Below are 41,769 nucleotides of genomic sequence, written 5' to 3' on the forward strand. Positions count from 1 at the left end.
GCGTGAGCAGGGTGACATCGGCCAGAGGGTCGCCGTCCACGAGGACGGCGTCGCCCGCGAAGCCGCGCGCGAGGCGGCCCGCCGTGCGCTCGATGCCGAGCAGCCGGGCGGCGCCGGTCGTGGCGGTGCGGATCGCGTCGAGCGCGGGCAGACCGGCCGCGTGCATCAGCTCCACCTCCCGCCCGATCGGACGCACCGTGCCGCCGGACGAGTCCGTTCCGGCGGCGAGGGGTACGCCGAGTTCATGGGCGGCGAGGACCGCTCGCTGCAGTACGGGGAGATAGGCGCGCCCGCGTTCGGCGAGGACCGGGTCCGAGGACTCGGCCAGGCCCGCGATGGCGGTGAGGGTGGGCGTGAAGTACGTGCCCCTGCGGCGCATTTCGCGCAGGGTGCGCTCGCCGACGAACGCACCGTGCTCCAGAGAGCGGACGCCGGCCGTGACGGCGTCGTGGCAGCCCTGTTCGCTGTAACTGTGGCAGAGGACGCCCTTGCCGTGCCGGCGGGCCGCGGCGACGATCACGGAGAGCTGCTCGTGCGAGTAGACCTGGGCGAGCGGGTCCTGCTCGGGGAGCCCGGCGCGCTCGTTGACCCGCGTCTTGATGACGTCCGCGCCGCGGGCGAGGTTCACCTCGACGACGCGGCGCAGCGCCTCGGCCGAGCGCACGCCGTCCTTGAGGCGGGCGAGCGGGGTGAGGTCGGGGTCGGCGAGCACGGTGTCACCGAGGTCCGGGGTGACGAAGACGCCGGCGGCCGTCAGGCGGGGCGCGAGGGCCGGGCTGTGCCGGGCGAGTTCCCGGACGGCGATGTCCTGGTAGAACGCGGTCGATCCGCTGCGCGCGCTGGTCGCGCCCTTGCGGACGGCGTCGCGGGCCTCGGCGGCGGTGCTGAGGTGGATGTGCGCGTCGACCAGCCCGGGCAGAACCCAGCGGCCGTCGGCGTCGAGGACCGCGGCGTCCTTGGGCGGGGTGACGCTGCCCCGGGAGCCTGCCGCCCGGACGATCCCGCCCTCGATGACGACGACGGCGTTCTCGGTGACCTCGCCGGTGGCCGGGTCGAGGAGCGTGCCGCCCTGGATCACCAGGCTTCCGCCCCTCGCCGCTCCGGAACCGCCGACGGCCTGTCGGGCGCCGCCCTCGACACCCTCGCGGGCCGCGGGGACGGCCCCGGCCGAGCCCGCGGCGGCCACGGTGCCGGCGAGCGCGGCCGCACCGGCGAGGATTCCGCGGCGGGTCAGCCGGCTGGAGGGTGGCGGCGTGGCTTCGACGCACATGGGGCTCCTTCGGGAAGTAGGTCCGACGGCTCCCCGTTTTGTATACCAAGCTGAAGGTGACGGGCAAGGGTGGTGATCGGATCCACCGAAATGCCTGCTCGCAAGAGTCGTCGGAGGTTCGCTGCGCCCGAGCTGGAAGGGTCATGGAGCAGCTTGGTATACCAACAGGACGTCAGTCGGTTCCGAAGAGAGAGCGCAGGGCGACCATCCTGCTGTCCCGCACGTGCAGCAGCGTGCTCGCGGCCGCCGCCTCCGCGTCACCGGCGGCGATGTACCGGTACATCTCGGCGTGCTGCGCCCGCATGTGCGCCGGCTCCTCGCGCAGGCCGAACAGCAGGCGGAGCTGCCAGCTCAACTGCTCCATGGTGCGCGCGAGCAGCGGGTTGCCGGACATGGTCACGACACCCTCGTGGAACGCCGTGTGGGCGGCCACCTCGCGCGTCCCCTCGTCCGCCGCGGCTGCCGACTCGGCCTGACGGAGCGTCGTTTCCAGGGCGGCGAGCCTGGTGGTGTCGCCCGCTGCGACAGCCCGGGCCGCCAGCCGCGAGGCCTGGACCGCCAGCGGTTCCCACACTTCGTACAAATGCTCCACATCGGTGCGCTCAAGGCGTCGCACGCGTACCCCGCTGTGCGGCAGCAGTTCGAGGAGCCCTTCGGCGACCAGCGCGCGCAGCGCCTCGCGCACCGGCACCCGGGACATGCTGAGCTCTTCGGCGACCTCCCGCTCGACGAGGCGGGCGCCCTGCGCGTACCGCCGGTCGACGATCCGCTGGAGGACGGCCTCCCGCGCCCGCGCGCTGAGCGAGACCGAGGCAGCCGCCCCCGAGCCGCCGGCCCCCGCCGTGTCCGCCGAGTCGGTCCTCCTGCTGTCCGCCACCGTTCTCCGTCCTCTTCCGTCCCGCGTTCGCGGTGCCCCGGGCGAGGATATGTGCGACGACGCGCGTGCCGCGCCGGCGGCGAGGTCGCACGGCGCACCGATTCGAGTGAAGGGCCGTGTGGTCGGCCCGCGACGTGGAATGTGTCCCACGTCGCGCTGTCGCTGCCACCGGTACGCATCACTGAGGAGTCGCACATGCGTCGCTTCGCTGTCACCGCCCTCGTCCTCGGCGCGCTTTCCTGCGCGTCCGCCGCCCCCGCGGTCGCCGGGGTCGACGGAGACCGTGAGACGGAGTCCACGACCGACGACTGAAGCCACCGGCGGCCCTCCTTCGTCGGCTCTGCGCACGTCAGGGGCGGGGAACCGCGGGGAGGGGCGGCTCCGGCGTTCCGCGGCGTTCCGGAGCCGCCCCTCCCGCACGAAGCGAAGTGTCTCGATCAGCTCACCAGCATCGAGTCGTCCTCGGTACGCGCGCCGGGCAGCCGATGGCGGGCGGCGATGAGCGCCGCGTCAACGTCACGCGTTCCGGTGGAGATGCACAGCGTGTACGCGATGTCGTCCATGCGCCGCCGTACCTCCTCGCTTCCGTTCTCCGCGTGCAACACCCTCAGCGTCTCGTACTGCTCGATCAGGTTGTTCAACACCGCGGGATGGGCCATCAGCACAGTGGGTCTCCCCTCGACGACAGGGCGCCGGCCGCCCGGCTCGATCGGCCGTCTGCCCCCTGTTCCAGGTTGTATGCGAGCGGATCGGGGCAGGACCCGTAGCGAGTCACGCCCTGCCTCGGGCAGAGAGGGGGTCGGCCGGGGAGGCCGTCCGGACAGGACCGTTCCGGCCGCACGTCTCACTCCCGTTCCCCTCCTGTCGATCACGGGGGAGTAGTCTCACCTTTATTGCCGTACGGCAACGGTCGAGGACCGGAGCGGTACGGGAGGGGCGGCGGCCCGACGGGGGCCGTGACCGTGCCAGCCCCTCGGCAGGTGCCTGGCGAGCTAACGAGGATGGGTCATGTCTGAGGCGACGATCGACGGCTCCTCGGCGGCGGGGCGGCGAGGACCGGTCGCGGTGGGAGAGCCGGAACTGCGACAGCTCCTGGCCGGCCTCACCGCCGTACGGGACGGAGACTTCGGCACCCGGCTGCCCGACGAGGCGAGCGGGCTGATGGGCGAGATCTCCAGCGTGTTCAACGGCATGGTCGACCAGCTCTCCCTCTTCACCTCCGAGGTGACCCGGGTCGCCCGTGAGGTCGGCACGGAGGGAACCCTGGGCGGGCAGGCGAAGGTCCCCGGAGTCTCCGGCACCTGGGCGGACCTGACCGACTCGGTGAACGCGATGGCCGGCAACCTCACCACACAGGTCCGTGACATCGCCCAGGTCGCCACCGCCGTCGCCAAGGGCGACCTCTCGCAGAAGATCGACGTGGACGCCCGGGGCGAGATCCTGGAGCTGAAGAACACCATCAACACGATGGTGGACCAGCTGTCCTCGTTCGCCGACGAGGTCACCCGCATGGCCCGTGAGGTCGGCACGGAGGGAATCCTCGGCGGCCAGGCGGACGTCAAGGGCGTCTCCGGCACCTGGCGCGACCTGACCGACTCCGTCAACTCCATGGCCGGCAATCTCACCGCGCAGGTGCGCTCCCTCGCACACGTCGCCACCGCCGTGGCCAAGGGTGACCTCTCGCAGAAGGTGGACGTGGACGCCCGGGGCGAGATCCGGGAGCTCAAGAACACCATCAACACGATGGTCGACCAGCTGTCGGCCTTCGCCGACGAGGTGACCCGGGTGGCCCGCGAGGTCGGCACGGAGGGGAACCTGGGCGGCCAGGCCACCGTGCGGGGCGCCTCGGGCACCTGGAAGGACCTCACGGACAACGTCAACGTGATGGCGTCCAACCTCACCGGCCAGGTGCGCTCGATCGCCCAGGTCGCGACCGCGGTGGCCCGCGGCGACCTCTCCCGCAGGATCACCGTGGAGGCGAAGGGCGAGGTCGCCGCGCTCGCCGACACCATCAACACCATGGTGGACACCCTGTCGGCCTTCGCCGACGAGGTCACCCGGGTCGCCCGGGAAGTCGGCACCGAGGGCCGCCTCGGCGGCCAGGCACGGGTTCCGAACGTGGCCGGCACCTGGAAGGACCTCACCGACAACGTCAACTCGATGGCGAACAATCTCACCGGGCAGGTCCGCAACATCGCCCAGGTCACCACCGCCGTCGCCAACGGCGATCTCTCGAAGAAGATCGACGTCGACGCCCGGGGCGAGATCCTGGAGCTGAAGACGACCATCAACACGATGGTGGACCAGCTGTCCTCGTTCGCCGCCGAGGTCACGCGCGTGGCCCGGGAGGTCGGCAGCGAGGGCCGTCTCGGCGGCCAGGCCGAGGTCGAAGGGGTCTCCGGCACCTGGAAGCGGCTCACGGAGAACGTCAACGAACTCGCCGGGAACCTGACCCGGCAGGTCCGCGCCATCGCCGAGGTCGCGAGCGCGGTCGCCGAGGGCGACCTGACCCGCTCGATCACCGTGGAGGCCTCCGGCGAGGTCGCCGAACTCAAGGACAACATCAACTCCATGGTCGGCTCCCTGCGCGAGACGACGCGGGCCAACCAGGAGCAGGACTGGCTCAAGTCCAGCCTCGCCCGGATCTCCGAGCTCATGCAGGGACACCGGGACCTCGCCGTCGTCGCCGAACTCGTCATGGACGAGCTGACTCCGCTCGTCTCCGCCCAGTACGGCGCGTTCTACCTGGCGGAGGAGGACGCGGAAGGCCTCGAACTCAAGCTCGTCGGCTCCTACGGCCGACCCGCGGACAGCCCCGGCCGCGACAGGTTCCGGCTGGGCGAATCCCTGGTCGGGCAGGCCGCCCGCAGCCGCCGTGTCATCGCGGCCGAGAACGTACCCGGCGACTACGTCTACATCTCCTCCGGCCTCGGCCGGACGGCCCGCGGAAGCCTCATCGTGCTGCCGATCGTGGTCGAGGACCAGGTCCTCGGCATCATCGAGCTGGTCTCCTTCACCCCCTTCACCTCCGTGCACCGGGACTTCCTGGAGCAGCTCATGGAGACGGTGGGCGTCAACGTCAGCACCATCGTCGCCAACGCCCGTACCGACGAACTGCTGGGTGAGTCCCAGCGGCTGGCCGACGAACTGCGGGCACGCTCCGAGGAGCTGCAGGTGCAGCAGGACGAGTTGCAGCGCTCCAACGCGGAACTGGAGGAGAAGGCGGCTCTGCTCGCCTCCCAGAACCGTGACATCGAAGCCAAGAACCTGGAGATCGAGCAGGCGCGGCAGGAACTCGAGGACCGCGCCCAGCAGCTCTCGCTGGCGTCGAAGTACAAGTCCGAGTTCCTCGCCAACATGAGCCACGAGCTGCGCACCCCGCTCAACAGCCTCCTGATCCTTGCCCAGTTGCTCGCCCAGAACCCGACCCGCAACCTCACCGCCAAGCAGGTCGAGTACGCCGGCATCATCCACTCGGCCGGATCCGACCTGCTGCAGCTGATCAACGACATCCTCGACCTGTCGAAGGTGGAGGCCGGAAAGATGGAACTCAATCCGGAACGGGTCCCGCTGCGCCGGCTCCTCGACTACGTCGAAGCGACGTTCCGGCCGCTCACCACACAGAAGAACCTCGCCTTCACCATCTCCACCGCACCCGGCGTGCCCGTGGACCTGGTCACCGACGACTCCCGCCTGAGGCAGGTGCTGCGCAACCTGCTCTCCAACGCGGTCAAGTTCACCGAGCGCGGCCGCGTCGAGCTGCGCATCGAGCCCGCCTCGGACGACGAGCTGCCCGCGACGGTGCACCGCGGCGGCGCGGTGGTCGCCTTCCGGGTCAAGGACACGGGCATCGGCATCGCCTCCCAGCAGCTCGAGGCCATCTTCGGCGCCTTCCAGCAGGCGGACGGCACGACCAACCGGAAGTACGGCGGTACCGGCCTCGGCCTGTCCATCAGCCGCGAGATCGCCTATCTGCTCGGTGGCGCCCTCACGGCCACGAGCGAGCTCGGCGAGGGCAGCACCTTCACGCTCTATCTGCCCGTCGCACGCGCCGACTTCCAGGAACAGCACGGCCCCGCGCATGTCACCCGCCCCCAGGACGGCGAACCGTCCGCGACGACCCCCGACGCCGACGCGCCCGCCCGCGCCGGCTGGCCGGCCGCCGCCCCGCAGGCCCGGCAGCCGAGGCGGCTGCTGGTGATCGAGGAGCGCCCGCGGGGGCTGCTCTCGCTCGTCGCGGAGAACGCCGTCACGGAACTGACCCGCGGCCCGAACCGCGCGGACCAGGAGGAGATCGAGGTGATCGCGGCCGTGGGGCCCCAGGAGGCCGCGACGGCCCTCGCCACCCAGCCGTTCCACTGCGTCGTCCTCGAACTCGACATGGCCGACAGCGAGGCACTGCACTTCCTGGACGCGATGGACGGGGACGCGGCGCTGCGCACCGTACCCGTCCTCGCCCACAACAACCGCAGGCTCGACGCCGAACACGAGCGGGCCCTCCAGGCGCGCGCCCACCGACGGCCGCTGGAGCTGCTCTCCAGCCTCGACGAACTGCGCGAGCGGATCGCCCTGCACCTGTCCGCCGACCAGCCGGGCGACGTCGTACCCCTGGTACGCGCAGAGGAGCGGCTGTCGGTCCCCCAGCCCGTCGACGCCGCCCTCAGCGGCCGTACGGTGCTCGTGGTCGACGACGACGCCCGCAACCTCTACGCCCTGAGCGGCATCCTGGAGCTGCACGGCATCGAGGTCCTGCACGCCGAGAACGGACGCAAGGGGATCGAGGCGCTCGCCGAACACCCCGACATCGACCTCATCCTGATGGACGTCATGATGCCCGAGATGGACGGCTACACGGCCACCGCCAGGATCAGGCAGATGCCCGAACACGCCGGGCTGCCCATCATCGCCGTCACCGCCAAGGCCATGCCGGGGGACCGGGAGAAGAGCCTGGCCTCGGGCGCCAGCGACTACGTGACCAAGCCGGTCGACGCCGATGACCTCATCGCCTGCATCCGCCGGTGGCTGCGCGACGGATAGCCCGACGGTCCAGCCTCCCCGCCTCGAACCGTGCACCCCACCAGTCCCCCCACGAGCCGTCCCATCCCAGGAGCCCGCGTCATGAGCGCACCCGACCACCATGGCGGAGACCGTCCCGCCGGTCCCCCCGGGGACGCCCCTGAGACGACGACCGGGCCCCGGCAGGACACCACTCCCGGGCTCCCGCCCGCCGACTCCTCGGCGGGGCGGGGCGCCGGAGCAGCCACGGCCGGATCCATGAGCCGGACCGGCCGACGGACGCCCCGCGACCTGCCCGCACCCCGGTCAGGCCCGGCCGACGGCCCGTACGGCGACGGCCCGCACCTCGACGGCCGGCACTTCGACGGCGACGTCTCCGGACCTGCCGCGGCGTTCGCCCTTCCGAACGAGGAGGACACCCCGTCGGAGCACCACTCCACCGTCGGCCGGCTGGCCGCGACAGTGGAACGGCTGCGCGAAGAGGTGCGGGCCGCACACGCCGCCGCCGATGGCCGGGCCCTGATCGAACTCGCCAGGGGCGTCATCGTCGAGCGGCTCCGGTGCGGCCCGGCACAGGCGGCGCGGCAACTCGCCGAGCTGGCCGACCAGGCCGGCCTCTCGCAGCTGGAGCTGGCCGCCGACATCATCAACCAGGCCGCCCACGACCAGGTCGCCGAGGTCGCCGAGGTATTCGTCAGACGGGCCGTGGCCGAGCCCGGGACGGGCGACGCGCGCCGCACGATCCACGGCGCCGGGACCAGCCACGGGCCCGCGACGTCGGTGGCCCTGCGCCTGCGCACGGCCGAATGCGCCGCGCTGAGCGCGGGGGATACCCAGGCCATGGCGGAGTCCCTCCTCGAACACGCGCTCGCACCCCTGGGGGCCACCGCCGTCGCCGTCTGGACCGCCGGCCCCGACGCCTCGCTCACCCTCTGCGGCCACGCGGGGTTCGGCGCCGACGAGCCCAGCCGGTGGCGTTACGTACCGCCCGGGGTGACCACCGTCGCCCGCCAAGCGCTCACCGAGCGCCGTACCGCGTGGTTCCGCTCCCTCGGGGCCACCGGGATCCCCACCATCGGGCAGGTCCGCAACCCCGACGGCGGCCGGGTGGCCGTACCCGCCGGAACCGGCGGCCGCATCCACGGCGTGCTTGAGATCTGCTGGCCCCGCCCGCTGAAGCCCCAACCCCAGGCCGTGGAACGCCAGATCGAGGCCCTGGCCGAACTGTGCGCCCACACGCTCGAGACCCTTCCCGCCGAGCCGGTGCCGGCGCCCCCGCGCGAGCCGGCCCGGGTGTCCGAACTGGTGGACCTCGCCGACGGGCTCTACGACCCCGCCCTCGTCCTCACCCCGTACCTGGACGGTGAGGGCCGCCTCCGCGACTTCCGTATCCGTCACGCCAACGAGCACTTCCAGGACCCGGCGGGCCGCGCCAGGAGCGCCGTCGACGGGGCCCTGCTCCTCGAGGCGTACCCCACGGCGGCCGGCGAGAACGAGCTCTTCGAGTGGATCGAGCGCGTCTACGCCACCGGCGAGCCCTTCCGCGCCCGGCGGACGCGGCTGACCGCCCTCGTGGACCAGGTGCCCCTCGCGTCCGCCGCCGATCTCAGCATCAGCCGGCACGGCGACAGCGTGCTCCTCATCTGGCGCATCGAGGACGAGACGGCCCGGCTCGCCAGCCTGCTGCAGCACGCCCAGCGCCTCGGCCGCATCGGCGGTTTCGAGGAGAACGTCCTGACCGGGGACATCACCTGGAACGGTCAGCTCTTCGACCTGTACGGACGGGACGCCGCCGAGGCCCCGGTGTCGCTGCGCGACCTGACCACCCACGCCCACCCCGACGACGCCGGCGCCATCGGCCGCTTCCTCCAGGCCGTGCTGCACCACCGGCGGGCCACCTCGACGGCCTTCCGACTGCTGCGCCCGGACGGAGTGACCCGCCACATCCGGGTGATCGCCGAACCCGTCCTCGACCCCGACGGCCGGCTCCTCGCCGTGCGGGGCGCCTATCAGGACATCTCCTCGCAGCACTGGACGGAGGTCGCCCTGGCGGCCACCCGCGACCAACTCGCCGTCACGGAGCAGGAGTCCGCGGAGCACAACCGGCTGGCCCTCCAGCTGCAGCACGCCATCATGCCCCCCAGCAAGGCGCCGCTCGACGCCCCGGGCCTGGACGTCGCGGTTCGCTACCGGCCCGCCGAGACGGAGTCCCTGGTCGGAGGCGACTGGTACGACGCCGTCGTGCTGCCGTCCAAGAAGATACTGCTGTGCGTCGGGGACATCGCCGGCCACGGCATCGACGCCGCCACCGGAATGGTGGTGCTGCGCAACGCGCTGCGCGGCCTCGCCGTGACCGGAGCGGGCCCCGGGCAGCTGCTGTCCTGGCTGAACATCGTGGCGCACCATCTCACCGAGCGCGTCACGGCCACCGCCGTCTGCGGGGTCTTCGACCCCGAGACCCGCACGCTGCGCTGGGCCAGGGCGGGGCATCTCCCTCCGGTCCTCATCCGCGGCACGCGGGCCACGACGCTGCCTCTGCTCAAGGGGCTGCTCCTCGGAGCTCTCGCCGAGGCCGAGTACGAGGAGGCGGAGTTCCAGCTGGAGGCGGAGGACACGGTGCTGATGTACACCGACGGCCTCGTCGAGCGCCGGGACACGTCCGTGCAGGACTCGCTGGCGCAACTGCTCACCATGGCCCAGATGCCGGCCGACAGCCTCGAACGGCGGCTGGACATGCTGCTGACCCAGAGCAAGTCCGACACCGACGACGACACGTGCCTGATCGGCGTGCGCGTCTCCTGACCGCGTGCGCAACCGAACGACCCACCCACAGAAAGCAGGGAGTATGCCCGAGAGAGAAGCGAATCTGGACGTCGAGGTGGACGTTCGCGACGTCGACACGGCGGTGCTGTCCGTGGGCGGTGAACTCGACATCGAGACCGCCACTCTGCTCCACCACCACCTGGCCAACCAGTTCCTGCACGGCCGTCGCCACCTCGTTCTGGATCTCTCCTCCCTGGACTTCATGGATTCGTCCGGCCTGAACGTCTTGATCCGGGCGGCACGGGACGCGCGGGAGGCCAGAGGCGACCTGCATCTCGTCGCGCCGACCCCGGCCGTGCGACGCATTCTGGAGATCACGGGCCTCACGATGACCACGCCCTTGCACGCCGATGTCGCCGAGGCGCTCGCGGCGGCCGGCCACGCGGGATAGACGACAGGGGTGCGTGCCCGCCGTGGCGGGCCCGCACCGCGGGCAGAGAGAGAAGCGGAAGACGTGGACGAGATCACCGTTGTCGAGCAGGCACTGCGCCGGGCCGCTCCGCACATGCTGGTGAGCGTCGTGGAGGAGGCTCTGCGGGAGCACTACGGCGCGCAGCGGGTGGAACTCCGGCTTGCCGACTACGGCCTGCGCTCACTGCAGATCGTCGAGCACATGCCGCTCTCGACCCCGCCGGTACTGATCCACGACAGCCCACAGGGTCGTGCCTTCGGGGCGCAGGAGCCGTACATCACCCATGAGGCCGGCTCCGTCTCCGCACACCTCCCGGTCACCATCAGGGGCGACCGGATGGGCGTCCTCACCGTGACCGTGTCCGAGGATCGTGACCTTCTGCCCCTGCTGCCCGAGCTGCAGCACATCTGCGAGGCACTCGGCCACGAGATCCTCGTCGCGGAGCGCGACACGGACCTGTTCGTCCTCGCGCGGCGGGCCGCCCGGCTGACGCTGGCGGCCGAGATGCAGTGGCAGCTGCTGCCGGGGCGCTCCTGCGCCCGGCCCGAGTTCGCCCTCGGCGCCCACCTGGAACCCGCGTATGCGATCTTCGGGGACAACTACGACTGGTCGGCATCGGCCGACCACCTGACCCTGACGGTCACCAACGGGATGGGGGAGGGCATCGAGGCCGCCCTGCTGACCAATCTCGCCATCAACGCGCTGCGCAACGCCCGCCGCGCCGGCCTCGACCTCGCGGACCAGGCGGCTCTGGCGGACCAGGCGGTGTTCGCGCAGTACCGCGGCAGCGCCTACGTCTCCGTGCTCCTGCTGCGCTTCGACCTCGCCACGGGCGAGGTGGAGGCCGTGGACGCCGGATCGCCCCGCCTGTGGCGCCTGCGGGACCGCTCCGTCGAGCCCGTCTCGTTCGAGGCCCAGCTACCGCTGGGGATGTTCGAGGATTCGGTCTACGTCCCGGAGCGTTTCACCGTGCGGCCGGGGGACCGGCTGCTGTTCGGCAGCGACGGTGTGTACGCCGCGGCGTCCCCGGAAGGGGAGAGCTACGGAGACCGGGCGCTGGCCCGTGCGCTCACCTCGACGAGGCTGCTGCCGCCCACTCAGGTTCCCGGTGCGGTCCTGCGTGAACTCGCCGAGTACCACGGAGACACACCGCTGGAGGACGACGCTCTCGTGGTCTGCCTCGACTGGCGGGGACGCCAGAACGACCACGAAGTCTCCCCGACCCACGAAGTCTCCCCGACCGAGGACGGCGAGGACGTCGAGGACGCGGAGGACGGCGAGGACGGCGAGGACGGTGAGGACGTGGAGGACGCGCAGGACGGTGAGGACGTCCGCGCCTGACAAGCCCGTCGGCTCCTTCGGTGGGCGACCATGTCAACAGTTGCCGTGAGGCAACTGTATCCTTGAGGCAACACCTGGCTCGTGCCCGGGGGTGAACACGTCATAGGCGACCAGAGGGTGAAAAATGGGGCATGGGGCACGTGATCGGGCGCCGATCACGGTGGGGGGAGGTCAGGCGGACCGGACGTCCTTGAGCGGCGCACTCCCGCCTGACGAGGGGCTCTGCTTGTCCAACGCGTCCTGGAACCCGGTCAGCCCGCGCAACAGCGCCTTGCGCGTCGCCGGGGACATGGCGGCGATGACGGCCAACAGGGACTCCTCCCGCTGGACCCGGAGGTCTCGCAGGTACGCCTTGCCGCGGCCGGTCAGGTGCAGTTCGAGCTGGCGGCGGCTGACCGGGCTGGGCAGCCGTTGCACGAACCCCAACGCCTCCAGCCGATCGCACATGCGGCTCACCGAAGGCGGCGCGGATCCGAGCAACTCGCCCAAGGCGCGAAGGTTGATGCCCTCCTCGCGATCGAGGCTGTACAGCACCCGAAGCTGAGACGCCGACACCGGTGTCGACGACACCATGTCCCGGCCGCGCTCCCACAGCACCTCGAGAAGCTCGATGAGCTCCCGGGCAGCCTGCGTCGTCTCCTGCGGCTCCCGCTGAGACGGGGCGGGGTTCGTGTCCATGGCTACTGACACTCCTCAGGCGTCCGGTGCCGAGGGCGTCGGCCTCGCGACGCGCCGGTCATCTCCACATCTCTCCAGAAGGCGGTACGGATTCGGTGGATCGACGCGTGACAGTGGAACGCGCTCTGCGCGCGGCGCCGCCACACGGCCTCCTGGACTCCCTCCGTATCAATCTGGCACAGCAGTTCGCCGCGTTCTCCGCCGACCTCCTGCTCGTCGACTACGGGCTGACGGTGCTCCGCCCCGTCGAACCCGTTCAGGCTCCGACCGGGCTGCAACCCGTGGCCGTGGGGTCCGGGCCCGCGGGTCGCGCCTTCTCCACACAGCAACCATATCTTTTCGGTGGAGACGGACCCACGGCGACGGCGTACCTTCCTGTGACGGTTCGAGGCGACCGGTGTGGCGTTCTTGTGGTCGAACTGCCCGCCGACCGGGCCACGCCGCAGTCGACCGAGGAGCTCGCCGGTGTCGCGGAGATGCTCGGGCACGCGCTGCGCGTCGCCGATCGCCATACCGACGTGTACCGCCGGACACGCAGGTCACGTCCCCTCAGCATCCCGGCGGAGATGCAGTGGGACGTGCTCCCCGGGCGGGGCTGCACGGACGAGGAGTTCGATCTGCACGCCTACTGGGAGCCCTCGTACACCTCCGGCGGACACGTCCTCGACTGGTCCGTCACCGAGGAGGAACTGACGCTGGTCGTCGCCAACGGCACGGGCCCCGGCACCCAGTCCGTCCTCGTGAGCAACCTCGCCCTGAACGCGATCCGCAACGCCCGGCGCGCCGGACAGGACCTGGTCGGCCAGGCGAGCCTGACCGACCAGGCGCTCTACGGACAGCACGGCGGCGACCGGTGCCTCTCCGCCCTCCTGATGAGCTTCGCCCGCGCCACCGGTGAGGTACGGGTCGTCGACGCCGGCTCGCCGACGGTGTGGCGGACCCGCGGCGCCGTGACCGAGCGGCTCCACCTGGAGCGTCAGCTGCCCCTGGGGATGTTCGAGGACACCATCTACGTCACCCAACGCCTGAGGGTCCTCCCCGGTGACCGCCTGGTCTTCGTCGCCTGCGATCGCGCGGAACCCTCGGCCGCAGGAGGCGACACGGCGATGGACCGCACGGTGAGCCAGATGGACCGCACGGTGAGCCACGCGATCGACGGCACCCGGCACCTGGCCTGCGCGGAGACGCCACAGGCTGTGGTGCGCGCGCTGAGGGAGCCCGACGGCGCGCTGCCGGACGACATCCTCGTTCTCTGCCTCGACTGGCACGGAGGGCGCACCGCCGAGCAGCGCGCGGGTGCGGGCGGTGTGGAATGTGCGAAGAGGGGAAAATTCGTAGAACGAGACGGGACGCATGGAGCCACCTGAGGAAGGAGGGACGATGACGGACGTGATCGCCCTGGACAGCGCGACACGACGGCCCGCACTGTCCGCGAGCGTCGACTTCGACGGTGGGGTCGGCATGATCGCGGCGGCTCGCGACTTCACCGCCGACTTCCTCACCGCCTCACCGGCCGTACGACGCGGGCCGCCGACCCCCGAGCGCATCGACCTCGCCCGCCTGGTGGTGAGCGAGCTGGTGACCAATGTGGTGCGCCACGCGCCGGGCCCGTGCCGGCTCCTGCTCGAACTGTTCGAGAGCGTCCTGGAGATCTCGGTGTTCGACCGGCGGGAAGCATCGCCCGTACCCCGCGGCCACGACCCCCGCCGGATCGGCCAGCACGGAGTCGAGATCGTCATCGCCGTCTGCGAAAGCGTGAGTGTGGAGCCGCAGCCCTCCGGGAAGCGGGTGCGGGCGCGCCTTCCCCTTGCCTGAGTCGCGTCCGGAATTCGCAGGAATGCCGCGGGGAAGCCGGGGTAGGCGATCAGCTCACGCACAGGGCGGGCTGCCGACGAGGGAAGGGGCGCACAGTGCTGACTGAGGTGACGACGGAGACGAAGGCTGGTTTCGACAGGGGTGTGGGGGACCTTCCCCTGCTTGAGGCTCCCCGCAAGGTCGCCCCGAAGGACGCACGTGAGCTGTCGAAGGTGTTCTTCGACAAGCTGGCGGTACTGGAGGAGGGAACGCACGAGTACCAGTACGCGCGTAACACGCTGATCGAGATGAACATGTCTCTCGTGCGGTATGCGGCCGGGCGGTTCCGGGCGCGTGGGGATGAGATGGAGGACATCGTTCAGGTCGGGACGATCGGTCTGATCAAGGCGATCGACCGGTTCGACATCTCGCGTGAGGTGGAGTTCACGAGTTTCGCCGTTCCGTACATCGTGGGGGAGATCAAGCGGTTCTTCCGTGACACCTCGTGGGCGGTGCATGTGCCGCGCCGGCTGCAGGAGGCGCGGGTGGAGCTGGCGAAGGCGACGGAGGAGCTCGGTTCGCGGCTGGGGCGGACGCCGACGGTGGCGGAGCTGGCGTCGTTGATGAATCTCTCCGAGGACGAGGTGATAGAGGCGCGGCTGGCGTCCAACGGCTACAACTCGACTTCCCTGGATGCCGCGGTCGGTGCGGAGGGTGAGGACGGTGACGCGGCGCTGGGTGACTTCATCGGCGTGGAGGACCCGGCGCTGGAGCTGTTCGAGGACTTCCACACCCTGGCGCCGCTGCTGGTCGAACTCGACGACCGTGACCGCACGCTGCTGCACCTGCGCTTCGTCGAGGAGCTGACCCAGTCGGAGATCGGCAAGCGGCTCGGCATCTCGCAGATGCACGTCTCCCGCCTGCTCTCACGGAACCTGGAACGCCTCCGCAAGGGCATGCTCGACACCGCTGGGGAATGACTCTTCCCAGGCGAACGACCCCTCCCGGGAAACGGGACGGCCTCACCAACCCCCTTCTGGTGAGGCCGTCCGCCTGGATCGGGTCGACGGGTGAGGACGGCGAACGGGGCGCGAGGTGACCGAGACGAGTACGACCCGCTGCCAGGCGGGAGATGTCCTGGCCGCTGCCGTGGAGTTCGGCAGCGCCGAGGGTGCGATCGCAGCGGCCCGCGATTTCACCGTGGAATTCCTGGCGCGGTCCGCGACCTCCTCACGGCCCTGCCCGCCGGGCGCCGCCGACGCCGCACGCCTGGTGGTCAGCGAACTCGTCACGAACGTCGTGAAGTACGCCCCCGGCCCCTGTCGCCTGGAGCTCGCCCTGCACGCGGACACTCTGGAGATCCGCGTCCACGACTCGCACCCGGTCATGCCCGTGGCACGCCCCCGCGACCCGGGCAGGCTCGGGCAGCACGGCATGGAGATCGTGCTGGCGGTCTGCACCGGTGTCGAGGTCGAGGCGACGTCGCACGGCAAACGGGTCCGGGCGCGAGTCCCCCTGTTCTGACCGGGCGGGCGGCGGTCACCGCGCCGCACGCTCGTCGCACGAGCGTTCGCGCCGTCGTCACGCAGCATGAACCGGCGTCCCTGACGCTAACCCCCGTACGGCTGAGGCGTTGGCGATGCGTGACACCGCAGCAGTGACGGTTCTGCGCAAGGGGCTGCCGACTCCCCGAGCCGCGGGTCACCCCTCGTTCACGCCCGGTAGAGTGCGGAGAGTAACGGAAGTGTGGTCACGTGTCGGCGGCTCCAAGGTCCCACCCCCCTACGGCTACAGCGGCTCGGCCCCCGGCGTCCTGGTCGGCAGGGAGAGGGAGTCGGCCGAACTCGAGCGGCTTCTGGCCGGTCACCGGCTGGTGACGGTGACCGGCGGGGTCGGTGTGGGGAAAAGTCGTCTCGCCGTCGCCGCGGCGGCCGCGAGGGAGGACGGGCCGTGCGGGCGCGTCGTCCAGGTGCTGCGGCCGGGCAGCGGGCCCGGAGGCGCACCGGCCCCCGGCGAGCTGAGCGCCGCGGTCGCCGAGGCGCTGACGGACCCGCCGTCCGAGCACGCCCACGGCGTCGGCACCTCTTCCGTCCCGCGGTCGGCGGCCGCGCGGACGCTTCTGGTCCTCGACGACGTCGATCCTGTCCACGCCGAGTGCCTCGGGCTCGTGCAGCGCCTGCTGATGGCCGAGCCGGGGCTGCGCGTCCTGGTGACGTGCCGACGGGCTCTGGGGCTCGGTGAGGAGCGTGTACTGCGGCTGGCGCCGCTCCGTACGGCGGCCGGCGGCGGGGCCGGCCACGGGCCGGCGGTGGAACTGTTCCTGGACCGAGCGCGCGCCGCCGTCGAGGGGTTCGCCGCGGAAGGTCCCGATCTGCGAGCGGTCGCGGAGATCTGCCGTTCCCTGGAAGGCTCCCCCCTCGCCATCGAGATGGCCGCGGAGCAGGTGGCCCGACGGCAGCTGGACGACCTGGCGGAACAGCTGACACGACATCAGGGCTGGCTCACCGGCGGGCGGTCGGGCCTACGCCGTCACCGGTCCCTGCGGGCCGCCATCGGTTCCGACTATGTGCTGTGCGAACGGGCGGTGCGGGTCGTCTGGGGCCGGGCCAGCGTCTTCGCCGGATCCTTCGCCGAGTCGGCGGCGGTGTTCCTCTGCGCCGGGGGAACGGTCGAGCCCTCTCATGTCCCCTCCTGTCTGGCGCAGCTCGCGGCGATGGGGGTGCTGGAGACGGTCGGTGACGGCGGCGGACCTCGTCGGCCCCGGTACCGGATGTCGCGGGCCGCCCGGGAGTTCGGCGCCGAGCGGCTGAGGGAGGCGGGCGAGTTCGAGGTCGCCGCCGAGCGGCGCCTGATCCACTGCGCCGACGTGGCGGCGGTCGCGGAGAGCCTTTGGAACAGCGGCTGTCAGTCGCAGGCCGTACAGACACTGCTGGAGGAACACGAAGATCTCACGGCGATGCTGCGGTACGCGGTCGGGCGGCCGGACCACGTGGAGGTGGCTCTGGAGACGGTCGTCAGCCTGTGGTTCTGGTGGGCGGTGTACCACCGGTCCGAAGAAGGGCGGGTGTACCTCATGAGGCTGCTGCCGCTCTGCCCGCCCGACAGCCCGTCGGCCGTACGCGCCCTGTGGCTGGCGGCCTGGCTGACGGCTCGTGCCGACCCCCAGGCGGCGCGCTCCCTGCTGCGGCGGGCCTGGCCCGCCGCCGTTCTCGCCGGCGACGACGCCACGGTCGGCCGCGTCGCTCATGTCGAGGGGATCCTGGCCCTGCGCGAGCAGGATCTCCAGGCGGCGGCCGAGCACTTCCGGCAGGCCGCGGACACCACCCCGGTATGGGCGCCCGGCGGTCCCTCGCCGGCGATCAGTCTGGCCGCTCTCGCGGTGATCCAGGCGGGGTTCGCCCCGGCCGCCGCCCGGCGCAGTGCACGGCGTGCGCTGACGCAGCCGGGTGTCAGGGAGGACGCCTGGGCGACGTCGGTCGCCCGCTACGCCCGGGCGTTCGTCGATCACCGGCTCGGCTCCAACGGCCGGGCCTGGCGCCGGGCCCACCGAACGGTGGCCTCCCTGGACCCCGGTCTGCCCGCACCGCACGGGGCCGCGCTCCTCCACGAGTTGATGGCCGACATCGAGGCCGGGGCCCGGGGCGGGCCGCGACTGCCGTCCGTGGCTCCCGGGGGCACGGACGAGCCCCTTTCCGCGCCGGCCGAACCCGAGGCCGGACGCGACGCCGGAGAGACCGAACGCGATGCCGAACGCGATGCCGACGGAGGGGCCGGAAGAGGGGCCCAGAGGGAGAGGGCACGCTGACCCACGGCCGGACCAGCGGGGTCGGGCGCCGAAGACGGGGCCCGACAGGGCCGGCGGGGGCGCGACGGTGGGAAGGGCGGCAGGCACGCGCCCCGGCGTCGCCGGTGATGACGGTGGTCACCGACGGACGGCCCTGGAGGACGGGTGTCACTGCCGAGCGGGGAGAGGTGCGGCTGCCTCGCCGACGAGGCAGCCGCACCTCTCCCCGCGCCACCGGTGAGGGAAGCGGGACGCATGCCCGATGGTCGGCGAGGGGGGCCTTCCATGCGGGCACCCTGGCGCCCTGCCGCCCGGGGTGGCACCGGCAGTCTCCAGGGTGTGGCCGCACCTCGGCATCCGTAGGCGGCATGGATCCGTATACGGAGACGGGGAGACGGAGGCGCCGGCATACGTACGTACGCCGGCCGACGGCGGACCGGGCCGGCGTACGCGGGCAAGCCGGCCGATCCCCTAAGGCTCCGACACGCGGGAGATCTCCGCGCGGGAGGTGATGCCGAGTTTGGCGAGGATGTGCTCGACGTGGGTGTCCGCGGTCCGCTTGGAGATCACGAGCCGCTCGGCGACCTCCCGGTTGGACAGCCCTCGCGCCACCAGGGCTGCCACCTCCCGCTCCCTGGGCGTCAGGGCGTCGGCCGTGTGCGCGGTCGCCGCGTCCCCGGGACGGACCCGTCCGGCACATCGGCGTCGGCCCGTACCGCCGCCAGGATGTCGTCCCCCGACAGCCGCGCCCCCACGCCGTGCCAGCGCTCGAACTCGGCGTCCCCGAGGGAGTCCCGTACCGCCTTGCGTACCGACTCCTGTTCCTGGAGCAGCGAGGGCAGCATCGCCACGGGATCGCCGGCGAGCCGCCGGGCACTCTCCGCGTAGCCCAGCAACCAGGCGGCCTGCACGGGGCGTTCGCGCCTGCGGCATGCCAGGACAGCCCCAGGCAGCACAGAGCGGCGACGAGTACGTCGCCGATCTCGCTGACGACCTCCAGGGCCTGGCGCAACGGCGCCGCGCTCTCCTCATGGCGGCCGGCCAGCCACAGAATCGTGCCCTGCACCATCAACGTGGAGGAGTAGAGCTGGCGTTCACCGGTCTCCGCCAGTGGGCGAGGCCCGCGTCGCACATCTCGAGCGCTCCGTCCATGTCCCCGAGGACGGCGCGCAGCAGCGCACCCTCGTAATGGACCACCGCCGTCCCCAGCGGATCGCCCGCCGCGACGATCCGCCGACGCCCTCGTTCGACCGCCGCCAGGCCCTCCGCGGCCTCGCCGGAGAGCGCCCGCATCGCCCCGAGATACGGCTCGGTGAACAGGGCGACACGCTCCTCGCCGCACCGCAGCGCCACGTCCCGGGCCTCCAGGAAGCGGTCCGGCGCCACGGCGAGGTCCCCCGACCAAACGCCGAATATGCCGGTCATCAACAGCCCCCAGGCCCGCTCCGGGCAGTCCCCGGGCACCAGCTCCAGCCCTTTGTCGATCCAGTACCGGCCCTCCGACAGCGTTCCCGCGGCCCGCCAGTACGGTCCGAGCTGAGTGGCCATCCACAGCCCTTCCGGCGCTCGGTCCCCGGTGGTGAAGGCGTACTTCAGAGCGGCTCTGATGTCGGCGATCCGAGCGGCGACCGTCTGGTGCAGGCCCGCCTGGGCCGGGGAGACCAGCTGGTCCCAGAACCGGATCGCCAGCGCCTGGAAGTGCGCGAAGTGACGGTGGTGCACGGCGGTCCTGTCCGCCGCGGTGGCGAAGCGATCGGCACCGTACTCGCGGATGGTGTCGAGCATCCGGTAGCGCGCGCTGTGCTCGGCCACACGCTGCACCACGGACTTGTCCACGAGTCCGAACAGCGCCTCCAGCGCGTCCTCCTCGGTGAGACGTCCGCCGCTGCACACCTGCTGTACGGCCGACAGGCCGAACGGGCCGGTGAAGACGGACAGCCGCGCCCAGAGCAGCCGCTCCGCCGGTGTGCACAGCTCGTGCGACCAGCCGATGGCCGTATGGAGCGTCTGATGGCGGGGCAGGACGCCCCGCCGCCCACCGGTGAGCACGTCGAAGCGGTGGTCGAGCCGCGCCACGAGCTCCGCGAGCGGTACGGCCCGCAGGCGCATGGTGGCGAGCTCCAGGGCGAGCGGTATGCCGTCGAGGCGGGCGACGAGCGCCTGGGCCTGCGTCCGGTGGGTCTCCGTCATCGTCCAGCCGGGCACCACACCGGCGGCCCGCTGCGCGAACAGCTCCAGGGCGTCGTCCGGTCCGAGTGGCGGGATCGCGATGGTGTGCTCGCCCGGTACGTCCAGGGGCTGCCTGCTGGTCGCGAGCACGCAGACGCCGGACGCCTCGCGCAGCAGTACCTCGCAGAGCATCGCGCAGGCGTCCACCAGGTGCTCGCAGGTGTCGAGCACGATGAGCAGCCGCCGTCCCTGCAGGTGGGCGACGATCGCGTCCAGCGGCGCCATTCCGGACTGCTCCGGCAGCTCCAGTACGGCGGCGAGGGTCGCCGGGACCAGCTCCGCGTCGGTCAGCGCCGACAGTTCGGCGACCCGCACCCCCTCGGGGAATCGATTCTTCTGCGCAGCCGCGGCACGCAACGCCGTCCGGCTCTGCCCACACCACCGGGCCCCACCAGGGTGACCAACCGACCCTCGGCGAACAGCTCCTGGATGAGGGCGAGTTCCTTGCCCCGGCCGACGAAGCTGGTCAACTCGACCGGCAGTCGCCCTCCACGCCGCTGTCCGAACCCGAAACCGAACCCCATGGCACCCCCGTGACCATCTGCTCTCGCTCATACGTACTCGTGCCCCCGTTCAACGACGGCGCCCCTCAACCGTTACACCAGCGGCAGATCGGGCGGCGGAGGCAGCACCAGCACGGTGCGCTACCCGCGGGAAGGGCGCCCGGAACACGGTGGCCGCACTGAAGCCGACCCGCGCGGCCCGGCCGGAGGAAGCCCCCGGCGAACCCATGCGGTCCCCGCACGAGCCGACCCCCAGAAGTGATCCGAGTCACGTCCTGTCACAGGGACCGACGACGCGGTGTCTTGAGGCCGAACACCCGGAAACGGAGGAGGCACCATGACCGAGAACACTGACGTGGTCGTGATCGGCGGCGGATACGCGGGCGTGATGGCCGCGAACCGGCTGACACAGCGCGCCGGCGTGACCGTGACGCTGATCAACCCGCGCCCGACCTTCGTCCACCGTGTCCGCCTGCACCAGTTGGTGGGCGGGTCCGACGACGCCGTCGTCGACTACCGGGACGTCCTGGCCGAGGGCGTTCGGCTGGTGGTCGACACCGTGACGCGGATCGACGCGGACGGGCGCGGTGTGACGCTGGCGGCCGGCGGCACGGTCCGTTACGACTACCTGATCTACGCGGTGGGCAGCGGCAGCGCCGGTCCGAGCGTGCCCGGAGTGGCCGAGTTCGCCTACCCGATCGCCACCCTCGAGGATGCGCAGCGGCTTCGGCCAGTCCTCGACGCCGCGCCCCCGACGGCCCCCGTGACGGTGGTGGGAGCCGGTCCGACCGGCATCGAGACCGCCGCCGAGCTGGCGGAGGCCGGCCGCACGGTGACCTTGGTGTGCGGCGGGGTGCTCGGCCCGTACCTGCACACCCGCGGCCGCCGCTCCGTCGCCAGGCGGCTGGCCGAGCTCGGTGTGACGGTCATCGACGGTTCCGACGCGAAGGTGACGGTGGTGACCCGCGATGCCGTGCGGCTCGGCGACGGCCGCGAGCTGCCGAGCGCCGTGACCGTCTGGACCGCGGGGTTCGGCGTGCCGGACCTGGCCGCGCGCAGCGGGCTGACCACCGACGCCCTGGGCCGCCTGCTCACGGACGAGACGCTGACCAGCGTGGACGACGCGCGCATCGTCGCGGCCGGCGACTCGGCCGCACCGTCCGACCTGCCGCTGCGGATGAGCTGCCAGGCCGCGATGCCGCAGGGGGCGCGGGCCGCCGACACCGTGCTCAGCCGGATCGCGGGTGAGCAGCCGGAGAACCTCCACCAGTCGTTCTACGCCCAGTGCATCAGCCTGGGCCGACGCGCCGGTCTCTTCCAGCTCGCCAACAGGTCCGACGTCGCGGTGGGGTTCCACATCGGCGACGGACTGGGCGCCAGGTTCAAGGAGGTGGCCTGCAAGGCCATCCACAAGCACCTGGCCGACGAGGCGCACAAGCCCGGCTCATACAGCCTGCACCGCATGTCAGGAGGTGTCGCCAAGCGCCGGCAGCTGCTGCGGGCCAAGCGCGCCGAGGCACCGGCGGCCGCCGACCGGGCAGCCTGACCGGTGCCGTCAGGCGGGGGCGTGTCTCAGGAGCGGGCCTTACGGGTGCGGGAACGGTTCTCCTTGCGGATCGCTTCCAGCAGTTGCGACCTGCTCATGGTCGACCGGCCGCTGATCTCCAGACGCTGGGCCAGGTCGTACAGATGCTGCTTGGTGGCGTGCTCGTCCACTCCCTCACCGCTCGGGGCCGGCTGCTCCCTCGGGGTCGCCGCCCGCGCGTCGGAAGGACCTTTGCGGCCGTGTTCCTTCCGCTCCCAGTGGTCGGCGACCTTCTCGTACTTGTGCTTGAGTGCGCTGAAGGCCACGCGATGCGCGCGCTCGCCCTCGCCGTACTGGTCCACCGCCGAGTCGTGTGCCTTGATCCAGGTGCGCTGCGCGTCCTTGGGCGAGCGCTCCAGCGTCGAAGGAAGCTCTTCGCGTCCTGGCATGGTTGTTCACCTCCGATGGGACGCAGGGCGGGTTCCCCGGCCGCTGGGGACGAAACGCGGCAGGGTCGAGGGCGCGACTCGGGATCCGGGGGCCGGCCACAGCAGTTCAGGACTCGGACTCCGATACGTCGCCGTGCGCCTGCGCCTGCGCCTGTGCCGGGCCAGGGCGTCGTAGTGTGGCGATCACCTCGTTGTCCGAGACCTGCGCGAACTCCTCGTACCACTCCCCGACGGACCGGAATGTGCTCGGCCGGTGCAGGCACACGAACTCGTCGGCCTCCTTCCCGATCGTCTCCGCGGCTTCCGGGGCACAGACCGGCACGGCGAGGACCAGGCGGGCGGGACGGCCGGAGCGCAGACGGCGCAGCGCCGCACGCGCGGTGACGCCGGTGGCGAGCCCGTCGTCCACCAGGATCACCGTCCGGCCCTCCACATCGGGCGCGGGCCGTCCACCGCGGTACAACTCCTCACGGCGGTGCAACTCGGCCCTCTCCCTGGCCACATCGGGGGCGAGATCCTCCTCGGTCAGGCCGAGCATCTGCAGGGCCTGCCTGTCGTAGACCGGGGGATCCTCGCCGGCGATGGCACCGATGCCGACCTCCGGGCTGCCGGGCACGCCGATCTTGCGGGCGACGAGCACGTCGAGCGGCACCTTGAGAGCGCGGGCGACCTCCGCGGCGACCGGCACCCCGCCGCGCGGCAGTGCTAGAACGACCGTGTGGGTGAGGTCGCCGTCCCCGGCCCATTCGAGGAGCCGGCGAGCGAGTTCCTCGCCGGCCTGACGATGGTCGTAGAAGCGCATCAGGGGCCCTCCTCGGGAGGTGGAACGACTGACGGACCGGTGGGCCCGGTCTGCGTCTCGTGTCCAGGTCGCAGGAACCAGTCGGCCGCCGCCGCGGCGACCGCCTCCAGCGCTCCGGGCTCCTCGAACAGGTGCGTCGCACCGGGGACCACATGCATCCGGTGCGGTGCGCGCAGCGCCGCGCCCGCCTCACGGTTCATCTCCAGGACGGCCCTGTCATCGCCTCCCACGATCAGGAGGACCGGTGCCCGCACCCGGCTGAGCGCGTCACCGGCCAGATCGGGTCGGCCGCCGCGGGACACCACGGACCGGACGCGACCGGGCCGCTCGGCCGCCGCCACCAGCGCGGCCGCGGCTCCGGTGCTGGCGCCGAAGAGTCCCAGGGGAAGCCCCGCGGTGGCCGGCTCTTCGGCGAGCCAGTCGATCGCCGACACCAGACGCCGTCCGAGCAGGCCGATGTCGAAGCGATGCCGGGCCGTCACCATGTCGACCTGCTCCTCCTGCTCGGTCAGCAGATCCATCAGGAGAGTGCCGAGCCCCGCGTCCTGCAGGGAAGCGGCCACGGCTCTGTTGCGCGGGCTGTGCCGCGAGCTGCCGCTGCCGTGGGCGAAGAGCACCACCGCCCCGGACTGCGGAGGAAGCGCCAGGTCACCGGCGATCGCCGATCCGTCGGCGGGTATGGAAACCGCTTGCGAGGTCACCACGGTCACCCTCTCCTTCCGGCGAGGCGGGTGCGCGGGCGCGGGATGCGGCGCCCACCGCAATGCGGGTATCCCTCACGCCGCCCGGTATGCACGCAAGCGCGTCAGGGAAGACCTGAGCAACGCCAGGTTGTTGCCCCGCAGCCGGCCCGGCGACGGCCTGGATCAGCACATGACGGTGGGGGCGACCGCATGCCTCTCGGCATCGGTCGCCCCCACCGTCACTCGCCTGCCGCGCCCCCCCGGAGCCGCGGAACGGGAACCCCGCTCGGGATCCCGGCGTGATCAGACCGTCGGAACCGGGTACGTCGGGTACTCGACGCCCGAGACGTGCTGGACGACCCGGATGACCTGGCAGGAGTAGCCGAACTCGTTGTCGTACCACAGGTAGAGGATCGCGTTGTCGCCGTCGACCTTGGTGGCGCCGGCGTCGACGATCGAGGCGTGGCGCGAGCCGATGAAGTCGCTCGACACCGCGTCGGGGGCGGTCGTGAAGTCGATCTGGCGCTTGAGCGGCGAGGTCAGCGACACGTTGCGGAGGTAGTCCAGGACCTCCTCGCGGCTGGTCTCGCGGCCGAGCCGCAGGCTGAGGATCGCGATCGAGACGTCCGGCACAGGCACGCGGATCGAGCTGCCGGTGATCGGAGCCTTGAGCTCCGGCAGCGCCTTGGCGACCGCGGAGGCGGCGCCGGTCTCGGTGATGACCATGTTGAGCGGCGCCGAGCGGCCGCGACGGTCGGCCTTGTGGTAATTGTCCAGCAGGTTCTGGTCGTTGGTGAACGAGTGGACGGTCTCCACGTGGCCGCGCAGGACGCCGTACTCGTCCGCCATCGCCTTCAGCGGCGGGACGATCGCGTTGGTCGTGCAGGAGGCGCAGGACAGGATCTGCTCGTCCGGCTTGATCGTGTCGTGGTTGACACCGTGCACGATGTTCGGGACGTCGCCCTTGCCCGGGGCGGTCAGGACGACCTTGTCGATGCCGGGGCGCAGGTGCTTCGACAGGCCTTCCCGGTCGCGCCACTTGCCGGTGTTGTCGATGAGGATGGCGTTCTTGATGCCGTACGCCGTGTAGTCGACCTCCGACGGGTCGCCGGCGTAGATCACCTTGATCTCGTTGCCGTTGGCGATGATCGTGCTGTTCGCCTCGTCGACGGTGATCGTGCCCTGGAACTGGCCGTGGATCGAGTCGCGGCGCAGCAGCGAGGCGCGCTTGACGATGTCCTGGTCACCGCCCTGGCGGACGACGATGGCACGCAGGCGCAGGCCGTTGCCGGAGCCGGACTTCTCGATGAGCAGGCGGGCGACGAGCCGGCCGATGCGGCCGAAGCCGTAGAGGACGACATCGCGTCCCTCGCGGCGCTCGATCTTGTTGGCGCCCGTGGCGCCGGCGACGGCCTCGGCGGTGAACTCGGCCACCGACAGGCCGCGGTCGTCGGCCTTGTACGTCGCGGCGAGCATGCCGATGTCGATCTGGGAAGGGCCGAGGTCGAGCGTGGTCAGAGCCTGCAGGAAGGGCAGCGTCTCGGTGACCGACAGCTCCTCGCCGGCGATCTGCCGGGCGAATCGGTGGGTCTTGAGGATGCTGACCACCGACTTGTTCACCAGGGAGCGGCTGTGCAGCAAGACGGTGACGTCCCGCTCCCGGTGCAGCTTCCCGACTATCGGGATCATCGACTCCGCGATCTCCTCGCGGGTCTTCCAGTTAGTGAACGAGTCCTCATTGACAGTCACAAGTTTATCTTTCGAGCTAGGCGGCGCTCATATGCTAACCCCCCGCCGGATTGATCATTCAAACGGCCTCCGAACGGCGTCGCCGCCCCCTCCGGGGCCCATGTCGGCCAGGCGTTCTACCCGGCCCACCGGCCCGACAGGAAGGCGACGGCGTAGACCATCGTCAGGGGCACCGTCAGGCACAGGTAGACGGTCGTGAACCGTGGGCTCCTGCGGGCGCCGTGCGCGAGCGCGATCCACAACGGCCACCACAGCAGGGTGGCGCGCGGGATGGAGGTGTACCAGTACGACGTGCCGAGCGCCCACAGCGTCAGGGCGACGTAGAGCGCCTCGGGCAGGCGCCGCCACCGGATCAGGAGCCCGAGGAGCAGCAGCCCGACGAGCATCGCGGCCAGCTCCGCCTGGAACATGAAGGCGTACGGCGTGGTCTGGGACCCGGTGAAGGCCGCGTCCCAGGTCTGGGACCAGGCCGCCCACGGGGTGTGGAAGTCGCGGTACCAGCCGCGTTCCTGTGCGTGCTTCCAGGCCATCCAGTCGCCGGTGCGGGTGTGCAGGTACCAGGTGTAGAGGGCCGGCGGCAGGGCGGGCAGCGCCGCCCACGGCAGCCGGCGCCACGACCGCCGGTCGGCGCGTGCGGCGAGGACGAGGTGCAGGGCGACGGCCGCGGCGAGGAAGAGGCCGCTCACCCGGACCGTCGTCGCCAGCGTGGTCAGGGTGGTGGCGAGGGCCCACGCGTGGCGCTGGGCCGCGAGCCAGGCGGGCAGCGCCAGCGCCAGGAAGAGAGCCTCCGTGTAGCCGGCGGCGAGGAAGATGCCGCACGGGGAGACGAGCAGGAACAGCACGGCACGGCGACCGCCGTCGGTGCCGGTGCCGGTGCCGGTGTCGGTCTCGGGAAGGTGGTGCCGCGCGATCCGGGCCAGAGCTACCACGGCGACGGCCCCGGCGACGAGGGAGATCAGCAGCCCGGCGGCGGTCCAGTGCGGCACGACGACGTGCACGGCGCGCAGGACGAGCGGAAAGCCGGGGAAGAACGCCTCGCGGTTGTCCCCTCCCATGGGGCCGGGCGCCGTATCGGCGGGGAAGTAGCCGTCCCGCGCGATGGCCAGGTAGTGGCCCCAGTCCCAGCGCTCGAAGGGGGCGAGGACTCCGGGAGCCTGGCGGGCTTCCCCGTCGGCGGGGAAGAGCCAGCGCGTGCAGTAGGCGGTGATCCACAGGCCCGCGCGGGTGGCCAGGTACAGACAGAGCACCTCGCCGTCGTCACGCCGCAGTCGCAGAGCGCGCCGTACGCGCTCCTCGGTACGGCGGGAGGGCGTCAGCCGGCGCGCCGCGGGCGCGGGGAAGTACTCCGCCGGCGGGGTGCCGTGCCGGGGTGCGGCGCGGGTGGGCTCGCGTATCTCGGTCGGTGGAACCGGCATGTCGGCGCTCTCTCGGGTGGTTGCGGGCACGCCGGATCACCCCGCGTGCGGGGTGTCGGCGTAGGGGTTTTGTCGGTCAGGACCGGGTGGAGACGGCTCCACCGTGAGGCGGTGAGGTGGGAGTCCCGTCGTAGGGGCCACCGGAGGCGCCGTCGGGCGTCGAGGAGGTGGTCGGCGGCGACGTGGCCGACGTCGAGGTGGCCGGCGGGGTGGCCGGCGGCGTGTCGGCCGGGATGCCGGAGCCCGGCGTGCTCCGGTCCGTGGGCGGTGCGGTCAGGGACGGCTGGGTCGACGGAGAGAGGGTCGGTGCGGAGGGCGTGTCCCGGGGAGAGGGGGTCGTGGCGGGCACCACCGGTGTCGGCCGGCCCGTCACCAAGGCGGCCGTCGCCACCCCGCCACCGGCGAGAACCAGACAGGCCGCCGCCAGGCCGGCCAGGCGGCGGCGCCCGGCGCGCCTGCCGCGTTCGGCGATCCGCGTGAACGGCGGGGCGTCCGCGTGGGCCTGGCCGATGTGGGCCGCCTGGTGGAACAGGTGCCGCAACGGGTCGTGGGGCTCAGGCACCGGAGGCCTCCTCAATGCGTGGGTCTTGCAGGCGATGGGCGAGGGCGGTACGCGCACGGCTCAGATGTGTCTTGACGGTGCCGCTCGACATGCCTGTCTCGGCGGAGATCTGCTCGACGGTGAGGTCGCACAGGTAGTGGAGGGTCACCGCTCTGCGCTGCCGGTCGGGCAACCCGCGCAGGGCCTCCACCAACGCCACTTCCTCGGGACCCGGCCCGGCGACCTCCGTCGGCGTGTCCCTGCGCCGCCAGGCCTCGGTCGAGCGTCGCCGGAAACGCCACCTGCTCACCGCCAGCCGCCAGGCGACCGTTCTGATCCAGGCCTCCGGCCGGCCGTCACGGTCCAGTTGCCGTCGCCGGCTCCATCCCTTGACGAACGCCTCCTGCACGACGTCCTGCGCCTCGTGCAGATCGCCCAGCATCATGTAGAGCTGCCCGGTCAGGCGCGCGACCGTCTGGGCGTAGAACTCTTCGAACTCCTCGACGGTCAACAGCCACTCCTGGATCTCTCTCGCTTCACCCCGCATACGCTCCGAGCAGGGCATCCGGTTGACACCGTGGGCGAGAAAGAACCGTGACGCTCGTCACGCCGCCCGGCGCGCCGTCGGCCGGCTGTAAGACGCGCACCGCCCTTCGCCGCTCGTGCGGGCTGTCCGGCCCGGCATGTGGAAAGGGAGTGTGAAGATCGCGAACGAACCCTGTGAGGATGGGGGGCGGCGCGCTGGGGTGGAGCGGTTTTTCCACGGCGAAATGCGCACACCCGGGCGCCGAATGCTTTGTGTCATCCCTTGAACCCGTGGGTAACTTCCCCTGGTCTCCGGGCCTCTGAAGTGCGAGAAAGGCCGAATATCGGGGGAGTGGGCGGGGATTGCCCTCGACGCATCTCGCTCGACGGTTCAGGCGAGGGGGGTATGGTCGAGCCCGTTCGCACCCCTGTGCGCCTGTCACATGTCCGCGCCCCAAGGGGCGGCGGGGGCGGCGGCGCACCAAGTGCCGCATATACCACGTGCTTTGGGGAGATGGGGCTGAGTTCCGAGGAATTCTGAATTGGAAGGCAAATAGGGGCACAGTCGGACTTCGCGGTGCGAAGGGCGACGGAAAGACGTTCGAGGCGAGGCAAACCCATGGATGCTCCGACCAGCGCGTCGGCCGATAAGAGCGGCTCCGGCGGCAGCAGGGCGAATGCGGGCTGGTTCGGTCCGAGTCCGAGTGCGCGTCCGAGCCCCGGTCCGAGCGAGAAATCCGGCCGCACCGGGCAGGGGGACGGACGGAACGCGGAGGACCGGATACCCAGCCGCCCCGTGACGCCGATACGTCCGGTGGGCACCGGCGGGGAGAGAAGCCGTACGGCACCTCCCTCGCCCACACCCGCGCCTGCGCCCATACCCGCGCCCGAATCCGTGCCTGCGCCCGAATCCGTGCCCGCGCCACGATCCGCCCAAGGCCCTGCCCCGGCTCCCACGCCGCCGCCGGCCCCCAGGCAGGCGTACGAGCCCGAACGGGCGGCGGTGGCCGACGCCCCCGAGGACACCTCGGACCCCGCGCTCATCCGCCGCACGATGGCCGAGATCGAGCCCATCGCCGACAAGGTCACCTCGCACTTCTACGCGCTGCTCTTCCTCCAGCACCCCGACCTGCGCGCCCTCTTCCCCGCGGCCATGGACGCCCAGCGCGACCGCCTCTTCAAGGCGCTGCTCACCGCCGCCACCCACGTGGACGACCCGGCGATCCTCACCACGTACCTGTCCCACCTGGGGCGCGGACACCGGAAGTACGGCACGCGCCCCGAGCACTACCCGGCCGTCGGCGAGTGTCTCCTGGCGGCCCTCGCCCAGTACGCGCCGCAGAGCTGGAGCCCGCGGACGGAGGCGGCCTGGGTGGGCGCCTACACCGCGATCTCCCAGATCATGATCGATGCCGCCGCCGAGGACGAGCTGCGCGCCCCCGCGTGGTGGGAGGCGGAGGTGGTCGCCCATGAGATGCGCACCTCTGACATCGCTGTCGTCACCGTACGGCCCGACCAGCCCTACCCCTTCCTCGCCGGGCAGTACGCCGCCCTGGAGACCCCCTGGTGGCCGCGGGTGTGGCGGAACTACTCCTTCGCCTCCGCCTCCCGCTCCGACGGGCTGCTCTCCTTCCATGTCAAGGCCGTCCCGGCGGGCTGGGTCTCCAACGCCCTGGTGCACCGCGCCCGCCCGGGCGACGTGATCCGCCTCGGTCCCCCCACCGGATCCATGACGGTGGACCACAGCACCGACAACGGGCTGCTGTGCCTCGGCGGCGGAACCGGCATCGCCCCCATCAAGGCCCTGGTCGAGGACGTGGCCAGGCACGGCCGTCGCCGTCCCGTCCAGGTCTTCTACGGAGCCCGCCGCGACCACGACCTGTACGACATCGACACCATGCTCCGCATGCAGCAGACGCACCCCTGGCTCTCGGTGCGCCCGGTCGTCGACGAGGGCCCCGCGGGCGAACTGTGCGGCCACCTTCCCGATGCCGTCTGCCAGTACGGCCCGTGGCACTCCTACGATGCCTATCTGTCCGGACCCGCGGCCATGATCCGCTGCGGCGTGGACACCCTGAGGGGCATAGGCATCCCCTCCCACCGCATACGGCACGACTCCATCGAGGAACTGGTCGGGGCACGGAATTGAGCACATTCGAGCAGATCGGGCACGAGCAGCAGCAGATGGGCCACCATCCGACACCCCCGCCGGTACGCACCACCCGACCGGGCAGCGACGGCGAGCACCAGGTCCAGCAGCGCATGGGCACCACCGAGCGCGCCGACAAGTTCTACGCCGACCAGGTCCTGGACCGGCTCAACCCGCGGATGCGGGAGTTCGTGGCACGGCAGGAGATGTTCTTCCTCGCGACCGCCGACCGGCACGGCGAGTGCGACAACACCTTCCGGGCGGGGCCGCCCGGCTTCCTCCAGGTCCTGGACGACCTCACCCTCGCCTACCCCGAGTACCGCGGCAACGGCGTGCTGGCGAGCCTCGGCAACATCGAGGAGAACCCCCATGTCGGCATCCTGATGGTGGACTTCCTCAGGGACCGCATCGGCCTGCACGTCAACGGCAAGGCCCGGGTCGTACCCGACGACGAGATGCGCCGTGCCCACGGGGGACTGCCCGTGGATCCGGTGCCCGGCCGCCGGGCCCAGCTCTGGGTGGAGGTCACGGTCGAGGAGGCGTACATCCACTGCGCCAAACACATCCCGCACCTGCAGCGGGTGCCCGCCGAGGAGCGCGGCCGGGCGTGGGGTACGGACGACTTCAGGCGCAAGGGCGGCGACTTCTTCGGCGCGGCGGCGGAGGCGGCCGAGCGAGGCGCGTTCCTCCCCGGGCCGCGCGCGGACGCCGCGGCATGGCGGGAGGAGGCCGAGAGGGTCCTGGCGAGGGCCGAGCGCGGGCGGGCCGGATCCGGGCGCCGCAGGGCCTCGGCCGGACAGCCCTCGGCCGATGCCGATGACCAGGTCTTCAGCGGCTGGTTCCGCAGAAACGTCCACGCCTGACCCGACGCCCCGCGCCTGACCGAGACGGTCCGCGCCTGACCGAGAGGGTCCGCGCCTGGCCCGGCGTCCTGGCCCCGGCGTCCGCATCCGACCCGGCGTCCGGTCCTCACCCCGGCGTCCGCACCTGGCCCCGGCGTCCGGGCCTCACCCCGACGCCTCCGCCTGTCCCCGGCGTCTCCGCTCGCACCCTCGGCCGCCGACCGAGGGTGCGAGACACCCACCTACGGCTGGACCGTCATCCGGATGTTCGCGATGCGGCCGGCGGTGTCGAACTCCACCTCGGCGCCGCTGCCGTCGGGAAGCCGTGCGCTCACCAGATCGGCGTCCTCGTGCCAGCCGAGACCGTGGTGGTCGAAGTAGCCCGTGACGACATGGCGGGGAGAGCGGCCGATGAGGCCCACCGCCGTCATCAGCGTGCGGGGAAGGGAGACCGGGTCGACCGTGGCACGGGGGACCTGCGGGTCCTGCGGCAGGAAGTAGACCCGGGTGTCCGGGCCGGCCACGACCCCGATGTACCCCGGGGCGCCGGTGACGCCCATGCCGGCGAACGCCAGCGTCTCCGCCGCCCGGTCGGGGTCCGCGAAGCCGGAGAGGTCCTGCACCTCCTCCTCGAACTCGCCGATGCCGTGCCGCTGCCCGTACGCGCGGACCTGTTCGGCGAGGGCGACGACCGGGGTGTCGCGCAGGCCCGGGTTGGCCCAGCCCCACATCCAGGAGCGCTCGGCCGTGTCGTACGTACCGAGAACGGCCACGCGGAGCGTCAGACCGCCCTGCCGGTACACGCACGAGGGAAGGTCGGCGCTCCACGGGCCGTCGGGGAGAAACCCCGTCAGCGTGTCGAGCTGAGCGGCGCCCCATGCGGCGTGCCGCTCGGCTTCCAGCAGGAACCTGTCACTGAATCCCGTCACCATGGCAGAACCATACGCGCTCGTCGTTCCTGTGCAGATGTGAAGGTTCCGGACCTTCCTCAGGTCCTCTTGCCGCGCGCCGCGATGCCCCAGCACTATTGATTGTCCGTCAGCATCCCACCGAGCGTAGGACTGTTGGCGTTGTTGCTGGTTGCATGTGCACGGGGGAAGAGGTCGCGTGGCTGTCACGGTGCCCGACTGGGCGGACACACTTCTGGATCTGATCGGCGTGGCCTGGCCCAACGTCGACGAGGACGCGTACCGGGACATGGCCGATGCGCTGCGGGAGTTCGCCGAAGACCTGGAGGACGACGGGCAGCTCGCCAACAACCACTTCGAGCGGCTGCTCTCCTCCGGTCAGGGCGAGGCGCTCGACGCGCTCAACTCGCACTGGAACGCGGTCAAGAGCAAGCACATCAAGGACATCGCCGGTGCCGCCCGCACCATCGCCGGCGCCCTGAACCTCGCGGCCACCGCGATCGAGGGGATGAAGGCCGCCGCGCTCGTCCAACTCGGCTACCTGGCCGCCGAGGCGGGGATCGCGATCTCCCTCATCCCCGTCACCGGCGGCCTGTCCGCACTGATCGGCGCGGGCGCGATGCGCGCGACCCAGGAGGTCATCAAGCGCCTGATCAAGGAGTGCGTGGAGGAGGCCGTCGGCTACGTCGTCGCCGCGATGACCGAACCCGCCGTCGCCGCCCTCGAAGGCATGGCGGCCGATCTCGTCGTCCAGCTCGGAGCCGTCGCCATCGGCCTGCAGGACGGTGTCGACCTCGACCGGACCAAGGACGCGGGCAAGGACGGCTTCAAGGACGGCGTGCAGTCCGGCAAGGAGGCCATGCACCTGGCCTCGGCAGGCAGCGGGCCGGCCGGCGGCGGCAGCGGCCTGAAGAACCTGCACATCGAGCACGGCGAACACGACCACGCCTCGACCCAGCTCAACGGCGTCAGCGTCAACATCCACGGCAAGACCGCCGGCAAACTCACCAAGGCCAAGACCGCCCACGGCCGCACCCGAGGCCGCGACTCCATCGCCGACGCCATCGACCCGGTCGCCGACAAGGCCCTCGAAGCCCTGGTGAAGGCCACCCGGAACATGGGCGACCACGTCGGCAAGACCCTCCCCAAGGTCGTCAAGCAGATATCCGTCGACCACAAGAACACCGACGACGCCCTCCGCGACCGCTTCGCCCGCGAGCGTCGCGACGGCGGGGACGACCGCAAGCACTCCAAGAGCGACGGTCCGAACAGCCGCCGCCCCGGCGACGACACCCGTACGCGGCCGGACTCGGTGCGGGACACCAAGGACGATCCGCGACGCAACGGCGTCTCCCTGGACAAGACGGTCTGCAAGAACGACCCGGTCGACGTCGCCACCGGCAAGCTGCTGCTGCCCCAGACCGACCTCTCGCTGCCCGGCGTCCTCCCGCTCACCCTGCGCCGCACGCATGTGTCGACCTACCGCTACGGCCACTGGTTCGGCCGGAGCTGGGCCTCCACCCTCGACGAGCGCATCGAGGTCGACGCCGTCGGCGGAGGTGCCATCTGGGCCCGCGAGGACGGCTCCTTCCTCATCTACCCCCGTCTGCCGCGCCCCGACGGCGAGCAGGTCCTCCCGCTGGAGGGCGACCGGCTCCCACTGGTCCACGGCGGCGTGCACGGCGACGAGACCTCCTACGAGGTCCGCGACCCGCACACGGGCCTGATCCGCACCTTCACCGGAAGCCCCTACCGGGCCTCCGCCGCGTCCTGGCTCACCGCGCTCGAGGACCGCAACGGCAACCGCGTCACCGTCTCCCGCCGCACCGACGGAGCGCCCACGGCGGTGTCGCACTCGGGCGGTTACGTCGTCCAGATCACCGCCGACACCTCCCGGGTCACCGGCCTCGCCGTGCGCGGCCCCGAGGGCCCCACCACCGTCCTCGGCTACGGCTACGACGAGACCGGCGACCTCACCCGCCTCTCCGGCCCCGAGGGCCCCACCGGCCCCGTCATGCGCTTCACCTACGACGGCGAAGGCCGCATCACCTCCTGGACCGACCGCAACGACTCCACCTTCCGCTACGTGTACGACGCCGAAGGCCGTGTCGCCCGCACCGTCGGACCCGACGGCATCCTGTCCTCGGCCTTCGCCTACGACGTCCACCCCGAGACCGGGCACGGCGTCACCCGCTACACCGACTCCACCGGCGCCACCACCGTCCTGCACCTCAACGACCGCCTGCAGGTCGTCGCCGAGACCGACCCCCTCGGCCACACCACCCACCTGACCTGGGACGCGTACGACCGGCCGCTCACCCGCACCGACCCGCTCGGCCACACCACCGAGCTGACCTGGGACGAGGCCGGCAACCTCACCGCCGTCCGGCTGCCCGACGGCTCCACCCCCACCTCCCGCTACGACGAGCGCAACCTGCCGGTGGAGGTGACCACCGCGGACGGCGGTGTGTGGCGGCAGACCTTCGACGAACTGGGCAACTGCACCAGTACGCAAGGGCCCGACGGAGTCGTGACCCGGTTCACCCACGACCGCACCGGCGCGGTCGCTTCCGCCACCGACGCCCTGGGCGCCACGATCCGGATCCGCTCCGACAGGGCAGGGCTGCCGCTGGAGGTCACCGGCTCCGAGGGCGGTGTCACCCACGTCGAACGCGACCACCGCGGCCGGCCCGTCCGGATCACCGACCCGCTCGGCGGCAGCGAGCAGTTCGACTGGGACGCCGACGACCGGCTGCTGAGCCGCACCACCGCCGACGGCGGCCGCGAGTCCTGGACCTGGGACGCGGAGGGCAACTGCCTCACCTACACCGACGCGGTCGGCGGCAACTGGGCGACCGAGTACGGCCACTTCGACAAGGCGCTCGCGCGGATCTCCCCGGACGGAGCCCGCCACGAGCTGCGCTACGACACCGAACTGCGGCTGGTGCAGGTGACCAACCCGCTCGGCCGCAGCTGGGAGTACACCTACGACGCGGCCGGCCGTCTCGTCACCGAGACCGACTTCGACGGCCGGGCCACCCACTACACCCACGACGCGGCCAACCGCCTGATCGCACGGACCGGTCCGCTCGGCCGGACCGTCACGTACACCTGGGACGCGATGGACCGGATGGTGTCCCGTGACGCGGACGGGGCGGTCACCCACTACGCCTACGACCCCACCGGCGCGCTGGTCGAGGCCCGGACCGCGACCTCCACCCTCACCATGGAGCGCGACGCGCACGGCCGCCTCCTCGCCGAGACCGTCGACGGCCGCACGCTGCGCCACACCTACGACCTGGCCGGCCGGCGCACCTCGCGCACCACGCCCACCGGCGCGGTCAGCCGCTTCGCGTACAACCGGGCGGGCGACCGGGTGTCCCTGACCACCGACGGTCATGGCCTCGCCTTCAGCCACGATCTGCTCGGCCGGGAACTGACCCGCACCTGGGGCGCCCCGGGTCCGTCCGCCGTGACCCTCGCCACGGCATGGGACAGCGTCGGCAGACCCGTCACCCAGTCCCTGACCGTGCCCGGCGCCGAGGCGCCGCAGCACGTCCGCGACTACGTCTACCGCGCGGACGGCTGCCCCGTCTCCGTCGGCGAGCGGACGGCGGGCGGCGGACGCCGGGACAAGCGGGTCTCGCTGGACCCGCTGGGCAGGCCGCTGACCGTCACCGCGCCCGGCTGGGCCGAGAGTTACGCGTACGACGGCGCCGGCAACCAGACGGCGGCCGACTGGCCGACGGCGGCGGGGCACACCGACGCGCGCGGCCCGCGCGTCTACGAGGGCGGACGCCTCGTCTCCGCCGGCGCCGTCCACTACGAGTACGACGCCGCCGGCCGCGTCGTCGTACGCCGCCGCACCCGCCTCTCGCGCAAGCCCGACCTCTGGCGGTACACCTACGACGCCGAGGAGCGCCTGGTGTCGTGCACCACGCCCGACGGCACCCTGTGGACGTACGCGTACGACCCGCTGGGCCGGCGCAGCGCCAAGCACCGCATGGCCGCCGACGGGCGGACCGTCGTCGAGACGGTCCGCTTCACCTGGGACGGGTCGCTGCTCGTCGAGCAGTGCGACGAGACCGCCGGAACGATTCTCACCTGGGAGTACGAAGGACACCGCCCGCTCACCCAGTACGAACGCAAGATGCTGGACGCCGACGAGGTCGACGCCCGCTTCTTCGCCATCGTCACCGACCTCGTCGGCACCCCCACCGAACTGGTCTCACCCGCCGGCGAGACCGCCTGGCGCTCCCGTTCCACCTGCTGGGGAACCACGGCCTGGAACAGCTCGGCCACCGCCTACACCCCCTTGCGCTTCCCCGGCCAGTACGCCGACCCCGAAACCGGCCTGCACTACAACTACTTCCGCCACTACGACCCCGACACGGCCCGCTACACCAGCCCCGACCCGCTCGGTCTCGCCCCGGCACCCAACCCCTCGACGTACGTCCTCAACCCATGGGTGTGGACCGACCCCCTCGGTCTCGCTCCCAAGCGGTGCAAGATGGACGCCTACGACTGGGAGGGCAGCATCCGCTACGGCCGCCTGGACCACCTGGGCCGTCCCACGGGCGTCCACGCCTGTCTGCGCCCCGAGATCCTCGAAGCGGAGAAGGGCACGGAGGCCGGCTCGCTCAAGCCCTCGGGCTGGCGCGGCGACGGCAGGGCCTTCAACGAGGCCCGCGGGCATCTGCTCGCCAACCTGCTGGGCGGCGCGGGCACCGGGAAGTTCGCCTGGCACAACCTGGTCACCGAGACCCAGACGCCGACCAACTCCCCGGACCAGCGGGACCAGGTGGAGAAGGTGATCTACAACCAGGTGATGAAGCACCAGGAAGTCGTGCAGTACCACATCAAGCCGGTCTACGCGGGCACCAACCCGATCCCCATCAAGCTGGAGTTCACGGCCTTCGGGAACAAGGGCTTCACCTTCACCCACACCCTGGAGAACCCGGCCGGTTACGTCAGAACCGGCGTGTAGCATCCGCGTCGAACCACAGGAAGGACCCCGCATGACCCGCACCACGCCCGAACGTCCGGTCGACATCGAGGCCTTGTTCCCGGCTCTCGCCGCCTACCGGCGCACGAGCACCCGGCTCCATCCCCGCATGGGATCCCCCAAGGCGGAGGAGAGTTCGGTGGCGGGTCCCTTCCTCTGGCCGGCCGACGAACCGTGGCCGATGTGCACCGCCGTCCACCCCAAGGGCACCGGGCATCTCCTCTCCGACGTCCGGCTCGAACGGCGCATCCTCGCGGAGGGACGGGGACGGGAGTTCTCTGAGGAGGAGCGCCGGATCCTCGACGGCATCCGGCCGGGTCTCCACGCTCCCGAGCTGCGGGACGAGGACCCCATCCCCATGCTGGCCGTCGCCCAGCTCTACGCCCGCGACATCCCGGATCTCGTCGGCCCGCCGGGGTACGACCTGCTTCAGGTCTTCTGGTGTCCGTTCGAGGTCCACGGACCGGAGCGCACCATCGACGTCGTCCTGAAGTGGCGCCGCGCGGACGAGGTCGGACCGATCCTGGCGGAGCAGCCCGAGCCGAAGGTGGTGGGCCGGGAGGAGTGCGTGCCCAACGTCTGCGTGCTCCACCCCGAACAGGTCGTGGAGCACGAGTACGAGGGCCTGCTGAGCGAGGAGCTCCAGGAAGCCCTCGCGGCCTGGGAGGAGAGCCTGCTGGAGGACGACGAGGACGCGTACGACTCCTCCGAGCCGCCGAGCTACGACACCTACGAGGAGTACCAGGCCGCCATGGCCGCGGCGCAGGCCGAGGAGGAGTACGAGGTCGACTACCGGGGCGACCTCTCGATCCCGCCGGGGTGGAAGGTGGGCGGCTTCGCCTCCTGGCACCTGACCGACCCGGCACCGGTCGACTGCCCCGCCTGCGGCACGCCGATGCCGCCCCTGCTCACCGTCGCGCACGGGGAATGGGACGGCGGATCGGAGAGCTGGATCCCTCTTGAGGACCGCGAGCCGACCACACCCCCGATGACCGGCCGGCAGACCGGCGTCTACCTCGGCCGCGGCCTGATGCGCATCCACACCTGCCCGGCCGACCCGCTCCACCCGCACCGGCTCAGCTTCCAGTAGCCCCTCCTGGCCGGGGACCGAGGGTCTCCGGCCAGGGCCCGCACCGGAAATTGGTTCGCGCCACGGCGCCAAAAGTCGATTTCCGTGCATGGTTGCCCACACCGTGCTACAGTCGAGATCAGTTGCAGTTGTGGTTCCCAATAAACTTCAAGTGCCTTCGACGGATTCGACATCGTCAGGCACTTTTGTTGTTTTCAGTACGGTATTTCCGGACAGGGCAATCATCGCGGCGACGCCGGGATTCACACAGTGTGCATCCCGGGGCACTGCCCCGAAGGAGATATGACATGGCTACTGGCACCGTGAAGTGGTTCAACGCGGAAAAGGGCTTCGGCTTCATCGAGCAGGAGGGTGGCGGCCCGGACGTGTTCGCCCACTACTCCAACATCGCCACCTCCGGCTTCCGTGAGCTCCAGGAAGGCCAGAAGGTGAACTTCGACGTCACGCAGGGCCAGAAGGGCCCGCAGGCGGAGAACATCGTTCCCGCCTGACGCCGACGCGTCTGACGCAGCTGGGGTCCTCACCGTCAGGTGAGGGCCCCGGCTCGTTGTATTTCCATGGGTTTTTCGGAAGGTCTCCATGAACAGTTCCGCCCGTACGAACAGCACCCGGCGCGTGCCCGCGCCGAAGGACGATTTCGCGACGCCGGTCAGCCACACCCCGGCCCTGCCCCCGGCCGCGAGCTTCGCCGAGCTGAACCTGCCGTCCGAGGTACTGGAGCTGCTCACGCGACTCGGCGTCGACGAGCCCTTCCCGATCCAGGCGGCCACCCTGCCGAACGCTCTCGCGGGACGCGACGTCCTGGGACGGGGGCGGACCGGATCGGGCAAGACGCTCGCCTTCGGACTCCCGCTGCTGGTACGCACCGCCGGGCGGCGTGCGGAGGCCCGCAAGCCGCTGGCCCTGGTCCTCGTCCCCACCCGCGAACTGGCCCAGCAGGTCACCGACGCGCTCACGCCCTACGCGCGGGCGCTGAAGCTGCGCGTGGCCACCGTGGTCGGCGGCATGTCGATCGGGAGGCAGGCCACCGCGCTGCGCGACGGGGCCGAGGTCCTGATCGCGACACCCGGCCGCCTCATGGATCTCGTGGAGCGCAAGGACTGCCGCCTGGAACGGGTGGCCGTCACGGTCCTCGACGAGGCCGACCAGATGGCCGACATGGGCTTCATGCCCCAGGTCACCGCGCTGCTCGACCAGGTGCACCACGAGGGCCAGCGCCTGCTGTTCTCCGCCACCCTCGACCGAAACGTCGACCTCCTGGTCGAGCGTTACCTCCACGACCCGGCGGTCCACTCCGTCGACCCCTCGGCCGCCACCGTCTCCACGATGGAACACCACGTGCTGCAGGTGCACGGCGCCGACAAGTTCGCCACCGCCACCGAGATCGCCGCCCGCGACGGCCGCGTGATCATGTTCCTGGACACCAAGCACGCCGTCGACCGCTTCACCAAGCACCTGCTGGGCAGCGGCGTACGAGCGGCGGCCCTGCACGGCGGCAAGTCCCAGCCGCTGCGCACCCGCACCCTGGACCGCTTCAGGACCGGGGAGGTCACCGTCCTGGTGGCCACCAACGTCGCGGCCCGCGGCATCCACGTCGACGAACTCGACCTCGTCGTCAACGTCGACCCGCCCGCCGACCACAAGGACTACCTGCACCGCGGTGGCCGCACCGCACGCGCCGGCGAGTCGGGCAGCGTCGTCACCCTGGTCCTGCCCGATCAGCGCCGGGACGTCGTCCGGCTCATGGCGGACGCGGGGATCCACGCGAGGGTCACCCAGGTCCGCTCGGGCGAGGCCGAGCTGAGCCGTCTCACCGGCGCCAGGACCCCCTCCGGCGTTCCCGTCGACGGCAGCGCGCCCACGACCGAACGCCCCCCGCGCGGCGGCGCGCCCTTCCGCGGCATCGGCACCGTCCCGGGGCGGCCCGGACGTGCCAAGAACGAGTCCCGCCGGTCCGCCGAGGCCCGCAGGACGGCCGAGGCCCGCCAGGCCGCCCGGATCCGCCGGGGCGCGTGAGCGCGTACGCCTCCCGGAGCGGAATCAGCCGCACCCGTAGGTGAACGTGGCCGAGGCGGTGTGCGGGGTGGGCGAGACGATCACCAGCCTGGCCGTCGCCCGATGCTCGCCGGGACCGTGGAAGGTCCACAGCAGACGCAGCTCCGCCCGCTCCTGGTGACGGGACAGCTTCTCCCGCAGCGGCCCGGACGTGGTCCCGTCGCTGCGCTCCCAGCGGTACGTCAGCGTGCCGGGGCGTCCGTCGGTGTCCACCACCGCCACGACGTCCGCCCTGCCATCGCAGCCCAGCGTCCGCTGCGGTGCGGTGACCGCGACCCCACGGACGGACACCTCGGGTCCCAGCCGCTGCCAGGCGAGAAAAGCCAGGACGGCGAGGAGCAGGAGCCCGGCCAGTGCGTACCGGCGCGTTCGCCGCGGACGGGGCCGCGGTGGAGGACCGCCGGTGCCGTGGCCGGGCAGGGTCCCGTGCCAGATCTGTGCCGTCGTGGGGCCGGGGCCGGGGCAGTCACCGGAGCGGGGGAGCGCCGTGCGGGGGAGCGCGGCCGCCGTCACCCCCGGGCCGAAGCGCAGGACCTCGCCCTCCACGCGGTCCGGTGCCACGTCGTGCGTCGGTCGTTCGAACCAGTGGCTGCCCAGGACGGTGGCGCTGTACTCGTCCGGGTCGAAGGGGGATCGGGCATCGCTCATGAGACCGTGCACCGCCTGATCAGGATCTGCCGCGTGGAACCGCCGTTGGCGGCCGAGGGGTCGGTCGTCGCCCGTACGCCCCAGGTGCAGCCTCGGCCCTGGAAGGCATGGGTGAGCGTGAACGCGTACCGCGTGGCTCCGCTGCCGCGGTGGCTCTCGGAGCCGTCGGGGACGGCGAGCTCGCCGTTGGCGTCAGCGGTGAACCAGGTGAGGGAGAGGGTCACCGGTCCGGGGCCGTCGGTGACCACCTCGAACGTGGCCTCGGCCTCGCCCGGGCCGGTCTGGCGCAGTCCGGTGACGGTCACCGTCTTCACGGCCACGGGCCGGGTGCTCGGCGGCGCGAACGTGGGCTCCGTGGGGGGAGGCGACGCCGGTGTCGGCGGGGTGGTGGGAGTGGCCGCCTCGGAGGGGGACGGCGGGGGAGTGGTCGACGCACTCGTGGGCGTACCGCTCGCAGGTGCCGGCGTCGGCGTGGGGGTCGACGGAGCCTCGGTCGACGGAGAGGCTGACGACGGAGCCGGGGAGGACGGGCCGGAAGCGGTCGGTGCGGCGGTCGGGAGCGCGCTGGTGGTGGCGAAGGCCTGCGCCGTCGTGCGGCCCGGCCCCTCGTCGCCCGCCCGTGCCGCGACGGCGGCCAGGACGGCGAGGACCAGCGC

The 41,769-nt window shown here is 71.8% G+C and carries 33 protein-coding genes and 1 pseudogene; 17 read left to right on the plus strand and 17 right to left on the minus strand.

The annotated features are described in order from the left end of the window. The 3 genes from J7E93_RS09470 to J7E93_RS09480 all read right to left on the minus strand — a co-directional run. The coding region (locus tag J7E93_RS09470; protein WP_215067368.1) for an amidohydrolase family protein at window positions 1–1,270 on the minus strand (1,270 nt) is incomplete at its 3' end. A gap of 172 nt (window positions 1,271–1,442) precedes the next feature. Then, on the minus strand, window positions 1,443–2,147 hold the full coding sequence (locus J7E93_RS09475) for a GntR family transcriptional regulator (protein ID WP_308368174.1): 705 nt from the start codon (window positions 2,145–2,147) through the stop codon (window positions 1,443–1,445). Between the two features lie 437 nt (window positions 2,148–2,584). Next, window positions 2,585–2,812, minus strand: coding sequence for a DUF5133 domain-containing protein (locus J7E93_RS09480; protein ID WP_215067370.1), 228 nt, complete (start codon window positions 2,810–2,812; stop codon window positions 2,585–2,587). 343 nt (window positions 2,813–3,155) lie between these two features. Between J7E93_RS09480 and J7E93_RS09485 the strand changes: the two genes are divergently transcribed. The 4 genes from J7E93_RS09485 to J7E93_RS09500 all read left to right on the plus strand — a co-directional run bounded on the left by J7E93_RS09485 (window position 3,156) and on the right by J7E93_RS09500 (window position 11,739). Then, window positions 3,156–7,184, plus strand: coding sequence for a HAMP domain-containing protein (locus J7E93_RS09485; RefSeq protein ID WP_215067372.1), 4,029 nt, complete (start codon window positions 3,156–3,158; stop codon window positions 7,182–7,184). Between the two features lie 81 nt (window positions 7,185–7,265). Then, complete coding sequence (locus J7E93_RS09490; protein WP_251066295.1) at window positions 7,266–9,965, plus strand: SpoIIE family protein phosphatase; 2,700 nt, start codon at window positions 7,266–7,268, stop codon at window positions 9,963–9,965. A 43-nt stretch (window positions 9,966–10,008) separates the two neighbouring features. Further along, the gene (locus J7E93_RS09495; protein WP_215067374.1) at window positions 10,009–10,377 is read left to right on the plus strand and encodes an STAS domain-containing protein; all 369 of its coding nucleotides are present in this window, start codon (window positions 10,009–10,011) and stop codon (window positions 10,375–10,377) included. Between the two features lie 63 nt (window positions 10,378–10,440). Continuing rightward, window positions 10,441–11,739 (plus strand): PP2C family protein-serine/threonine phosphatase, encoded by a 1,299-nt coding sequence (locus J7E93_RS09500; RefSeq protein ID WP_215067376.1) that lies wholly within the window; start codon window positions 10,441–10,443, stop codon window positions 11,737–11,739. Window positions 11,740–11,910: 171 nt separating this feature from the next. On the opposite strand, the gene J7E93_RS09505 is transcribed toward J7E93_RS09500, so the two are convergent. Further along, the gene (locus tag J7E93_RS09505) at window positions 11,911–12,417 is read right to left on the minus strand and encodes a MarR family winged helix-turn-helix transcriptional regulator (RefSeq protein WP_215067378.1); all 507 of its coding nucleotides are present in this window, start codon (window positions 12,415–12,417) and stop codon (window positions 11,911–11,913) included. Between the two features lie 107 nt (window positions 12,418–12,524). On the opposite strand from J7E93_RS09505, the gene J7E93_RS09510 reads away from it, so the two are divergent. The 5 genes from J7E93_RS09510 to J7E93_RS09530 all read left to right on the plus strand — a co-directional run bounded on the left by J7E93_RS09510 (window position 12,525) and on the right by J7E93_RS09530 (window position 18,016). Next, a complete protein-coding gene (locus J7E93_RS09510) occupies window positions 12,525–13,784 on the plus strand; it encodes a PP2C family protein-serine/threonine phosphatase (RefSeq protein WP_308368178.1) in 1,260 nt (419 codons plus the stop codon). Window positions 13,785–13,797: 13 nt separating this feature from the next. Beyond that, the gene (locus J7E93_RS09515; RefSeq protein ID WP_215067380.1) at window positions 13,798–14,232 is read left to right on the plus strand and encodes an ATP-binding protein; all 435 of its coding nucleotides are present in this window, start codon (window positions 13,798–13,800) and stop codon (window positions 14,230–14,232) included. Between the two features lie 98 nt (window positions 14,233–14,330). Continuing rightward, window positions 14,331–15,191: an RNA polymerase sigma factor SigF gene (locus tag J7E93_RS09520; RefSeq protein ID WP_374105365.1), complete on the plus strand. Its 861-nt coding sequence runs from the start codon at window positions 14,331–14,333 to the stop codon at window positions 15,189–15,191. A 115-nt stretch (window positions 15,192–15,306) separates the two neighbouring features. After that, window positions 15,307–15,735, plus strand: coding sequence for an ATP-binding protein (locus J7E93_RS09525; RefSeq protein WP_215067382.1), 429 nt, complete (start codon window positions 15,307–15,309; stop codon window positions 15,733–15,735). Between the two features lie 220 nt (window positions 15,736–15,955). After that, window positions 15,956–18,016, plus strand: a complete 2,061-nt coding sequence (locus J7E93_RS09530; protein ID WP_215067384.1) for a hypothetical protein — start codon at window positions 15,956–15,958, stop codon at window positions 18,014–18,016. 450 nt (window positions 18,017–18,466) lie between these two features. On the opposite strand, the gene J7E93_RS38295 is transcribed toward J7E93_RS09530, so the two are convergent. From J7E93_RS38295 to J7E93_RS09535, 3 genes are all read right to left on the minus strand, one after another. Further along, complete coding sequence (locus J7E93_RS38295) at window positions 18,467–18,619, minus strand: response regulator transcription factor (RefSeq protein ID WP_374105364.1); 153 nt, start codon at window positions 18,617–18,619, stop codon at window positions 18,467–18,469. A 17-nt stretch (window positions 18,620–18,636) separates the two neighbouring features. Further along, on the minus strand, window positions 18,637–18,906 hold the full coding sequence (locus J7E93_RS38300; protein ID WP_251066296.1) for a hypothetical protein: 270 nt from the start codon (window positions 18,904–18,906) through the stop codon (window positions 18,637–18,639). Between the two features lie 157 nt (window positions 18,907–19,063). Beyond that, window positions 19,064–20,581 carry a hypothetical protein gene (locus J7E93_RS09535; protein ID WP_251066297.1) on the minus strand — a complete coding sequence of 506 codons (1,518 nt, stop codon included), beginning with the start codon at window positions 20,579–20,581 and terminating at the stop codon, window positions 19,064–19,066. 483 nt (window positions 20,582–21,064) lie between these two features. On the opposite strand from J7E93_RS09535, the gene J7E93_RS09540 reads away from it, so the two are divergent. Continuing rightward, window positions 21,065–22,273: an NAD(P)/FAD-dependent oxidoreductase gene (locus J7E93_RS09540; protein ID WP_215067386.1), complete on the plus strand. Its 1,209-nt coding sequence runs from the start codon at window positions 21,065–21,067 to the stop codon at window positions 22,271–22,273. 26 nt (window positions 22,274–22,299) lie between these two features. Here J7E93_RS09540 and J7E93_RS09545 read toward each other — a convergent pair whose 3' ends face one another. From J7E93_RS09545 to J7E93_RS09575, 7 genes are all read right to left on the minus strand, one after another. Further along, window positions 22,300–22,701, minus strand: coding sequence for a ChaB family protein (locus J7E93_RS09545; protein ID WP_215067388.1), 402 nt, complete (start codon window positions 22,699–22,701; stop codon window positions 22,300–22,302). 106 nt (window positions 22,702–22,807) lie between these two features. Further along, window positions 22,808–23,503, minus strand: a complete 696-nt coding sequence (locus J7E93_RS09550) for a phosphoribosyltransferase (RefSeq protein ID WP_215067389.1) — start codon at window positions 23,501–23,503, stop codon at window positions 22,808–22,810. Next, window positions 23,503–24,204 (minus strand): dienelactone hydrolase family protein, encoded by a 702-nt coding sequence (locus J7E93_RS09555; RefSeq protein ID WP_215067419.1) that lies wholly within the window; start codon window positions 24,202–24,204, stop codon window positions 23,503–23,505. The genes J7E93_RS09550 and J7E93_RS09555 overlap by 1 nt, the downstream gene beginning before the upstream one ends. A gap of 285 nt (window positions 24,205–24,489) precedes the next feature. Next, a complete protein-coding gene (locus J7E93_RS09560) occupies window positions 24,490–25,935 on the minus strand; it encodes a glyceraldehyde-3-phosphate dehydrogenase (protein WP_215067391.1) in 1,446 nt (481 codons plus the stop codon). A gap of 116 nt (window positions 25,936–26,051) precedes the next feature. After that, window positions 26,052–27,350 (minus strand): mannosyltransferase family protein, encoded by a 1,299-nt coding sequence (locus tag J7E93_RS09565; protein WP_215067393.1) that lies wholly within the window; start codon window positions 27,348–27,350, stop codon window positions 26,052–26,054. A gap of 76 nt (window positions 27,351–27,426) precedes the next feature. Next, entirely contained in the window at window positions 27,427–27,912 is a 486-nt protein-coding gene (locus J7E93_RS09570) for a hypothetical protein (RefSeq protein ID WP_215067395.1), read from the minus strand. Next, complete coding sequence (locus tag J7E93_RS09575) at window positions 27,905–28,402, minus strand: SigE family RNA polymerase sigma factor (RefSeq protein WP_215067397.1); 498 nt, start codon at window positions 28,400–28,402, stop codon at window positions 27,905–27,907. The genes J7E93_RS09570 and J7E93_RS09575 overlap by 8 nt, the downstream gene beginning before the upstream one ends. Before the next feature lie 633 nt (window positions 28,403–29,035). Between J7E93_RS09575 and J7E93_RS09580 the strand changes: the two genes are divergently transcribed. Together J7E93_RS09580 and J7E93_RS09585 are read left to right on the plus strand one after the other, a co-directional pair. Then, window positions 29,036–30,565, plus strand: a complete 1,530-nt coding sequence (locus J7E93_RS09580) for a globin domain-containing protein (RefSeq protein WP_215067399.1) — start codon at window positions 29,036–29,038, stop codon at window positions 30,563–30,565. A gap of 113 nt (window positions 30,566–30,678) precedes the next feature. Next, window positions 30,679–31,428, plus strand: coding sequence for a pyridoxamine 5'-phosphate oxidase family protein (locus tag J7E93_RS09585; protein WP_215067421.1), 750 nt, complete (start codon window positions 30,679–30,681; stop codon window positions 31,426–31,428). Between the two features lie 221 nt (window positions 31,429–31,649). On the opposite strand, the gene J7E93_RS09590 is transcribed toward J7E93_RS09585, so the two are convergent. After that, window positions 31,650–32,339, minus strand: coding sequence for a DUF6882 domain-containing protein (locus J7E93_RS09590; RefSeq protein WP_215067401.1), 690 nt, complete (start codon window positions 32,337–32,339; stop codon window positions 31,650–31,652). Between the two features lie 175 nt (window positions 32,340–32,514). On the opposite strand from J7E93_RS09590, the gene J7E93_RS09595 reads away from it, so the two are divergent. From J7E93_RS09595 to J7E93_RS09610, 4 genes are all read left to right on the plus strand, one after another. Next, complete coding sequence (locus tag J7E93_RS09595; RefSeq protein ID WP_215067403.1) at window positions 32,515–37,302, plus strand: DUF6531 domain-containing protein; 4,788 nt, start codon at window positions 32,515–32,517, stop codon at window positions 37,300–37,302. 31 nt (window positions 37,303–37,333) lie between these two features. After that, window positions 37,334–38,410, plus strand: coding sequence for a hypothetical protein (locus J7E93_RS09600; protein ID WP_215067405.1), 1,077 nt, complete (start codon window positions 37,334–37,336; stop codon window positions 38,408–38,410). A gap of 287 nt (window positions 38,411–38,697) precedes the next feature. Then, window positions 38,698–38,901 (plus strand): cold-shock protein, encoded by a 204-nt coding sequence (locus J7E93_RS09605; RefSeq protein WP_142215547.1) that lies wholly within the window; start codon window positions 38,698–38,700, stop codon window positions 38,899–38,901. Between the two features lie 88 nt (window positions 38,902–38,989). Beyond that, the gene (locus tag J7E93_RS09610; protein WP_215067407.1) at window positions 38,990–40,426 is read left to right on the plus strand and encodes a DEAD/DEAH box helicase; all 1,437 of its coding nucleotides are present in this window, start codon (window positions 38,990–38,992) and stop codon (window positions 40,424–40,426) included. 24 nt (window positions 40,427–40,450) lie between these two features. Here J7E93_RS09610 and J7E93_RS09615 read toward each other — a convergent pair whose 3' ends face one another. Continuing rightward, the gene (locus tag J7E93_RS09615) at window positions 40,451–41,113 is read right to left on the minus strand and encodes a hypothetical protein (RefSeq protein ID WP_215067409.1); all 663 of its coding nucleotides are present in this window, start codon (window positions 41,111–41,113) and stop codon (window positions 40,451–40,453) included. Then, entirely contained in the window at window positions 41,110–41,433 is a 324-nt protein-coding gene (locus J7E93_RS09620; protein WP_215067411.1) for a hypothetical protein, read from the minus strand. The genes J7E93_RS09615 and J7E93_RS09620 overlap by 4 nt, the downstream gene beginning before the upstream one ends. A 34-nt stretch (window positions 41,434–41,467) precedes the next feature. Here J7E93_RS09620 and J7E93_RS09625 point away from each other — a divergent pair. Beyond that, a pseudogene (locus tag J7E93_RS09625) lies at window positions 41,468–41,769 on the plus strand (hypothetical protein); the annotation flags it as partial.

The organism is Streptomyces sp. ISL-36 (genome assembly GCF_018614205.1).
In the GTDB taxonomy this organism is placed as follows: Bacteria; Actinomycetota; Actinomycetes; order Streptomycetales; family Streptomycetaceae; genus Streptomyces.

Excerpts from the sequence above, each read along its gene's own strand:
- J7E93_RS09485 (WP_215067372.1), top strand. The coding sequence starts at position 3,156 with ATGTCTGAGGCGACGATCGACGGCTCCTCGGCGGCGGGGCGGCGAGGA.
- J7E93_RS09490 (WP_251066295.1), top strand. The coding sequence starts at position 7,266 with ATGAGCGCACCCGACCACCATGGCGGAGACCGTCCCGCCGGTCCCCCC.
- J7E93_RS09495 (WP_215067374.1), top strand. The coding sequence starts at position 10,009 with ATGCCCGAGAGAGAAGCGAATCTGGACGTCGAGGTGGACGTTCGCGAC.
- J7E93_RS09505 (WP_215067378.1), bottom strand. The coding sequence starts at position 12,417 with ATGGACACGAACCCCGCCCCGTCTCAGCGGGAGCCGCAGGAGACGACG.
- J7E93_RS09515 (WP_215067380.1), top strand. The coding sequence starts at position 13,798 with ATGACGGACGTGATCGCCCTGGACAGCGCGACACGACGGCCCGCACTG.
- J7E93_RS09540 (WP_215067386.1), top strand. The coding sequence starts at position 21,065 with ATGACCGAGAACACTGACGTGGTCGTGATCGGCGGCGGATACGCGGGC.
- J7E93_RS09545 (WP_215067388.1), bottom strand. The coding sequence starts at position 22,701 with ATGCCAGGACGCGAAGAGCTTCCTTCGACGCTGGAGCGCTCGCCCAAG.
- J7E93_RS09550 (WP_215067389.1), bottom strand. The coding sequence starts at position 23,503 with ATGCGCTTCTACGACCATCGTCAGGCCGGCGAGGAACTCGCTCGCCGG.
- J7E93_RS09565 (WP_215067393.1), bottom strand. The coding sequence starts at position 27,350 with ATGCCGGTTCCACCGACCGAGATACGCGAGCCCACCCGCGCCGCACCC.
- J7E93_RS09580 (WP_215067399.1), top strand. The coding sequence starts at position 29,036 with ATGGATGCTCCGACCAGCGCGTCGGCCGATAAGAGCGGCTCCGGCGGC.
- J7E93_RS09585 (WP_215067421.1), top strand. The coding sequence starts at position 30,679 with ATGGGCACCACCGAGCGCGCCGACAAGTTCTACGCCGACCAGGTCCTG.
- J7E93_RS09590 (WP_215067401.1), bottom strand. The coding sequence starts at position 32,339 with ATGGTGACGGGATTCAGTGACAGGTTCCTGCTGGAAGCCGAGCGGCAC.
- J7E93_RS09600 (WP_215067405.1), top strand. The coding sequence starts at position 37,334 with ATGACCCGCACCACGCCCGAACGTCCGGTCGACATCGAGGCCTTGTTC.
- J7E93_RS09605 (WP_142215547.1), top strand. The coding sequence starts at position 38,698 with ATGGCTACTGGCACCGTGAAGTGGTTCAACGCGGAAAAGGGCTTCGGC.
- J7E93_RS09610 (WP_215067407.1), top strand. The coding sequence starts at position 38,990 with ATGAACAGTTCCGCCCGTACGAACAGCACCCGGCGCGTGCCCGCGCCG.
- J7E93_RS09615 (WP_215067409.1), bottom strand. The coding sequence starts at position 41,113 with ATGAGCGATGCCCGATCCCCCTTCGACCCGGACGAGTACAGCGCCACC.